The sequence below is a fragment of the Streptomyces sp. NPDC007991 genome (assembly GCF_042958445.1).
In the GTDB taxonomy this organism is placed as follows: domain Bacteria; phylum Actinomycetota; class Actinomycetes; order Streptomycetales; family Streptomycetaceae; genus Streptomyces.
Genome location: NZ_JBIBJD010000012.1, coordinates 113,445 through 170,921, shown reverse-complemented (window position 1 = coordinate 170,921; position 57,477 = coordinate 113,445). Strand labels below are relative to the sequence as shown.

Here is a 57,477-nt window from a genome sequence, read left to right as displayed (position 1 = left end):
CAGGCGGAAGGGCCGTCCGGGGAGACGGAGGGTTCGCCCGGGCAGGCGGAAGGGCCCTCCGGGGAGACGGAGGGTTCGCCCGGGCAGGCGAAAGCGCCCTCCGGGGAGACGGAGGGTTCGCCCGAGCAGGCGAAAGCGCCCTCCGAGCAGGCGGAAAGGCCGTCCCGGCAACCGGACGGGCCACCCAGGGGACCGGAACGGTCGTCGGGGCGGCCGGGGAGGCTGCGGACGCGGCTGACGGGCACTGCACTCCTGCGGTTCGAGGGTGATCACACGGCTCGGACCGGCCGTCGGCCCCGTACACCTTATTCGTAAGGAAGTCCTATTTGCGCGCGAGGGAGCCCGGGTGCCTCCTACTCGGTGAGCTCCTCCAGCAGCCGGGCCGTCGCCAGCCCGACCCGCAGGTACTCGACGAACAAGTCATTGTGCAGCGCCCAGGGCGACCGGCGGTCCCGGATCAGCCGGATCGCCGCGTCGGCGGAGCTCCCCCGCCGTATCAGCGCGTGCGCGACGACGAGACCGGAGCGGTTGTACCCGTGGTAACACCGGACGAGCACCTTGCGGCCCCCGTCCAGCGCCTCGCACGCGGCCTCGGCCAGCCGGATCACACCGGCGAGCTGCGTCCCGTCGAGCGGTCCGTCGGGGATGGGCCAGACGTGGTGCGGGACGTCCGGATCGGGCCCGTGCCCCGGCAGCCGCAGCAGCGTCTGCACCAGGTCGAACTCGTCCCGTACGACGGCGAACTCCGGATGACCCAAGCCCCCGGTGTACTCGTGGCCGCCCATCCACAACCCGGGGACGACCTCGTCCCAGGGGCTCTCCGGAGCCGGAACATCGGGTTTCCTGCGGGTACGCAACGGCGCCTCCCCAGCATCACCGCCCGAGGGCCTCCCCGGCAGGCCCGACTCCTCTCAAGGTAACCGGGTTCTTGCCCCCGCAGCACCCCGCCTGTTCCCATGGTCTGGGGTGATGGTGCATGGACGGACTGCGCGTCATACCGACCTGGCGGCACGGTCAGGAACGGCTGTACGTCTGCCTCCCGGACGGCAGGAACATCGCCTGGTACGACCGTGAGGCGGGCCGGGTCAACCTGCTGGGCGAGGACCGTGAGGACGACGTGCTCCGAGCCCTCAAACCCTTCCTCACCGGCCCGGTGGCGGTGGGGCCGCCCCCGGTGCCGACCCCCGCCGAGCTCGCCCGTCTGACCCTGCACCCCGACGACGACCTGGCCCCCAACCGCCCCGGCGAGGCCCTCCTCGTCGCCCTCGACCGCGACCCCGGCCCGGCCCGCCGGCTGCGCCCCGACCCACGCCGCCGGGCCCTGGAGGCGGAGCAGACGGTCGGGGACGCCCTGGACCGCCTGGACGGCGCCGGCTGGCACGCCGTGCACTCCGTCCCGCTCCCCGGCGGCAGCCGCATCCACCACCTGCTGATCGGCCCCGGCGGGCTGTACGCGCTGCACACCCTGTACGCACGCAAGCAGCGGGTGACGGTCACCGACCCCATGGTCACCCTGGGCCGCCGCGAACCGACCGCCCTGCTCCTGGGCGTGCGCGCCGACGCCGACCGCGCCTCCTACGCCCTGACGGCGGAGGTCCGCCCCGTCCTCGTCCTGGTCGGCCCGACGGCCGTGTCGGTCCCGGCCGCACCGCGCGAGGTCCGCGTCCTCACGGACCTGGAGGTGCCGGCCCTGGCCCGCCAGGGCGGCGTCCTGAAACCGGCGGACGTGGAGGCGCTGCACGCGATGGCACGGGACCGCACCACGTGGACGCGGGTGTGAGGGCGTACGAGGCCCGTACCTGCTGAGGGCGCCCCCTGACTAGGGCAGCCGGCCCGCGCCGTCCGGGTCGAGGAGCGGGGCGAGCAGGTCGCCGTAGTCCTGCACCCGGGCGGCGATGTCGGTCGCGCGGAAGTCCAGCCGGCCGGGCGAGCCGCACTCCTCGACCTCTTCCCAGGTCACGGGCGCCGAGACGGTCGGCTCGGGGCGGGCCCGGAGGGTGTAGGGGGTCGCCGTGGTCTTGCGCGCGGCGTTCTGGCTCCAGTCGACGAAGACCTTCCCGGGGCGCAGATTCCTGGTCATCCGGTGCAGCGCGAGCCGGGGCATGGCCTTCTCCGCCTCGACGGCCAGCGACTTGGCGTACTCCGACACCCGCTCGGAGGAGGCCCCGCGCACGGCCGCGAGCAGATGCAGCCCCTTCGAGCCGGAGGTCTTGGCGTACGCCTCGATGCCGTCCGCCGCGAGCCGCTCCCGCAGCCACAGTGCGACCTCACAGCACTGCACGATGCTCGCGGGCGCTCCCGGATCCAGGTCGAAGACGATGCGGTCGGCCTCGTCCGGCGTGTCGACGAGCCACTGGTGGGTGTGGAACTCCGTGACGAGGTTGGCCGCCCACATCAGGCTCGGCAGGTCCTGCACCAGGACCATCCGCGAGGGTCCCTCGACCCGCGGCACCTCGGCGGTGGTGACCCAGTCGGGCGTACCCGGCGGGACGTTCTTCGTGAAGAACACCTGCCCGTCCGGCCCGTCCGGATACCGCAGGAAGGACACCGCCCGGTCGCGCAGATGGGGCAGCAGGACCTCGGCGACGGTCGCGTAGTAGTGCAGGACCTCGCCCTTGGTGAAGCCGGTGGCGGGATAGAGCACCTTGTCCAGATTGCTGAGCGGGAGCCGTCGCCCCTCCACCACTGTGATAGGCGCCATACGATAAGAATCTCACGCGAATCGTGACAAACACTCCCGAGAGTGACCGGAAGGGTGCTGCACGTGAGATCCATATGGAACGGCGCCATCTCCTTCGGCCTGGTCAGCATTCCGATCAAGCTGGTGAACGCCACCGAGAGCCACTCGATCTCCTTCCGCCAGATCCACACCGACGACGGCGGCCGCATCCGGTATCGCAAGTTCTGTGAGCTGGAGGACCGGGAGGTCACCCAGGGGGAGATCGGCAAGGGCTACGAGGACGCGGACGGCTCGATCATCCCGATCACCGACGAGGACCTGTCCAGCCTGCCGATCCCGACGGCCAAGACGATCGAGATCGTCGCCTTCGTCCCGGCGGACCGGATCGATCCGCTCCAGATGGACGCCGCGTACTACCTCCAGGCGAGCGGCGCCCCGGCGGCGAAGCCGTACACCCTGCTGCGGGAGGCGCTCAAGCGCAGCAACAAGGTGGCGATCGCGAAGTTCGCCCTGCGGGGCCGGGAGCGCCTGGGCATGCTGCGGGTGGTCGGCGAGGCCATCGCCATGCACGGCCTGCTGTGGCCGGACGAGGTCCGCGCCCCCGAGGGCGTGGCCCCCGACACGAACGTCACGGTCCGCGACCAGGAACTGGATCTGGCCGACGCCCTGATGGACACCCTGGGCGAGGTCGACCTGGAGGACCTGCACGACGAGTACCGCGAGGCCGTGGAGGAGGTCATCGCCGCGAAGGCCGCCGGCGAGGCCCTGCCGCAGGCTCCCGAGCCGGCCACGGGCGGCAAGGTCCTCGACCTCATGGCGGCCCTGGAGAACAGCGTCCGCGCGGCACGCGAGTCCCGGGGCGAGGAGGCGGGCGAGCACGCCGAGGTCAAGTCGCTCCCGCAGCGCAAGATGGCCCGCGCGGCGCCCAAGCAGACCGGCGGCAAGAAGTCGGCGTCCACCGCGAAGAAGACGGCGGCCAAGAAGACCGCGGCGTCCGCGAAGAAGTCGACCGCCAAGTCCGGCCAGGGCACGAAGAAGACGGCGGCTTCGAAGAGCGCCGCGAAGAAGACGGCCACGAAGAAGTCGACCCCCCGCAAACGCCCGGCCTGACCCCATCGGCTCCATCGGTCCCCTCGGCCCCCTCGGAGCGCGGGTGCGTCACGGCGCGTACGTGATGTCCGGCCGGGGCGGGACGGCCATGCCCGCCCCCAGGAAGTAGTCGACGTGGTGGGACTGCAGATAGCCCTTGAAGGTCATGGCGTTCCGGTAGGCGGGGTTGTGCGCCAGGGTGTACAGCCGGTGGGTCGTCGGCCGGTCGGTCGTGAAGATGATCAGCTCGTCGTAGGACGCGTTGGTGTACACGGCCTCCTCGCGCCAGTCGCCGAAGAGGTCGCCGACGAGCGTCGGACCGCCCTGGGCGGCCTTGACGGCGCCGTGGTTCCAGGTGCTGACCAGCCGGGGCAGGCTGCCGCTCGGCGTCGGGCGGGCCGGGTCCCACTTCTCGATCTTGCCGTCGTTGAGCAGTTCCACGGTGAGGTCCCCGTCCCACCACAGACCCAGCTGCGGCCAGGGGCGAAGCGAGGCGTCCGGCTCGGCGAGCCGGTTGGTGCCCGCGTTGTAGAGGCCGGAGAAGGACCAGACCTCCATGCCGGGAAAGCGCGGATCGACGTCACCGGCCATGCCGCGGCCGACGTCCCCGGGGCCCCCGCCGTGCCGCCAGATCACATCGCCGTTCGCGGCGTCGTAGTAGTACTCGAGCAGACCGCTCGGGTTGTCCTGCTGCACGCCGTAGCCCTCCAGGCCCGGGCGGCTCGGGTCCATGTCGGCGATGTGGAAACGGTCGCCGTGGACGATGCCCTTCGGTCCCATGGAGTAGCGCAGCGAGCCGTCGCCGCCCAGCACGAACCCGATCTCGGCGATCTCGTCCCTCCCGTCGCCGTCGACGTCGAGGGCGCGCGTGTTGTGCCCGTCGGGCGCGTCCTGGCCGCCGCGCCGCCAGGTCCACTGGCGGTCCAGCGAGTCCCCGTCGAACTTCCAGGCGCCCATCATCAGGTTGAACGCCCCGTCGTCCCGCCGGTTCTTCATGTAGGCGACCAGGCTCGGCGTGGTGCCGTTGAGATACGCCACCCCGAGGCGCGCGCCCATCGGGCCGTCCGCCAGATACGTCGTGGGTACGGCGGACCAGTTGCGCAGTGCCCCGGTCCGGCCGTCGAGCACGGCCATGAACTGCCGCGCGTCGTCCTCGTGCGTCCAGGTCGCGCCGTCGCCGAACCTGACCCCGTCGGCGATCCGCAGGGCGACCTCGGCACGGCCGTCGCTGTCGAAGTCGTAGACCGTGACGCCGTCCCAGTGGCCCACGTCGATCGCGGACGACCCCGGCTCGATGTTGTCCTGGTTCCGGCTGTTGGGACCCAGGTCGACCTCCCAGAGGAAGTCGCCGTCACCGCTGTACGCCTCCAGCTTCTGCGGGGAGGTCTGCCGGTCGACGACGTAGTCGTACTCACCGTCGCCGTCGAGGTCGCCGGCCCAGACGAACTTCACCGCACCGCCGGACCGTAACGGCACGCGCACCACGGGCTCCACGGCATGGCCGGCCGACAGCGTGAAGGCACCGCTGGGTGCCTGCTCCCGACCGCCGACGACCGGGGCCACGCGGTAGCTGTTGGGGCGTGTGAGATCGGCCGTGGAGTCGGTGTAGTTCGTCCCGCCGGTCAGCACACCGGAGTTGAGCTTCACATACGCGCCGCCGGCCGTGGACCGGTACACGTTGAACCCGATGCCCTCCGGGTCGAGGCCCAGCAGCCGCCAGGAGACCAGGACCTGCGTGCTGCCGGAGCGCACCGCCACGACGCCGCGGCCGAGATTCTCCATCACCCGTGCGGCCTGCACCGTCGGGGCGGGGCTCGGGGCGGTGATCGTGAGTGCGGCGCAGACGGTCAGGACCGTCGCCGTGATCCTCATGCGCATGACAATTCACTCTCCTTCGCCCCGGCGATGGTTAACCGTTTTCACCGCTGTGATGGAAGCACCGAGCTGAGTGCCCGTCAATACTGGCGGAGCGGGCGGGGCATCCGACCGGAAACGCTTACAGACCGAGGGCAGTCAGTGGTGCTCGGAGACGAGTACCGCGCGAGTGCCGGGCTCCAGCGCCTGGAAGACATGCGGGACATCGCCGGGATAGCAGATGTAGTCGCCCGGGCGGAGTTCCACCGGCTCGTCGGCGATGCCCACCAGGGCCCGGCCCGAGCTGATCACGACGTGCTCGACGACCCCGGGCGGGTGCGGCGTGGAAGAGCGCTGCGGCCCGGGCTCGGCGGCGACGCTGTAGACGTCCCGCCGGGCCCCCGGTGGGGAGGCGGCGAGGAGCGTGGCCCGGTAGTCGCTCTGCTCGGACCCGACGGCCGGCCCTTCCCCCGCCCGGATCACCTGGACCTGCGGCCGCGACACGGCCACAAGCCGCGAGAAGGGGATCTCCAGCGCCACGCAGAGCGCCCACAGTGTCTCCAGGCTCGGATTCCCGGTGCCCGACTCCAGCTGGGAGAGCGTGGACTTGGCGAGCCCGGCCCGGCGGGCGACCTCGGTGAGGGACAGTCCCGCCCGGACGCGTTCCGCCCGCAGCGAGGCGGCGATCACTTCGATCGGGGGTTTCGGGGCCGGGCCGGCGTCGTCGGACATGGCGTGTTCGCTCCAATGGTCATCCGTTCGTCTTGACGAACATCCTACGCCATGTTCACTATAAAAATCATGCGTTCGCTATGGAGAACACTAGAGGTCCGGCTCCTCCGCGACATCGCGCTGGTCTGTCTGGCGGTGGGGCTGATCGGCCTGTCCTACGGCGCCGTCGCGGTCGCGTCCGGGTTCGCCTGGTGGTTCCCGGCCGTGATGGGAGTGCTCGTCCTGGCCGCCTCGTCGGAGTTCCTGTTCGTCGGGATCATCGCCGCCGGCGGCAGCCCGATCGCCGCGCTGCTGGCCGGACTGCTCGTCAACGCGCGCCATCTGCCGTTCGGTCTGGCGGTGCACGACGTCCTCGGGCAGGGCCTGCGCCGGGTGCTCGGCACGCATCTCATGAACGACGAGACGGTCGTCTTCGCCCTCGCCCAGGACGAGCCGGAGCGCAAACGGGCCGCGTACTGGCTCTGCGGCCTGGGCATCCTCGTCTGCTGGCCCGCCGGCGCGGCGCTGGGCGCCCTGCTCGGCGGCGCCGTGCGGGACACCGACGCCCTCGGCCTGGACGCCATGTTCCCCGCGGTGATCCTGGCACTGATCCTTCCGGCGCTGAAGGACAGGCCCCTGCGTCGCACGGCCCTGGCCGCCGCGGCCCTGGCCCTGGCTGTCACCCCGTTCCTCCCGGCGGGCCTGCCGGTCCTGCTGGCCCTGACCGCCCTGCCCCTGTTCACCGTCCGGACGAGGAAGAAGGCCACCCGGTGAGCGATACGGCCATACCCCTCCCGCCGACGCTGGCGGCGATGCTCGCCCTGGCGGCCGGCACCTTCCTGCTCCGCCTCGCCGGACCGGCCCTGCGCGCACGATGGACGCTCCCGGAGCGCGCCGAGAGACTGCTGGAGGTCTCGGCCGTCCTCCTGCTCGCGGCCCTGGCCACCACGTCCGCCCTCACCGAGGACCAGGTCTTCACCGGCCCCGCCCGACCGCTCGGGGTCCTGACCGGCGGGGTGCTCGCCTGGCGCAGGGCCCCGTTCCTCGCGGTCGTCCTCGCGGCGGCGGGCGCGACGGCGCTGCTCCGACTGGCGGGGGTGCCGTGACACTCCCTTGCGCGAAGCCGGATCCCTCAGGCCACGCGCCGTCCCTCCTGCCCGGACTCGCCCTCGTCCTCCTCATCCGGCAGATGGACATCGTCGACGGCGATGTTGACCTCGACGACCTCCAGCCCGGTCATGCGCTCCACCGCGTTGATGACGTTGGTCCGCACATCCGCGGCGGTGTCGGCGATGGCGGCGCCGTACTCGACGACGACATCGAGATCGACGGCGGCCTGGCGCTCGCCGACTTCCACCTTCACTCCCTGGGTGACCCCACTGCCCCCACCGGGCACGCGCTGGCGCATGGCCCCGAAGGCCCTGGTCATCCCTCCGCCGAGGTTGTGTATCTCGGGGATCTCCCGGGCCGCCATGCCCGCGATCTTCGCCACGACCACGTCCGCGACAGCGGTGCTTCCCCGGGCCTCCGGGGGAGCGGTGCCGTCTCCTCTGCGGCCCTGCTGTGCCGTGCCCTGTGCCGTGCCCCTGTCCGGCTGTCCCGTCCCAGTTGCGGTGTTTCTGCGCTGTGTGGTCTCCGTCATGACCGTCACCTCTTGATCGGTGCGGGGTATGAGCAGCGTCGTTCCTATCCGCCCGTATCCACGGTAGAGCACTGGTGCGTATGGGGCGAAAGTGCCGAAAATTTCCTGAACGAGCGCTCACCCCACCAGGTGATCGACGTGGCGCTGAAGGACGGCCGCCGCCGTCTCCGGGGAGTGATGCCCCGCGAGGACCTGAACGGTGAGACCGTCGGCGACGGCGAGGAGCGTATGCGCCTCCCGGGCGGCGTCGAGATGCTGCGGGATCTCCCGGGCGTCCTGGCCGTAGCGGATGAGCCACACGACGAGGTCATGGAGCTTGCCGTACGTCTCATGCAGGACGGCGGCGAGCCGCTCACTGGCGGGCGCACGACTGACGAAGGCCAGCCATACATGCGCCTGATCCCTCGACTCCTCGTCCGGCAAGGCGAGTTCGGCCAGGGTGTGCGACAGCGAGGCGTCCATCCTGGTCAGCTCCAACCTGTTGGAGGCCGAGGTGCCCAATATCTGGGCCAAGGCCATCAGCCGCCAGCACGGCCAGATCCTCGAGCGTCTTGGGGTCCACCATGTCGTCCTGCCCGAGCACGAGATGGGCGAACGCGTCGCCCATCTGGTCACCGGCCGGATGCTGGACTTCATCGAGTTCGACGACGACTACGCCCTGGTGAAGACCGTCGCCCCGGACATCGCCACCGGCGTCCCCCTCGCCCAGAGCCAGGTCCGCAGCAGGCACGGCGTCACGGTCGTGGGCATCAAACGCCCCGGCGAGGACACAGCACAACTTGCCTGAGCCGTGCGGCTCTGAGGCAATAGGCCGAGGGCGAGTCGATGGTCTACATCTCCAGCCCGGAAATCCTGAAGATCGCCAAAGTTGTCTCGCGGTCCACGCGGTGGGCCAAGTGGTCGAGCGCAGCCGAGCCCTCACGCAGACGGCCGCGCGGTGCGGAGCCCCGGGCATCTGTGTCCAGGTGGTGCCAGAGCGACGGATTGGCTATCAGGACACGCGGGTCGAACTCGACACGGCCGCCGAGAGAGTCTCGCAGGACCAGGCGCTGCCCGGCATTTCCCGTGGTGCGCACGGACACCAGGCGATCGGTCCGCACCTGGCGGCGGCCCAAGGGGCCGCGCACTCTCAGCCAGCCCTCCCCGGCTGTGATGCGCGGCGGGACGAGGACGAGGAAGAGCACCAGCGCGAGCCCGGTCACAGGGCCGCACGGGCCGGGGCGAGAGTACCGGCCGCTGGGCCGGGTTCCCGGAACTTCCACGTTCATGGACGTGACGCTGACGCGCTGGTGATGCGACCTTGACGGCTCGTCCTTCGGTGCGTGGCCGCGTCCTGACGCGGCGTGCGTATGGGGTGCGTCAAAGCTGGGCGGGTCGCCGTATGCGTTCCGTTAAGGGCAGTCGATTCAGCCCGGGAAGAGGCTTCCCTCTAGAGGTCCGTTCTTACCCGAACCTCTTCCAGGAGCTTGCGATGGCCGATGTGGCCTTCGTCGTCGCCACGATCGCGGTGTTCGCGCTGGTGGCTCTCGTCGCCAAGGGGGTGGCGAAGCTGTGACCGTCGAGAACGTCGTCGGCCTGGTCGTGGCCGTCGCCTTGCTGGGCTATCTCGTCCTCGCACTGATCTTCCCGGAGAGGTTCTGAGGTGACATCAGCTGCTACCGCAGCGGGCGAGATGAGTCCCGTTCTTGCCGACGTGCTCCTGGTGGCCGCGCTGATCGGCGCGCTCGCCCTGGTGCACCGTCCGTTCGGCGACCACATGGCCGCCGTCTACTCCTCCAAGAGGCACCTGCGCGTCGAGCGGTGGATCTACCGTTCGGTGGGCGCCAACCCGGATGCGGAGATGCGCTGGCCTGCCTATCTGCGCGGAGTCCTGGCCTTCTCCGCCGTCAGCGTGCTGTTCCTGTACTTGCTGCAACGGGTGCAGGACAAGCTGCCGTTCTCGCTCGGCTTCAAGGCGATCGCTCCGGACCAGGCGTTCAACACGGCCGCGTCCTTCGTGTCGAACACCAACTGGCAGTCGTATTCGGGCGAAACGGCGATGAGCCACGTCACCCAGACGATGGGCCTGGCCGTGCAGAACTTCGTCTCCGCCGCGGTGGGCATCGCGGTGGCTGTCGCGCTGGTGCGGGGCTTCGCTCGCTCCCGTACCGGAGACCTGGGCAACTTCTGGGCGGACCTGGTGCGCGGCACCGTCCGTATCCTCATCCCGGTCTGCGTGGTGGCGGCCTTGCTGCTGATCGCCGCGGGCGCCATCCAGAACTTCGGCGACATCCACACCATCACCACGCTGACCGGCGACAAGCAGGCCATCAGCCCTGGCGCGGTGGCCTCGCAGGAGGCCATCAAGGACTTCGGCACGAACGGCGGCGGCTTCTTCAACGCCAACAGCTCACACCCGTTCGAAAACCCCAACGGGTTCACGAACCTGCTGGAGATCTTCCTGTTCCTGGTGATCCCGTTTTCGCTGCCGCGGACCTTCGGGAAGATGGTCGGCTCGGTGAAGCAGGGCTACGCCATCGTGGCCGCGATGGGCGTCATCTGGTTCGCCGGCGTGGTCGCGGTGACCTGGCTCGAGTACGCCCACCCGGGCACCGCCTCGCAGCTGGCGGGCGGCGCGATGGAGGGCAAGGAGCAACGCTTCGGCGAGGGCCCCTCCTCGCTGTTCGCGGTGTCGACCACCATGACGTCCACCGGTTCGGTCAACTCCTTCCACGACTCGTTCAGCGGGCTGTCGGGCGGCGTACTGCTGCTGGGCATGATGCTCGGTGAGATCGCGCCCGGCGGTGTCGGCTCCGGCCTCTACGGCATGCTGATCATGGCGATCATCGCGGTGTTCATCGCCGGGCTGATGGTGGGCCGTACGCCCGAGTACCTGGGCAAGAAGATCGGCACCCGTGAGATCAAGCTGGCCGCGTGCTTCATCCTCGTCACCCCGGCCCTGGTGCTGATCGGGACCGCGCTCGCGATGGCGCTGGGCAAGGGCCAGTCGTCGATGACGAACATCGGCGCGCACGGCTTCTCCGAGGTCCTGTACGCCTACACCTCGGCCGGCAACAACAACGGCTCCGCGTTCGCGGGCTTCGCGGCCAACACCGAGTACCACAACACGATGCTCGGCCTGTGCATGCTGCTCGGCCGGTTCCTGCCGATGGTGTTCGTCCTCGCGCTGGCCGGTTCCCTCGCCGGGCAGAAGCCCATCCCGGCGACCGCGGGCACGCTGCGCACCGAGAAGCCGCTGTTCACCGGCCTTCTGGTGGGCGCGATCCTGATCATCACGGGCCTGACATTCTTCCCGGCGCTGGCGCTGGGCCCGCTGGCGGAGGGGCTGGCGTGATGACGACCAACACGAAGAAGACCGGCGTAAAGAAACAGGACGCCATGTCCGCCGGCACTCCGGCCCTCGCGCCCCATCCGGACACACCGACCGGACACAAGCCCGACGGGCGGGTCGGCGGCGGCGTGTTCGACCCGAAGCAACTGGTGAGGTCGCTGCCGGACGCCTTCCGCAAGCTCGATCCACGGGTGATGATCAAGTCACCCGTGATGTTCGTGGTGTTGATCGGCTCCGTCCTGACCACCGTCTTCTCCTTCAAGGACCCGGGTGACTGGTTCGGCTGGACGATCAGCGCCTGGCTGTGGCTGACCGTGATCTTCGCCAACCTGGCCGAAGCGGTGGCCGAGGGCCGCGGCAAGGCGCAGGCCGACACCCTGCGCAAGGCGAAGACCGACACGGTCGCCCGCCGGCTGGCGAAGGACGGCACAACCGAGGAACGAGTCCCGGGCACCGAGCTGAAGATCGGCGACCTGGTGGTCTGCGAGGCCGGCGACATCATCCCCGGCGACGGTGATGTCATCGAGGGCGTCGCGTCGGTGGACGAGTCCGCCATCACCGGTGAGTCGGCGCCCGTCATCCGCGAGTCCGGCGGCGACCGGTCCGCGGTCACCGGCGGTACGAAGGTGCTGTCCGACCGCATCGTCATCAAGATCACGACGAAGCCGGGCGAGACGTTCATCGACCGCATGATCAACCTGGTGGAGGGCGCGGCGCGGCAGAAGACGCCGAACGAGATCGCGCTGAACATCCTGCTGGCGTCGTTGACGATCGTCTTCCTGCTGGCGGTGGCGACGCTGCCGCCGTTCGCCGACTACGCGGGTTCGAAGCTCGGCATCGTCGTGCTGGTGTCCCTCCTGGTCTGTCTGATCCCGACCACGATCGGTGCCCTGCTGTCCGCGATCGGCATCGCCGGCATGGACCGGCTGGTGCAGCGCAACGTGCTGGCCATGTCGGGGCGGGCGGTCGAGGCCGCCGGTGACGTCTCCACGCTGCTGCTGGACAAGACGGGCACCATCACCCTCGGCAACCGGCAGGCCGCCGAGTTCGTGCCGGTGCACGGCACGACGGAGGCCGAGGTTGCTGACGCTGCCCAGCTGTCGTCCCTGGCCGACGAGACCCCCGAGGGCCGCTCCGTCGTCGTCCTCGCCAAGGAGAAGTACGGGCTGCGCGAGCGGCACCAGGGCGAGCTGGCGCACGCGGAGTGGATCGAGTTCACCGCGCAGACCCGCATGTCGGGCGTCGACGTGGACGGCCGCAAGGTCCGCAAGGGGGCCACGGCCTCGGTCATCGCCTGGGTCCAGGAGCGCGGCGGTGAAATCGCCGAGGACGCCGACCAGATCGCGGGCCGCATCTCCGAAGCCGGCGGCACGCCGCTACTCGTCGCCGTCGAGGACGACCGGGGAGCCCGCATCCTCGGCGTCATCCACCTCAAGGACGTGGTCAAGGACGGCATGCGGGAGAGGTTCGAGGAACTGCGCCGCATGGGCATCAAGACCGTCATGATCACCGGTGACAACCCGCTCACCGCGAAGGCGATCGCCGAGGAGGCGGGCGTCGACGACTTCCTCGCGGAGGCCACTCCCGAGGACAAGATGGCCCTGATCAAGCGGGAGCAGGCCGGCGGCAAGCTCGTCGCGATGACCGGCGACGGCACGAACGACGCGCCCGCGCTCGCGCAGGCCGACGTCGGCGTGGCGATGAACACGGGCACGTCGGCCGCCAAGGAGGCCGGCAACATGGTCGACCTCGACTCCAACCCGACCAAGCTCATCGAGATCGTCGAGATCGGCAAGCAACTACTCATCACCCGGGGTGCGCTGACGACGTTCTCCATCGCCAACGACGTCGCGAAGTACTTCGCGATCATCCCGGCACTGTTCGCGGCCGTCTACCCGGGCCTGGACAAGCTGAACATCATGCAGTTGTCCTCGCCCGACTCCGCGATCCTGTCCGCGGTGATCTTCAACGCGCTGATCATCATCGCGCTCGTGCCGCTCGCCCTGCGCGGCGTGCAGTACCGGCCGGTCAGCGCCGACAAGATGCTCCGGCGCAACCTCGCCGTCTACGGCCTGGGCGGGCTGATCGCCCCCTTCATCGGCATCAAGATCATCGACCTGCTCATCTCTGAGATCCCCGGGATCGGGTGAAGGACATGAACACCTCTTTTATGAACTCCGCGCGCATGGCGTGGGCGGCGCTGCGCATGCTGCTGGTCCTCACCGTGGTGACCGGGATCGCCTACCCGCTGGTCGTCACCGGGATCGGGCAGGTGCTGTTCCACGACAAGGCCAACGGGTCGATGGTGACCGTGGACGGCAAGGAGGTCGGCTCCAAGCTGATCGGCCAGAGCTGGAACCTGCCCGGCACCGACAAGCCGGACCCCAAGTGGTTCCAGGGGCGGCCGTCCAACAGCGGCTACGACCCGCTGGCCACCGGCTCCAGCCAGCTCAGCGCCGGCAACCCGAAGCTGGTGAAGATGGTCGAGGCCGCCAAGAAGCAGGTCGCCGCCTTCAACGACGTGCCCGAGTCCGAGGTGCCCAAGGACGCGGTCACCGGTTCCGCCTCCGCCATCGACCCGGACATCTCCCCGGCCTACGCCAGGATCCAGGTCAACCGCGTGGCCAAGGCGAACGGTCTGACCGTCGCCCAGGTCGAGAAGCTGGCCAACGACCACACCCAGGGCCGCACGGCCGGCTTCCTGGACCAGCCGCGCGTCAACGTCCTCGACCTCAACATCGCGCTGAAGGAACTGGCAGAGCACTGATGGCCTTGAGCCGCCAGACAGCAGCCGCGAGCCGGCGGGCGGGGGATCCGCTGCCCGCCGGTTCCCGGCACAGTTCGAACGCACTGCCCCGTCCGCTGATGACAGGAAGGCCACACTCCGATGACCCGGGTGCTGGTGGTGGAGGACGATCCACAACTCGTACGAGCCCTTGTGATCAACCTGGAGGCCCGGCAGTACGGCGTCGACGCGGCGCCCGACGGCACCACGGCCCTGCGCCTCGCCGCTGCCCGCCGGCCCGATGTGGTCGTGCTGGACCTGGGGCTGCCCGACATGGACGGGGTGGACGTCATCAAGGCGCTGCGGGGCTGGAGTCGGACGCCCATCCTGGTGCTGTCCGCCCGGACGGCGTCGGAGGAGAAGGTCGCCGCCCTGGACGCGGGTGCCGACGACTACATCACCAAACCCTTCAGCATGGGCGAGCTGCTGGCCCGGTTGCGGGCTGCGGTCCGCCGTACGGAGACCGTCTCCCTCGCCGCGGAGACGGCCCTGGTCCGGACGGACGATTTCACCATCGACCTGTTGGCGAAGAAGGCCGGCCGAGAGGGCCGGGACATCCGCCTCACGCCCACGGAGTGGCACCTGCTGGAGATCCTGGTGACCAACCCGGGCCGCCTCATCACGCAGAAGCAGCTGCTCCAGGAGGTCTGGGGAGTCTCGTCCGGCAACAAGACGAACTACCTTCGGGTGTACATGGCCCAGCTGCGGCGCAAACTCGAAGCGGACCCGGCACACCCGCGCTATCTGATCACCGAACCCGGTATGGGCTACCGCTTCGAGTCCTGACGGGGTCACTCACGCACCGCCGGCACAGAAGAGCAGAGACGAGACATGGCACGCGGCAAGCTTCGGATCTACCTCGGCGCGGCACCCGGCGTCGGAAAGACCTACGCCATGCTGTCCGAGGCCCACCGCCGGATCGAGCGCGGCACCGACTGCGTGGTGGCCTTCGTGGAGCACCACGACCGGCCGCGTACCGAGGTGATGCTGCACGGGCTGGAGCAGGTCCCGCGCCGCGAGATCGACTACCGCGACGCCCTCTTCACCGAGATGGACGTGGACGCGGTCCTCGCTCGCCGCCCCCGGGTGGCGCTCGTGGACGAGCTGGCGCACACGAACATCCCCGGCTCCCGCAACGCCAAGCGCTGGCAGGACGTCGAGGAACTGCTCGCGGCAGGGATCGACGTGGTCTCGACCGTCAACATCCAGCACCTGGAGTCGCTGGGCGACATCGTCGAGTCGATCACCGGCATACGGCAGCAGGAGACCCTGCCGGATGAAGTGGTGCGGCGGGCGGACCAGATCGAGCTGGTCGACATGTCCCCGGAGGCGCTGCGACGGCGGATGGCGCACGGCAACATCTACAAGCCCGACAAGGTGGATGCGGCCCTGTCCAACTACTTCCGGCCCGGCAACCTCACCGCGCTGCGCGAACTGGCGCTGCTGTGGGTGGCCGACCGGGTGGATGAGTACCTGCAGCAGTACCGGGGCGAGCATCAGGTGTCGAGGATCTGGGGCTCGCGGGAGCGGATCGTGGTGGGCCTGACCGGCGGGCCCGAGGGCCGCACGCTGATCCGCCGGGCCGCACGCCTGGCCGAGAAGGGCGCCGGCGGCGAGGTGCTCGCCGTCTACATCGCCCGCAGTGACGGACTGACCTCCGCCTCCCCGAAGGAACTGGCCCTCCAGCGCACCCTGGTGGAGGACCTCGGCGGCACCTTCCACCATGTCGTCGGCGACGACATCCCCGCGGCGCTGCTGGACTTCGCGCGCGGAGTGAACGCCACCCAGATCGTGCTGGGCGTCTCGCGCCGCAAGAGCTGGCAGTACATCTTCGGGCCGGGCGTCGGTGCGACCGTCGCCCGGGACTCGGGCCCCGACCTCGACGTCCACCTGATCACCCACGACGAGGCGGGCAAGGGCCGCGGCCTGCCCGCCGCCCGGGGCGCACGGCTCGGCCGGCTACGGATCATCTGGGGCTGGCTGGTCGGCGTGGCCGGCCCGGCGCTGCTGACGCTGCTGCTGAACCACGTCGACGCGGACCTCGGCCTCGCCAACAACGTGCTGCTGTTCCTGTCACTGACGGTGGCGGCGGCTCTGCTCGGCGGACTCCTCCCGGCGCTGGCCTCCGCTGCCGTCGGCTCGGCGGTCCTCAACTGGTTCTTCACACCGCCCGTGCACACCTGGACCATCGCCGACCCCAGGAACATCGTCGCCATCGCCGTCTTCTTCGCGGTGGCCGTCTCGGTCGCCTCGGTGGTCGACCTCGCCGCCCGACGCACCCAGCAGGCGGCCCGGCTGCGCGCCGAGTCCGAGATCCTCTCCTTCCTCGCGGGCAACGTGCTGCGCGGCGAGACCACCCTGGAGGCCCTGCTGGAACGCGTGCGCGAGACGTTCGGCATGGAGTCGGCAGCCCTGCTGGAACGGGACAGTGACGTCGCACCCTGGGCCTGCGCCGGCCGCGCCGGTCACGGGCGGCCGGTGGAGCGGCCGGAAGACGCGGACGTCGATATGCCGGTCAGCGACCATATGACCTTGGCCCTCACCGGCCGGGTACTGCCCGCGGAGGACCGCCGTGTGCTGGCCGCCTTCGCCGCCCAGGCCGCCGTGGTCCTGGACCGCCAACGCCTGCAGCAAAAGGCCGATCAGGCCAAGGAACTGGCCGAGGGCAACCGCATCCGCACCGCGCTGCTGGCCGCCGTCAGCCACGACCTGCGCACCCCGCTGGCCGGCATCAAGGCCGCGGTCACCTCCCTGCGCTCCGACGACGTGGAGTGGTCCGAGGAGGACCAGGCCGAACTCCTGGAGGCGATCGAGGAGGGCGCCGACCGCCTCGACCACCTCGTGGGCAACCTGCTGGACATGTCCCGCCTGCAAACCGGCACGCTCACCCCCCTCATCCGCCAGGTCGACCTCGACGAGGTGGTCCCCATGGCGCTCGTCGGCATCCGCGACCCGGAGTCGGCCGTCGTCCTGGACATCCCCGAGACCCTGCCGATCGTCGCCGTCGACAAGGGCCTGCTGGAGCGAGCCGTCGCCAACGTCGTGGAGAACGCGGTCAAATACAGCCCCGACGGCGAGCCGGTGACAGTGTCGGCCAGCGCCCTCGCCGACCGTGTGCAGGTCCGGGTCGTCGACCGCGGCCCCGGCATCCCCGAAGAGGCCAAAGACCGCATCTTCGAGCCCTTCCAGCGCTACGGCGACGCCCCGCGCGGAGCGGGAGTCGGCCTCGGCCTGGCGGTCGCGCGCGGCTTCGTGGAGGCCATGGGCGGCACGCTCACCGCCGAGGACACCCCCGGCGGCGGCCTCACCATGGTGCTCACCCTCCCGGCCGCCCCCGAGCACGCCGCCGCCTCCACCGAACTGTCGGCGACGGCAAGGCCGTAGCCGCGAAACAGCTCGGTGGTTCCGTCCACCCTTTCCAACAGCGGTCGTTCACCCCCAGCGAGTCTGGCCTCTACGGTCGTCCGCACCGAACAAGGGGCCGACCACCGGCTACTGGAGGCTGGAGGGGGGGGGCGGGCGCTCGGAATGCCATCCGGTTGCCAGGATCCGGCAGGATTCGCGTCCGCGGGGCTGCCGGTGCGGGATCTCCCGCGTGCCGCCGGGCCACGCGATGCTGTGCGTGCTCGCGCTGCTGCTCACGGCGGCAACCTGGCTGCCCGGTCCGAACAAGGTCCCCAACAGCGCCCGGATGCTCCAGTTCATACGGAACCTGCCGACCGGTCTCGCCGCGCTGCTACTGGCCATGGCGACCGGGGGAGCGGCGCAGTGAACGGGCCCGCTGACTGCGCACGCCAGGGGTGTTGGCGGTGGCGAGGACCGACGTACCGTGCGGAGCTGGCCTACGGCCCCTTGAACCGGTCATCGACCGCTTGCCCGCAAGGAGCACCCACCCTTCATCCTGGCCGCCACTGGCGTGTCGATGGTGGTGATCCTCGCGGGGTGCGTGGTGGGGATCGTTGCCACCCAGCGAACCCGGGCCACCGCCCGATGACCGGCCGCACAAGCTTGTGGCGGCACATCTTGTCACTCATGGCCTGGTGGCTGCTGCTCGCTCTGGCTTTGTGGTTGCTTGGGCAGGCCGTCCGCCAGGCTGCCTCCCTCACGTCCTGTGCCGCCTCCTCCGCGTTCCTGGTCGTCATGGGGGAGATCGGCGACTGGCTGCGTCGACGCTGGACAGCGCGCCGAGGACGGGCGGAGGCCCACGCCAAGACGGCGTGAAGATGGCCGGACGCGGCGTTAAGAACGCGCGAAGATCCGGGCGCCGCTTCTCGGGGCGCATTGGCTGCCGAATGTGTCGATATCGTTCAAGCGGCTGATCGTGGGCCGCCCGCTCAGCAGCGACCGTTTGGGTGAGCAGATGCTGCCGAAGCGGATCGCCCTGCCGGTCTTTGCCAGTGACCCGTTGTCGTCGGTGGCGTATGCGACGCAGGAGATCCTGCTGGTGCTGACGCTGGGCGGCCTGGCCTATCTGCACCTGGCTCCGTGGGTGGCGGCCGCTGTGGTGGTGCTGCTGGCGGTGGTGGTGCTGTCCTACCGGCAGGTGGTGCAGGCTTACCCTTCCGGCGGTGGCTCGTATGAGGTGGCCTCCCGCAACCTGGGCCCGTGGGCGGGACTGGTGGTGGCCTCGGCGCTGCTGGTGGACTACGTGATGACGGTGGCCGTGTCGGTGGCGGCAGGCGTGGACAACATCATTTCCGCAGTGCCGGCACTGGACCCGTACAGGGTCGCGGTGAACCTGGGGTTCGTGGCGCTGCTGACCGCGATGAATCTGCGCGGGGTGCGCGAGTCGGGGCGGATGTTCGCGGTGCCGACCTATCTGTTCATCGCCGGCGTCCTGGCCATGGTCGCCACCGGGCTGCTGCAGACGGCCTTCGGCCATGCCCCGGTGGCGGAGAGCGCCGGGTGGCAGGTCCGCGCCGAGCCAGGGCATCTGGGGCTGACCGGCATGGCGCTGGTGCTGCTGGCGCTGCGGGCGTTCTCCTCCGGCTGCACGGCACTGACCGGAGCGGAGGCCATCTCCAACGGAGTGCCGGCGTTCAGGCCCCCCAAGGCACGCAACGCGGCCACCACCATGGCGGTGATGGGCGCACTGTCGATCACCATGTTCGCCGGTATCACCGCACTGGCCATGATCGGCCACGTGCACTACGTGGACGACGCCTGCCGGCTGGTCGGCTTCCCCGGGAACTGCGCGACCGGATCCCAGCGCACGGTGATCGCGCAGATCGCGGCAGCGGTCTTCGGCGGGACGGACACGGTGATGTTCTTCTACATCCAGGCCGCGACCGCATTGATCCTGATCCTGGCGGCCAACACCGCCTTCAACGGCTTCCCGCTGCTGTCGGCGATCCTGGCCGAGCACCGCTACCTGCCCCGGCAACTGCACACCCGCGGGGACCGGCTGGCGTTCTCCAACGGCATCATCATCCTGGCCGTGGTCGCCGGGACCCTGATCTACGCCTTCCAGGGGTCGGTGACCCGTCTGATCCAGCTCTACATCCTGGGCGTGTTCACCTCCTTCACGCTGTCCCAGGCCGGGATGGTCCGGCACTGGAACCGTGAACTGGCGAGTGTGGCCGATCCGGGACAGCGCCGGCGTATTCACCGCTCGCGCGTGATCAACGCGGTCGGCGCGTGTCTGACCGCGCTGGTGCTGGTCGTGGTCCTGGTCACCAAGTTCAGCCATGGCGCCTACCTGGTGGTGATCGCCATGCCGGTGCTGTACGTGATGATGCGCGGCATCCGCCGCCACTACGACCGCGTGGCTCGTGAACTGCGCCCGCAGCCGGGCGGCATCGTGCTGCCCAGCCGCACCCACGCGGTGGTGCTGGTCTCGCAGTTGCACCAGCCCACCCTGCGCGCGCTGGGCTACGCCAAGGCCACCCGCCCGGACTCCCTGACAGCTCTCACTGTCCAGATGAGCGACGAGGAGGTGAGCGCGCTGCGCACCGAGTGGGAGGAGCGTCAGATCCCGGTGCCGCTGACGGTGATGGCCTCCCCGTACCGGGACATCACCGGCTCGGTGCTGGAGCACATCGCGCGTCTGCACCGTGAGCACCCCCAGGACCTGATCGCCGTGTACATCCCCGAGTACGTGGTCGGCCACTGGTGGGAGCAGCTGCTGCACAACCAATCGGCGCTGCGGCTCAAGGCCCGGCTGCTGTTCCAGCGCGGGGTGATGGTCACCAGCGTGCCGTGGCAGCTGGACTCCAGCCATCGCGTGGCCGCACATCAGCCGTACCCCACCGCACCCGGCGCCGGCTCGAAGATCGGCTAGCGTTCGAATCATGAAGGGCTTGCAGCTGTCGCACGATGGTGGCCGACGCCCCGGCCGTCGGCTGGCCGCGGCCGGCGCCACCGGGGCCGGCCTGGCCGTCCTCACTGTGGCCCTGGTGCCCGTGCGGGGCTCGCTGTCGCTGGCGAGCATCGTGCTGATCTATCTCACGGCGGTGGTCATCGTGGCCGCCACCGGCGGCCTCCGCCTGGCGCTGGCGGCCGCGGTCGCCTCCGATGTGCTGGTCAACTTCTTCTTCGTGCCGCCCTTCCACACCCTCACCGCCGAGAACCGTGACCTGGTCATCACCCTGGCCGTCTACGTGGTGGTCGCCACCACCGTCAGCGTCGCGGTCGACCTGGCCGCCCGGCAGCGAGCCGCCGCCGCCCGCAGCGGCGTCGAGGCCGCCCTGCTGGCCCGGATCACCGAGGCGCCACTGGAGGAGCGGCCACTGCGCGCGGTGCTGGAGCACGTCCGGGACACCTTCGGCATGACCGGCGCCGCGCTGCTGGAACGCGACGCCGGCGGCGAACGCCCGGTCGCCGTTGTCGGCGAGCCGCCATCGGCTGACCCGACGCTGTCCGCACCGGCCGGGGAACACCTGCGACTGGTGGCGGACGGCCCGCCCGTCTTCGCCGCCGACCAGCGCTTCCTCACCCTGCTGGCCACCGCCGCAGCCCGCGCGCTGCAGGCCGAGCGCCTCGCATCCGAGGCCGCCCGCGCGAGGGAGCTGACCGAGATCGACAAACTTCGGGCCGCGCTGCTGGCCGCCGTCGGTCACGACCTGCGCACCCCGCTCGCCGGCATCAAGGCGTGCGTGTCCAGCCTGCGCGAGACCGACCTGGAACTCACCGACGCCCAGCAGGCCGAACTCCTGGCCACCGTGGACGCCTCCGCCGACAAGATGAGCGACCTGGTCGAAAACCTCCTCGCGCTCAGCCGCCTGCAAGCCGGCGCCCTCAGCGTCCACCCCCGCGCCACCGCGCTGGACGAGATCACCGCCGCCGCCCTCCTGCACACTCCGCCGCCCCCCGGACGCGCCGTCGACGTCGACGTCCCCGACGACCTGCCGCCCGCCTGGGCCGACCCCGGCCTGCTGGAACGCGTCATCGCCAACCTGGTCGCCAACGCACTCGACGCCGGACCACCCGGCCGGCCGGTCCACGTGCACGCCCGCCAGGAAGCAAACGTGATCCTCCTGCAGGTCACCGACCACGGCCCCGGCATCCCCGCCGACCAGCGAGAACGCATCTTCGCCCCCTTCCAGCGCCTGAACGACCACACCACCCATCACGGCCTCGGACTGGGCCTGGCCATCGCCCGCGGCTTCACCCAAGCCATGAACGGCACCCTCACACCCACCGACACCCCGGGCGGCGGCCTGACCATGACCCTCACCCTCCCCACAGCACCATGACCCGCATCCTCATCGTCGACGACGACCCCCACCTGCTGCGCGCCCTGACCATCGCCCTGACCGCCCGCGGCTACCAGACCAACGCCGCCCCCGACGCCACCACCGCCCTGCGGGCCGCCGCCACCAACGCCCCCGACCTGGCCGTCATCGACCTCGGCCTGCCCGACCTCGACGGCATCAACATCGTCGAAAGCCTCCGCGGCTGGTCCACCGCCCCGATCATCGTCCTGTCCGCCCGCCACGACGAGACCGCCAAGATCAACGCCCTGGACGCCGGCGCCGACGACTACGTCACCAAGCCCTTCGGCATGGGCGAACTCCTCGCCCGCATCCGCGCCGCCCTACGCCGTGCCGCCCCCGCCGACGAACAGCCCGTGGTCGCCACAGCGGCCTTCACCGTCGACCTGTCCGCCAAGCGCGTCACCACCGCCGCCGGCGAAATCCGCCTCACCCCCACCGAATGGCACCTGCTCGAAGTCCTCGTCCGCCACCCCGGACGCCTGGTCACCCAACGCCAACTCCTCCAGGAGGTCTGGGGGCCGCGCTACGAGAAGGAAACCAACTACCTGCGCGTCCACCTCGCCAACCTCCGCCGCAAACTCGAACCGGAACCCTCCCAACCCCGCTACCTCATCACCGAACCCGGCATCGGCTACCGCTTCACCCCCGACACCCCCACCTGACTCCGCAGTCGCCGCCCCGGAACCGACGACAGCCCATCTCTTCGCGGCGACCGCGACCGTCGGGCCGCGCACCCGCGCCATCAGCGCGGCGACCTCCGGCGCGGTGTCGTCCGGGTCGGCGATCGGCGGAGCAGCCGCCGTGCTGGACGGGCCCTGGCCGACGCGGCACCCGGCCAGCGCCTGGCAAAGCCGGTCGCGCGGATGCCGGGAACCCCGATCCACGGCCGGGCCTGTGCCCGCTCACGCGAAGAGCGCGGCTGCCGTGGTGAGGGCGATGAGGAGGAGCAGAACGGGGCCGAGCGGCAGGCCGTGGTCGCGCGGCGTGCTGCGGTCGATGGGGCGCAGTTCCGGGTGGAGGCGCAGCGCGGTGACCTCCTCGACCATGCGGACGTAAGACGGACGCATCCGCAGACGTCGCTCCAGCCGCGGCTCACCCAGGCCCGTCAGATGCCAGGTGCTGCCGTCCGACAGGCGTATCTCCACGCCGCCCTCATCGGTGTACTGGGCCGCCCGCAGCCGTTCCCATGGGACGTGGCGTACCGTCCAGGCCCCAGCCAGCCACAGGCCGGTGCTGTCGGCGGTGACGCGCCAGTTGAGGAGGACGGCCGCCAGGTTGATCCACATGAGCAGCCCGAGCAGGGGGAGGATCTCCCAGCCGAAGCCGCCGGTCACGAGGGAATGCGTGAAGTAGGAGATGCCGGCTGCCACGCCCGCGGTGAAGGCCAGTCCCGCCGCTCGTCCCACATGGCCTGGTCCCCAGCGCAGAGGGCGGCTTGCGGGTGTCAGAGTGGCGGAGACGCGGTCCGCCTGGGCCTGGTGACGTGTCTTTGTGGCGCCGGAGGGGGCTGCTGTGAGGGTGTGAGGGGCTGGGAGTGGGGCCCTGCCGGTTCGGGGGAGTCGGAGCGGGCTGGCGGTACGGGTCACGATCGGATGCCCGCCCCGGTCCGTCGTGACAAGGAGCAGTTCACCGCCGTCGTACGGAGCGCCGAGTATGACCGCTTCGTGCAATCGCGTGTCGACGACGAAGAGTTCCGCCTCCTCGTCATCGCATCCGGTGCGGTTCGAGGGCTCGGCCCCGCCCGGGAGCGCCGCTGTGAGCAGGCAGGTGAAGAGGGGGCCGCGGCCTGAGCTGTCGCCGGCCGCGAACACCCAGGTCCGGCCTTCCTGATCGGTGCGTTCCAGCACGCGCAGGGCCGGCACCGGTGCGCGACGCAGCGCCGCGGCACGATGGCGGGCGAGGACACCCACCGTGAGCAGGGACAGGCCGGGCAGCCCGGCGGCCAGCACCAGCAACTGCCAGCCGAAAGCGTCGTACGGCTCGGCGACCAGCCGACGCCACGAGCCGTCCTCCAGCACGGCCACCGTGCTGCCGACGCCGTAGTCCTCCGGGAAGTACGAGTCGACAGTGACGCGCCGTGCGTCGTCGGTGCGCAGCCGTACCGACTCCTCGCCCCGGCTGACCACTTCTGCTGTGATGCGCACAGCCCGGGCCGCATGCTGCTCGTCCGCGTGGATGCCTCTCAGCCCCATGAGGACCGCACCGGCGGCCACAGCACACAAGGCCAGAGCGGCGGCGATCGGGAGCGCCCCTCGGGCGAGTGGGCCGACGGGTTCGGGCAGCGGGTGCGGCACTCCCGCGGCCCGCTCCGCGATGTGCCGCTGCCTGGAGCGGGCGGCCAGTCGCTCGAGGGCCGCGGCCCAGCCGAAAGCGAGAGCCGCGATTATGGCGACGTTCGCGGCCTGGGACATCGCGTCGGCGCCAGGTAGCTCGACCCCTGCCACGATGGCCGCCAGGGCGGGCGCGGCGATCAGCGTGAGTTCCGGCAGCCGGGCGAGCCAGTACAACAGGCCCACGGCCAGGCCCATCTGCACCATGCCGCCCCAGTCCGGCCCACACGGCACCGCATCACTGCACGGCGGTTCCGGCTCCACCGCGATGGCCCAAACGACGGTGACCAGCAGCGCCGGCACGGACCACATCGGCCGTGCCCAGTTTGCCGGCCGGGTCTGCACCCACTGGGCGGCGTCGGCGGACGACCAGGCGGGCGTACCTGCCGGAACGGATCCCGACGGTATCGGGACGGGAGTTTCGGACACGCGAGGATTATGCGGCACAGACCCACACACCCGAGACAGCCTGGGCGCGGACCAGCAACAAGCGCCCGCGGCGCCCACCACCGCATCACCCCCGGCGGCGACGCGTAGACCCCTGGTGCTGAGCGGGAACGTGCCCAGAATGCCCCTCAGTGGTTGCCTGCCACCCTCGGCTGCAACGGCCCGATGGCAGCGGGTGGCGAAAGATTGGCCGTTTGCTGGTCTGCTGCTGTGGCTTCTCTGGGCTTGCGCTCGACGACGTGTTCCTAAGGTCGTTGACGTTCCCCCGGAAGTCCGGTTCTCGGGCTCCGCACCCCTACCGCACTGGAGACACGTGATGCGTGCAATGCCCCGTCGTGCCCTGGCCGCCGTTCCCGCCGCCGTGCTGATGTTCGCGCTCGTCGCCTGCGGCGGCGGTTCCGACTCCGGTGATTCCGCCGCCGGCGCGAGCGATACGCAGGCTGCCGCTCCCGCCGAGGACGGCGCCAAGGAGGCGGCAGGCGGCGATCCGGCGGAGACGCCGCTGACTGGTGAGGCGAAGCAGAAGGCCGAGGCGGCGGCGCTGGCGGCCTACCCGGGCACGGTGGTCAAGTCCGAGGAGGACGCGGAGAACCCCGGGATGTACGCGGTGGAGATCAAGAAGGCGGACGGCAGTGAGGTCGAGGTCTACCTCGACCCCGCGACGTACAAGGTCGTCAAGACCAAGGACGAGGAGGGCGACGAGGACGGCAGCTGATCCCTGGACCGACCGGAAGGGAGGAGTGCCATGCCCATCGACCCCGCACACTCCGCGCCACCCCGGGAGCCGGAGACCGACGCGACGGCGGTGTTCGGCCCCGATGCTCTGGGCTCGGCGGAGGGCGGCTACGCAGCCCGCTACGCGGAGGACTCCTTCGACTACCCCGAGCACGCCTCGCCCCCGCCGTCGCAGTCCTGGTCGGCGGGCGGACAGCCGCCCGACGTCGCGTCGGCACCGGGTCCCACTGAGGAGTCGGACAGCACGGGCGAGGGGCAGCGGCGGGCGGACCGAGCCCGATCGCGCCCGGCGGGCCGGTGGCAGCAGAGGGCCGCCCGGCGCAGGCCGGTCCTGATGGTGGCTGCCGCACTGGTGGTCATGAGCGGCTTCGGCGTGGCCCTGTCGATGGTGAGCGACACGGTCTCCTCCGACTCGGTTCCCAGCGGCTCCGGCGGTACCGCCCAGGTCTCCGCGCCGAAATCACCCACCGAGCCGACTCTCCCCCCGGCCGCCACGGCCTCGGCCTCGCCCCCTGCTGCCGGCGGAGACGGCGTGTCTGTTGCGCCGACCGCAACCAGCCTGCTGCCCGGCGCCGGCCACCAGCGCGACGACGGGCGCGGGGAAGACGACCGGGAGGATGACGGCAGCGAGGGCGGCGAGCGCGAAGACGGCGACGACGACGGCTGACTCCCCGGGGCCGGCGGGTCGCAGCCCCGCCACCGCTGCCCGGCCGGTCGTTCCTCCCGAGTTGACCGGCCGGGCAGTCCCCGGCACCGCCCCCAACGCCGCGCCATCGTCCGTTCCCCCAGGTCTCAGGCGGGTTCTCGTGAACACCCCAACTCCCGTGGCACGCCTGTGCGAGCCTGTCGCCATGCGGCTGCTGCTCATCGAAGACGACGACCGGATCGCCGGGCCCCTCACCGAGGGGCTGGGACGCTACGGCTACACGGTGGACCGGGTGCGCACCGGCGCCGCCGGACTGGCCGATGCCGCCGTATCCCCGGATCTGGTCCTGCTCGACCTCGGGCTGCCGGACATGGACGGCCTGGACGTGTGCCGCAGCCTGCGGGCCCGCTCCCCCATCCCGATCATCATGATCACCGCCCGGGGCGAGGAGGCCGACCGGGTGGCGGGCCTGGAGCTCGGCGCGGACGACTACATGGCCAAGCCGTTCGGCGTACGGGAGTTGGTGGCCCGCATCCGCGCGGTCACCCGTCGCACCGGCGCCCTGCCTGCCGTCCCGACGGGACCGGAGGCGTCCTCCGCTACCCCCGCGGCGGCGCCCGCACCGCGGCAGATCGGCCCGTTGCAGATCGACCGGCGCACCCGCCAGGTCCGTCTCGACGCGCGCGAAGTCGCCCTGTCCCCGAGGGAGTTCGACCTGCTCGCGTACCTCGCCCAGGACCCCGGGGCCGTGCACTCCCGCCAGCAGATCATGGACGCGGTGTGGGACCCGCACTTCTTCGGCCCCACCAAGACCCTCGACGCCCACGTCGCCGCCCTGCGCCGCAAGCTCGGCGACCCCGCCTGGATCACGACCGCGCGCGGCGTCGGCTTCCGCCTGACCGTGCCGGGGGATCCGCCGCCCGAGGCCGCCCGATGACCCGGCGGCTGCTGTACAGCTACCTCGGCCTGGCCCTGCTCGTGCTGGCCGGCCTGGAGATCCCGCTCGGCTACCTCTACGCCCGCGGCGAGACCTCCCGCTTCTCCCAGACCGTCGAACGGGACGCGACGATGCTCGCCGAGGTCACCGAGGAGAACATCGAAGAGGGCAACACCACCGAACTGCCCGCGCTGATCGGCGACTACACCGCCCGCACCGGCGGCCAGGTCATCGTGGTCGACCGCACCGGCGTGGTGCTGGCCGCCTCCGGCTCCGCCGTCCCCACCGGCACGGACCTGTCCGCCGAGCCGGACATCGCCACCGCCCTGAACAACCGGCCCGCCACCGGCACCCGCACGGACACCGGCGGTGGTGACGTCCTGTACGCCACCCAGCCGGGCGCCTCCGGCACCACGATCCGCGGCGCGCTGCGGCTCACGTACCCGATGACCATGGTCACCGACCGGGTGCACCGGGTCTGGCTCGCCCTGGCCCTGGCCGGGGCCTCCATCCTGGCCGCGGTCGCCCTGGTCGCCTTCACCCTGGCCCGCTGGATCACCCGTCCGCTGCGCACCCTGCACCGTGCCACCACTCAGCTCGCCGACGGCCATCTGACCAACCCGCCCGACGCCACCACCGGCCCGCCCGAACTACGCGAACTGGCCGCCACCTTCACGCACACCGCCACCCGCCTGCACCAACTGCTCGATGCCCAGCAGGCGTTCGCCGGGGAAGCCTCCCACCAGCTCAAGACCCCGCTGACCGCGCTGCGACTGCGGCTGGAGAACTTCGAGCCCTACCTCGACCCGCGCGCCCACGACAGCCTGGACGAAGCCGTCGGCGAGGTCGAGCGGCTGGCCCGCATGGTGCACGGGTTGCTCGCCCTGGCCCGCCTGGAGAACACCGCCACCACCCCGGAACCGACCGACCTGGATGCCGTACTGGCCGACCGTGCCGCGATGTGGGAGCCGCTCGCCGCCGAACAGCACGTCGCCCTCGCCGTCACCGGCACGACAGCAGGCTGGGTCTGGGCGATCCCGGGGGCGCTGGAGCAGATCATCGACAACCTGGTCGCCAACGCGCTGCGCGTGGCCCCGCCCGGCACCACACTCACCCTCACCCGCGCCCCCGGCGCGGAACTCCACGTCATCGACCAGGGCCCAGGCATGCCGCAGGCGGACCGGGAGCGGGCCTTCGACCGGTTCTGGCGCGCCTCCGACTCCCACCACGACGGCACCGGCCTGGGCCTGCCCATCGTCCGCCACCTGGTCCGTGCCTCCGGCGGCGAGGTCACCCTGCACCGGGCTCCCGGTGGCGGCCTCGACGCCCGCGTCCGCCTCCAACCCGCCTCACCAGCGAGCGCGTTCGGCGGGCGTCGGAGCGCCACGAGGGGTTCGTCCCGATCGGGACGGGCAGCAGCGACGGCGCGATGACCAGCCTGATCGCGGGGCAGACAGCTGCCGACGCCTTTGAGGCAGTGGTCCAATCCGAGGTCCGCGTGTGCGCCGCATGAGGGCGGCTGCGGGACGTACGGGGGAGAGGCCCCGCAGCCGCTGGCGATGTTACACCCGTAACATGGCCGCTGGAGGCGGGCGGCACGCCCCCCCAACACCGACCGGCGGAGTGTGAGCGGTGAACGACGTGTGGCAGATCCTGATCGGCATCGCCGTCGGCCTGCTGGTGTGCTGGCTGATCCTTCTCGCCGCCCTCGCATTCGCCCGCCCCAAGGGCAACCTGCTCACCGAGGCAGTCCGACTCCTGCCCGACCTGCTGCGCCTGGTCTCCCGCCTCGCCCGCGACCACACCCTGCCCCGGCGCACCCGCTGGCTGCTGTGGGTTCTGGCCGGCTACCTGGCCCTGCCCATCGACCTGGTCCCCGACTTCATCCCGGTCCTGGGCTACGCCGACGACGCCATCGCCGTCGCCCTCGTGCTGCGCGCCGTCATCCGCCGGTCCGGAACTGACGCCCTCACACGGCACTGGCCCGGCACCGCCGACGGGCTGAACATCGTCCGCCGCCTTGCCGGACTCCCGGCCACCACACCCCAGAAGTAGGCAGGACTCTGTGCCGCGCCCTGGATGCCGGACTACCGGGACGGGGTCGCGCCGTCCGCGTCCTCTCCGGCCAGCGCCGCCGTCTCGAACGCGGCCAGCGTCTCACCGGCCCGCGCCAGCTCGGCCCGCACCTGGCCGCCCCGCGGGGCATCGAAGTAGTCCCGGGCCTCGATCTTCGCCACCCATGAGCGGAACCGCTCCAGGTCCGCCTCGGACTCCTCCACCTCGGCGAAGACGGCCCGCCCGCGCCCGGACTCCATCTCCAGCTCCGTGAAGAACGACGGCAACCGCTCCAGCACCTCCGCGTACTCGCGATCGACGGCGGCGGTCATCCCCCCCGCGAGTTCGCGCCGCTCGCCCTCGTCGGCGACCTCGATGTGTACGACCCGCATCCGACCGCCGTCGGCCCGCACCCGCTCACCCAGCTCCGCCACCGAGGCGGCCACCGCGGGCCGGTCGGGCAGCAGACACACCGACTGCTGCAGATACAGCGCGCCCAGCCCCTTCAGCTTCCGCCATACCTGCATCCGCAACGACGGCACCGCCCCGGCCGTCGTAACCGACACCAGCAGCCACCGCACATCCACCTCATTCACCACACCGGGACCGTAACCTGGCCGCCGCATCAGCACCTCGTGACCGGAACACGTCCGCACTCACTCGCCAACTACCGATCCACGGAACCGCCTTCCAGGAATCCCAAGCCCGGCTACGACTTGGGCCTCGTTCCTGGAGTCCCACGAAGTAACGGTCAACGTCACAACAGCCACGACCCACCAGACCGTTTGCTTTCCTGTGTGCTGTCAGTCACATTTTGGCAGGTCAGGCGCCGTTATGGGAAAAGGCGATGCTTTCCTTGAGGTCTGCACCAGGGGCGGGATGTCGTCGCCGGTTTGGCCGTCGGCCGTTTCGTGAAGTGGCCTTTTGACGTGAACGCCAAAACTCCCGACCTGTATTTCTGCAGGTCAGGAGCTTTTCCCGGAGTGCCCTCGGCAGGATTCGAACCTGCGCACACGGCTCCGGAGGGGGCTTCAGCCTAAGGCGTCTGCGCAGGTCACGGGCATCTTGCCCATCAGTTATCGATCACCCGTCCACGGATAGTCCACAAGCCGCGATCACCTCGCATCAGTGGCACAGAAACCCGATGAGCATGCGCCAGCTCGCCTGCTATGGATCACAGGACTCGACGACTCTTGCCGTCTGAGATCCTCGACACAGTCAAGCTCAGATCACGCCTTAGAAACCATCACTTTGGGCGAGACGGCTAGCCGACATGCTGATCATCCGGGCCGAGAGTCAGGACTCCTTGACCTCCCTCGTCGAGGTACGCGGGTTCGGAACCGAGTTCTGGTCCGCGGCCTTCCCCTTTCCGTCCAGCCCGAGGGACTGCTTGATGTTCTCGAAGTCGACGACCGGGGTGCCGATCCTGGCCACCGTGTGCCCGTGCGAGGTGAGCATGGCCTCGGCGAACGGGCTGTCCAGCGTGGCGACGCGGGTCCACGAGCGGACCTCTGCCAAGGGAACAGACTGCACGATCTCGAAGTCGACCAAGAGGTCCGGGATGTCGAGGTACTTGGGCAAAATCCGGTAACGGGCGTTGTTGTCGCGGAACATCTCCAGAGCCGCGTTCCGCTCCCGGCTCCCCTTGACGGGGGATCCGGCCTCGATCCAACGAGCGATCAAGGGTGCTTCGCTCAACGGAACCGCCTTGGCGATACGCACGTACTCGGCCTTGGCCGCTCGATTGCCGCCGCTGGGCAAGTCCTCGTAGAGGTCGCATGCAGGCGTGAGGACGACCCACCAGCCGTCCTGGGGATCCCGCAGAACGTCTGCGGCGGTCACGTGTTTCGTGACCGGTGGCATCAAGTACATCCGGGCGGTCGACGCGTGTCCCATCACACGGTCCTCGGAGGAACCGAGCACTGCTCCGAGGGCCTCGACCGCGTTCTCCTTCAGCCAGGCTGCGAGGCGGTGCACGAGGGCGGGGGCGATCTGGCTACGGTCGGCAGCCGCGAGCCTGTCCCAATTCGGGGCGATCTCGTCCCGCAGGAATCCGCGCACGTACTCGTCCACGAGGGCGGTGACATGCCGGGTGAGGACCGGGACACCGGACTCAAGGCCGTCCCGTATCGCAGTGACGGCGTCGTCCAGCCGGTTCTTCGGGACCACCTGGATGAGCGGTGGCTGCGCCAGGTCGCTCACCTGCTCCGCGAGGCCGGTACAGAAGACGACCGGCACCCAGCGGGTCTTGGCTATCCGGTCGTACAGTTCGCGGCCCTGCAGGTTGGGGTGGGAGGTGGAGCCACCTCGTGTCGCGTCCCTGACATCTAACACAACCAGATCGAACGCCTGCGTCTCCAGAAGGCGTTCAGCTTCGTCGAAATCGTTCTCGACGTGGATGTCGAGCGTTCCGAGGTCCGAGAGCTCCTCCACGAGCATCTCGGACAGTTCCTCCGCGATGTCCACCTCGTCCTCGACGATCAAGACCCGGTACACCGCGCCCCCGTCCGTCACCCAACTCTCCTTCGCAGTCTTGCCCTGAACGTGGCTCCGGCGAGGGGCCCTGGCGTCACCAGGGACAGATCGCCGTCATAGAAGTCCTTCACGACGCTGCCGGCGATGCTGAGGCCCAGCCCGATGCCGTCCTCCTTGTCGCTGAAGTACGTATCGAAGATCATCTCTTGGATCTCCTCACGTACTCCGGGGCCGCTGTCGCTCACGTCGATGTCGACCTCGTCCTCGGGCGTCCGCCTCGTCTCGATGAGGATGGCGCGCTCCTTCCCCTCGGGCAGGGTGGAGAGCCAGTAGATCGAGTTCCCTACGAGGTTGTGGACCACCTGGGAGATGTCACCGGGGTCAGCCGTCACTGTCACGTCCTCGCCGCTGACGGTGACGGTGATGCCGTGCTTCTCGAGCGTGCCCTCGTGGACCGCGACGGCCTCGTCGATCGCGGCTTGGAGGGAAAGAGCGCGGGGACGGCCTCGCCGCCTGCCGCTCAGCGGCTCGACGCGGGTGAAGAGCCGGTCCAGAGCCTGTTCCTGCGCGGTGAGGTCGACGTGCATCTTCGCGAGAGCGGAGGCGAGCTGTTCGTCCTCGTCGCGCTTGCGGCCCGCCAGCTTGTTCAGCCGGCGGAGGACGTAGGCGATGCGGGTCAGTGCCGTTCGACCGTCGTGCAGTACGACGTCGACCAGCGCTCCCAGAGTCGCGAGGCGGGAGAACTGCGAGAGGACCTCTTGGACCTTCTCGACGCTCTCGTCGATCGTTTCCTGAGCCTCCTCCAGTGCGCGGCTCAACTCGGTGTCGTCCGGGTACTTCGAGTTGACGACGTCCCGGACGGGCGAGAGCGTGAAGTTCTGGAACAGGCCGTGGCGGTCGCTTCCAGCACCGGAAGGGGTGTCCACCGTAATCGGATCCGACTCGCGGCTCTCTCGCTTCGGACGGCGCAGCCCGTAGCGCCAGGTCTCGAGTCGGCTCACGGCCTGGGTCAGGACGCCCTTCAGGTCCTCGTATTCCGGAGAGTCGATGAGCCCTTCCCGGTGCGACCGGTCCCGAAGCCCGGGGTTGCCGTCCGCCGATATGTACACGAAACCCGCGACCTGGTTGTTGGAGAACCGCATGGTGGGGTTGTTCACACGACGGAGGTCGAAGCCCAGCCAGTCGAAGTCGACCTCGCCGAAGGGCTGCACCCGGAAGCCGTCCCGGTAGAGGGCGACACCGCTGTTGTCCTTGATCAGCTTACGGACCTCGGTGATGTTGCGGGCCCCGAGATCGATGTTGAGCATCTCCTTGAGGGACGCCGAGTCGAGGTCCCAGGTACGGAGGTCGAGCTTCAGGCGACCGCACTTGGGTGCCCTCCCATGCGACGGGAACAGGTACTGGTTCAGGGTCTCCGACTGCCCGGACGTCAGGTTGGTCATGGTCAGGTCGGCGAGACCGTTTTCGTCGATGGTCCCTATGAGGCGGTAGTGCGGATGCGCCAGAGCTTCGCTGGCCCCGACGAAACCGGTGTGGTGGTCCAACGGCCCAGTCGGAAGGGAGAGGTAGATCGCGAACTCCGGCTGGTCGGGTACGTCCAGCTCCGCAGGAGGGGGAGGAGGGAGGAGTCGGGACAGGGACCGCTTCAGGCTCTCCACCGACTCGGCCCCCCAGTCCTGCCGAAGCCCTTCGAGCCGGACGAGGGTGCCGTGAGAGCCCATCCATGCGCGCTGCTTCTCGCTTGTGCGGAAAGCAGTTGTCACCTCGTCGAAGAGGCGACGCGCTTGGCCGTTGTCAGCGAACACCTCGGGAGCGCCCACGTTCCACTGGACCGGCACCTGGTCGAGGTAGGCGTTCTCGGCGGCGAAGTCGCTCCAGTCGAGCCGGATGTTCACCTCGGGGCCGCCGGCCTTGCGACTCCTGATCGCGGTCACGGCGCCGAGGCGGGCTGCGGAGAAGCGCCCGATCCCCTTTGCACCAAGAACGCGTCGCCCGAACTGCTCACTGCGCGGAGCACGGTGCCGGAACGGTGTGGCAATCTCCATCCAGGTGTCCCGGACGGTCTCGGGGGACATGCCGTGTCCGTCGTCCCACACCTCGATGGAACCGTAGCCCTCCTCCAACGGCCCGTTGAACCTGATCACAACCAGGCTGGCATCGGCGTCGTAGGCGTTCTTGACCAGCTCGGTGAGCGCCACCCGCTCGTTGCTGATCAGTTCCTCGCCGAGTGTGCTCATCAGGCGCGCACGGGGACGTAGGAACGTCTGTGTGTTCTCGGAGTCCACGCTCGCCCCTCTGACCGCTTCGTACCCGCACCCCCGCCCGAGGAGCACCAGCTGCGATCTTAACGGCGGGGAGGGCTCTGGAAACGCTGCTCAGAATATTTGGGGCAGTACGTGCCCGGGCAGCGGTCCACGGTGGTTGCGGCACCCGGCGAAAGGGGCGCAGCCCCTGTGCTCGAACGTGTCTTCTGGTTCGGGGGTTCGTTGAGACAGGTGACGTTCGTGGACGTATCGCAACCGGAACGGGGGAGTCCCGAGGAGTAGCCCAAGGGGTGTCCTCTAACATGGGGTGGCTCAAGAGTAGAACACTGCTTCAAGTTACCAATGGGACACGGTGAGTGAACAGCAGTGTTCACCAGGCAGGTCACCCGCGTGACAGACGAGGCTTTGCGGCGGCGTGGACCGGCCGGAAGCCTTGCCTCCGCAGCGTCGTGCGTGATCTCCTGGAGGTCGTTCAGGTCGTCAGGTACGGAGGAGTGGGTCGTGGCGAAGGAGAAGGGGGCAAAAAGCACGTATGGCGTGCCCCTGGAGCGGAGCGACTACCTCAAACTGGACAAGCACAGGCACCACTGTGAGCCGGACGATTTCAGGAAATGGGTCCAGTACGGTTACGGAAAAGATAAACGCCTGGCTGTCGACCTCTTCTCGGGCGCCGGCGGGCTGAGCCTAGGCCTTGAACGGGCCGGATGGACCACCGCTGCGGCCGTGGACTTCGACGAGCGGGCTCGCGAGACGCATGCAGCGAACTTTCCGGGAATGAGTCTTTGCATCGACCTCGGGGATGACATTCAGCGAGGCGAATTCGTTCAGCGAATCCTTGACTCTGGCGCCGAGATTGACATCGTCGCGGGAGGCCCTCCCTGTCAGCCGTTCAGTCGCGCCGGACGCAGCAAGATCCGGCATTTGGTCGAGTACCACAACCGTGACCCGCACGATCTCCGTAAGGAACTCTGGCGCGCCTACGTCGATGTGGTCGAGCGGCTCCTTCCACGTGCCGTCCTCATGGAGAACGTCCCCGACATGGGGCTCGGCGATGACTTCAGCGTGATCCGCATCATCGAGGCAAAGCTGGAGAGTCTCGGGTACGTGACCCAGGTGCGTCTCGTCGATGCGTGGAACTATCGCGTGCCGCAGCACAGGAAGCGTCTGATCCTCCTTGCACGGAGAGACGGTGGCGCCTTCGCGTGGGGCAAGCCGAAGAAACAGACCACCCTTCGGGATGCCATCGGTGACCTTCCTGCACTCAATCCGGAGCCCTTGAAAGCGGTAGGTGCCCGAGTCGGCGACTATGACGAGCAGCAGGAGCCGAAGCCCTCTTCCTTCGCCAAGGAGATGCGCAGAAGGGCAGACAAGGGTGTAATTCACGACCACATGACGCGGCGGGTTCGTGAGGACGACTTCAGGATCTTCACGGTCATGGATTCCAAGACCCTCTACTCTGAGCTCGAAGAGAAACTGGAAGAGGGCGAGAAGGATTTCCAGAGGTACGACGCGGAGCAATTCACCGACAAGTACAAGAAATTGGACTGGAATGAATTGAGCCGCACCATCACCGCGCACATCGCCAAGGACGGTTACTGGTACATCCATCCTGAAGAGGCGCGAACGCTGACCGTGCGTGAAGCTGCGAGGATCCAGACCTTCCCGGACCGCTTTCGGTTCGCGGGTACGCGGAGTGACGCCTTTCGCCAGATTGGGAACGCGGTTCCCCCACTGTTGGGCGAAGCCGCGGCCCGGGTTCTCCTGCCGCACGATGTTCCCGCCGGGGACGAAGCCGCGGACAAGTGGCCGAAGGTACGTGAGGAACTGACCCGCTGGGCCAAGGAGCAGCGTGCGGGCAAGCAGTGGTACCAGTTCCCCGGTGGCCGGAAGATGAAGCCGCTCGGGGCTCTCGTCATGGCGGTGCTCTCAGGAAGTAAGCTGCACCAGAAGCAGCTCTACGACGTGATGGACGAGGTCGCTGGGCACAGGGAACTGACGCAGGACGTCTATCTCGCCCTCGTGAACGCCGCGCCGACAACAGCACTCCGCAAGCGTCTGGAGGGCAGGCTCAGTCCGGTCGTCGACAAGCCCGAGGTCTGGGTGAACGCGGATTCGGTTCTTGATCACAGCAAGGTGATGGGGCTCAAGCCGGCTGAGCTCGCCTTGTTCAGGCTGCTGGCCGGCGGCGACATAATGCTGGTCGGCCAGAGTGCGTTGCGGGTGGCTGCGAGGGTTCAAAAGAACGAATCGCACCTGACCAACCGACTGACCGAGGGTCGGCTCAACCTCATCAAGCTTCTCGGCGCCGGCCGGGACGCACCGGTGCGCATGGCCGCCATCAGGTTCATCGGCGAGAACCTGTGTCGTGACAAGCAGCCCGTCTGTGGAAGCTGCCCGCTGAGCGACTACTGCCCGACCCGTCCGCAGGAGGACGAGGGAACCGAAGCCACCTTGGATGTTGCGGTAACTACAGGCTGACGGGGCCCTCCCGGGAGAACTGGGACGCTGCGGTGTGCGGCGTGGGCGATGCGCTCGGCGGCCCGCCCGGCGTCGGCCCTGACCTCGCACTCCCAGATGCGCACTACGGTCCATCCGGCGTCTCTCGCCGCTTCGGTGTTGCTGGCGTCCCTTTCCATGTTGGTCGTGATCTTGGCTTCCCGGCGCGAGACGTTCGGCCCTCGGAATTCCCGCGTGCCGTGGGAGGGGCAGCCGTGCCAGAAGCAGCCGTCGACGAATACCGCGACGGAGTACCGGGGCAGCACGAAGTCTGCCGTGCAGCGGGGAGCGACCTTACGGTGCAGCCGAAAGCGGAGCCCGAGGGCGTGCACGGCGCTCCTGAGGGTCTTCTCCGGTTCGGTGTCCCGTACTCGGCGGCCTCTCAGCTGTGCGCTCCAAGGCGTGCTCACCCATCATTCGTGTGTGCTCACGAGGCCATGCTTCCACCTTGGGCGGTCATGCCGTGGGCGTGGGTGGCAGACTGACCTAGATGATCCGAGAACCCTCAGAACTCGACGTCGACGAGGCAGGCCGTGTGAAGCTCCCGCTCGGGATCCTCGCCGAAGCAGGCATCAGCCCGGGCACAAAGCTGCTCGTGTTCAGCGACGGGGACGGGCGCATCGTGCTGAGGCGTGCAGAAGACGCGATCAACGACCTGTTGGCAGAGGGAACCCTGTAGCGCCAGCCCCGGTGTCCGGGACTGGCGCTCTCACGCGGTCTCGTGGTCGAGGCCGACGGGCGAGGGGTGGAACCCATGCCGCAGGGCTTCTTCGTAGACCTCCATCGCCTGCCTGGCCTGGGCCCCGGCGACCCGTCGCCCCTGGGACAGCCGCTGCGCGACACGGTCGGCGAGCTGCCTGTCTACGGCGCGCAGGAGCCGGCCTTCGCGGGCCCAGTCCGCGAGAGCCTGCCACTCCTCGCTGGGGATGTCCTCGACGGCGGCTTCGGCCTCGTCGGACTCGGGGCTCTCGGGGGAGGCGATCTCGAAGGGCTCGGCCGTGAGCTCGGCGGTCAGCGCGTCGGGGAGCGTCCACGGAATGCGGGAAACCTCATCCCAGCAGTCGGGTTTCTTCGCCCACTCCGACACGTGCCGGTCGCTGGCGATCACCGTCTCCATGATCAAGGGACAGAGCTCGTCGAGGGCGTCCTCTAGGGCGTCCGTAGTGCCCTGCTCGTTCCAGATCCTGTCGAGGTCGATCCGCTTCTCGGCGGCGAGCGAGAGCCGGGCGACCGTATAGGTAGTGATCAGTCGTTTGTGGCTGCCGGCCGAGTGCGCACGGGCGATCCGGTCGGCAGCCTGGAAGAGGATGGCGGTGGCTATGGCGCGCTTGCAGTACTGCACGTCCACAACGGGATCGGACTTCTCGATCCGCTCCATGAAGTGGGCGAAGTTCTTCTGGGCGCCGCGACTGACCCAGTACGGGAGCTGCTCCCAGGAGTGTACGAAGGTGGCCAGGTCGGACTTGCTGAATCTCTGCCGGCTCGGGGTGATCAGCTTGAACTTGCGCTGGGCGGCGCGGGTCTCGTGCTCGGCGGACTTGTCGGTGTACTGGCCGCGCGCCCGCTCGTAGAACCATCGCGTCTCCTGACCGCTGCCGTCGGTCGCAGGAGCCCACAGGCTGCGGGAGACACGCTCGAAGGCGACGTGGAACTCGTGGTTCGAGCTGAAGTCGACCAACGTCACCTTGTTCTGGGTGTTGGAGTACTGGGAGATCCTCGGAACGATCTCGGACAGGTACGCGGGATCGACGATCGTGAGTTTCATCTGCACATGGACCCCGTCCAGGTCCCGCTTGTCATGGGTCAGGACGTGGTGCAGCGAGGCGGTGGTCTGGCCGCCGTTGACGATCTGGAGGCCGGTCATGCTCCTGATGGCGACGGGACTGCCGTCCTCGTCGGTCTCGAAGTCCACGTCCGAGGCGGTGGCGGTCACCCCGTTGTTGTAGGCAAGGAAGCGGCTCGGATCCTTCAGCAAGGTTTCGCGGATGCCTTTGTTCACGCCACCACGGGTCTGGAGGAAGGACCGGACGTTGAGTTCGAGCAGGCGGGTCCGGTGCTCCTTGTACAGTTCGGCAAGCTGTCGGCCGGGGATGACGGCCAGGACGACCGAGTAGTTCGGCTCGTCGCTGTGCGCCGCCAGGCAGGGGAGAGGACGCTCGAAGGTCACCTTGATGGGCTCGCCGATGCTCCCGGAAGTCTCGTGCCTGTGGAGCCGCGCAAGGTCCCAGAGCTCGTGCGTGACAGGGATCCCTGCGAACTCCCCCGGCCCCGGGGCGCTCGTCGTGCTGACCCGGTTGCTGAGGAGAAAGAGGCGGATCTTCGGAACGTTCGACAGCGCCTTCTCCACACCGACGCACATATCGTGCACGTCGGTGTTGTCCTCCTGGTTGGGGCGGATGGCCCCGTGCTTGCCCAGGAACGCGAACAGCCTGCGGAAGAGCCTGTCGGACTCGGCCTTGGTCAGCTTGCTGCTCAACGGGGTCAGGTTGAAGTCGGTGGTGTAGAGATCGAGGCTGGACCCGTCCTCGGGCAGGCCGTAGCCGTAGATCTCCAGCCCCCGGGAAGAGTGATAGGCGAGCGCTGCGTCGGTGACCACCCCGGCCTCCTCGAGGATCTCGAGTACGTGCTGGGTGAACGTGTTCGGGATCGAGCCGCCCTCGGCGTCCGCCAGCGCCTGGATGTCTGTCACCAGCGCGCGTGAGTAGTCGTGGAGGTCGTGCTCAGCCATGGGTTCCTCGGATCAGGTCGACCAGTGCTTCGGCGCTGACGGTGTGGGCGGCCAGGGCCGACACGTCGATGGTGTAGGTGCAGTTGCCGACCCCGGGCGGCAGTTCGGCCTCTACGATCCGGGGGAACCCCTCCCCGACCGTCCAGAACTCGCTGCGACGCAGGGTGTAGCAATCGTGCTCGTAGAGGTCCCGTTGGTTCGGCAGGTAGCCGGCCTGAACCAGCAGGCTCTCGAAGCGCTGGGAGGCGGATGGTGAGGTCAGACGGGCCCGTATCTCGTCCACCAAGACGTTCAGACTCCTGCCGAGCCCCCGCTGCCGGTCGTCGAGGACGAGGTGGGCCAGTGCGAGGGGCGTCGAGTCGGCCGTGTCCAGCTGCCGCTCGCTCGCGATCTGGACCGTCCGGGGGGAGCGGGCCGTGGTCGCCTTCACCTCGACCGCGGCACCGGGCAGCTGGAAGTCCTGGTTCGTTTGCCTCGGTCCGGTCCAGGAACTGACGGCGGTGTGCTGGTCGAACGCCGGCAGTACGTACTCGAGGAGGAAGTGGAGTTCACCGAAGAGGCCGCACCGGGCCTGTCGGGACAGCCCCTCGCGCGACACGGAGCGGAGCAGCTGCTGCCACCGGACGTAGCGGCGAACCGCGGCCTCCGCCGCCGTCCCGGTGGTCGGTGCATCCCGCACCACTTCAGCGATGTCGGAGACGAGTGGGGTGAACACCTCCGTGAGTTCGTCGTCGGTGAGCATGACTTGGAGCTCGTAGTGGTTGCCGGACACCGACGACAGGTTCAACTGCAGGCCACGGGTGGCCGGCAGTTCGTGGATCTCCTGACGTACGGTGTCGGCGGTCCTGGCGTCCGTGCCGAGCAGCAGCATCCGCCGGAGGGCGGGGTGCGTCACCGACACCTGGATGTCGTGCGGGGAGTCGGGGTGTAGCCTCCGGGTGGACCTGCCGGGGGTCTGCTGGTGAGCCTCCAGCTCCTGCCACACAGTCTCGTCGATCACTCTTCGTCCTCGAAGTCGTCGAACTCCATGTCCTGCTTGAACCAGATGTCGTTCACCACGTACTCGGTCTTCAACTGGTGGCGGGAGAACGGGAAGCTGATGGCAAACCCGACCAGCGGAGCGACCGGCTCGGGATTCCCCGACGACTTGGCCACCTCGGCAGGGCTGAGGGGATACAGCAGAAGCAACGGCTGGTCAGGACGGCGCTGGTGACGCAGGGGCCGACCGCGGGGGGTGTCGGGATCGAGCGGTTCGCCCTTCCTGTTGAGCTTGCCCTTCGCGGCTTCCTGCGTGGCCTTCAGCGCACGGTCGTACTGTTCCGGGGTCAGGTCGCAGAGCTCGTCGGCGGGGCTGAGCACGCGCTTGATCGTGTAGCGGCCGGGGACGACCTCCGAGGACTTGGAGTGGCTGCGCGTGATGAGGCCGATGGAATGGCCCGCGATCTCGTGCGCCGCTCCCTCGGGCAATCGGCTGGCTAGGCGGATTTTCCAGTTGCCCAACTCACCCTGCTTGGCGCACTGGCGTACGTACTCCGCGATGAAGGCCGGTCGCACACGCTGGGCCTGCCGGTCGGTGAGGTAAGAGTCAAGGAAACCTTCGGTGATGTCCGAGGCTGCGACGCCGCTCCAGGTGATGCTCCCGCTCCGCTCGTCCACATCCCCCGCGGAGAGTGCGTCGAGGCGCGCGACGAACGACTCGAGGATCTCGTGGTTTTTACGAACGGCCTTCTCGGAGAGGTCGAAGATGGTCGTCTCGGGAAGTTCACCGGAGTAGCTGAGGCGGACGCGCGTGCCCTGCCTCATCTTGTTGGAGGCCGTGATGCCGAGGCCGAGCGACGAGGTCCTGACCTTGAGACCGTACTCGCGGGGGGTGAGTCCCACCGCGGACATCTCCTCGACGTCACGCCGAAGTTCGTCGGTGGCCGCGGTGATCTCTGCGTACTGGCGCTGCAGCGTACGTGTCGTGTACAGGCGGCACAGATCCTCGTAGCGGGGACGGTAGCCGAACCAGCGGCCCATCTGCAGCAGGGTGTCGTACGTCTTGGAGGCACGCAGGTAGTAGCTGACCGACAGCCCTTCGAGGGTCAGACCGCGGGAGAGCTTCTCGCCGCCAACGGCGATGACCGACAGGCCGGTCTCCCGGCGCTCGTAGTACTGGAGGGCGTCCTTCGCAGCACCGTTGATAGCCATGACGGTGATCTTCCCGAGTGCGGCGTGGAGATGCGGTTCGACGTCCTCCCAGTCGAGCCTGTCCCCGGTCATGTCCTCGGTGCAGGGGACGAAGTCCTCATCCCAGAGCTCCCGCAGCTCTTCCTCGAGTTCTTCGCGGGCGCTGCTGAACCGGTCTTGGAGGACGTCGAAGAGCAGACGCACATGGGCGTCGATCTGGTCGCGGACCTGCTGCTGTACGGCCGTGAAGCGGGTCACGTGCACCAGCATGGAGTTGTGCACGGCGACCTGCCCCCGTGCTCGACGTGCCGCGCAGGTCAGGACGAAGGACCGGATGGCACGCTGCAGCGACTCGGGCAGGAAGTCGGGAACCCGGTGGTAGGACTTGTGCTTGTCCGGCACCCAGAGGTCCGTGTCCTTGATGTGCCTTATGAGCGGCAGCGGCTCGATGTCCTCCTCGTCTCCGTCGGTCTGCAGACCGAAGACCCGCTCGGGACCAAGGTAGTTGGACGGTGCCCGCAAAGTGCGGATGAAACTCTCCGGGAAGAGGTCGGGGCCCAGCTCGTCGTGGTCGGTGTCGGGATTGATGTAGATGTTCGCGAAGGGGGTCGCGGTGTAGCCGACGTAGGACGCCTTCGTGAAGCTGTTGACCAACCGCCTGATGGCCTTGTTGATCGCCGACGGGTTGGTGTCGGGGTCCTTGGAGGTGTTCACGCCTGCGTTGTCGGCCTCATCGTCGATCACGAACAAGGGGAGATCAGGAACGACCATCCGGCCGGTCTCCGGGTCCTCAACGCCGTGGTTGTCGATCACCCAGTCACGCAGGTTGTCGATGATCCGACGGTTCTTCTTGACGACGAGGACCACCGGAACACTACCCACCGGTACGTTCGCGGACACCGCCGTCTTCCGGGCGAAGTCCCCCTTTTCGTGACTGGTGGTGAGCGACGCCGCCTTTAGACGCTTGCCGTGCGACATCGCGCCGACACCGATATGACGATGCGCGTCGTCGTCCGAGCGGAACTGGTACTGGGTGTCGAACCCGAGGAGTCCTTCGTCAATACGGAGCTGAGTCTGGCTGCGCAGGTCGTTGTGGATCCCGGCGAACACCACGATGAGCCGGTAGCCAGCGTCGGCTGCCTTCGCGGCGAGCCCGATGAACTGCCCTGTCTTGCCGGACTGGACCTGTCCGATCACGAGCCCGGTCCGACGCCAGGCGCCTTCCCGCTGAGGGTCTTCCAGCTCACCGAGAACGTCGTCAGTGCTCTGGTCGAGTCGGCGCACGACCTGCGTCGGGAGCTTGGAGACGCTCAGAAGGTAGCGCCGGTAACGGTCCCAGAAGTCCCACTTCCGGTCGGCCTTCGCGTCGGCGAGCCAGGGCACGTGGCCTTCGTCGTTCTTCATCGCGGAGGAATCAGCCTGGAACACGGAAGCCCGGGCCTCGAGCACCTTCCGCACCTGGTCCCGCTCCACGGTGATCCCCTGGGCAGCGAGGATGCTGACCGCGGTGTTCACGGCGAAGTCCACCTCGGTCGGCGTTGCCTGGCGGTCTCCTGGCAGGAGCAGCACCGCCGTCTGCTCAGCCTTCTCGAGACTGTCTTCGGGGGTGGTGCTCACAGCGACCTCCTGCGGCCGGGTCGGTTGGGAATAGGGACTACCAGGTGTCAGGAGTTCCAGAAACCTTGTTGCTCGTCGAAGGGAGACATGGAGCTGAGTACGCCCCGGGCGTCCTCAGGGGAGCGGCCCTGCCCAAGGAGTGCTTCGTACACTTGGCGGGCGATGTCGACGGTCTCCGGAGCGGCCGGCCCTGGACCGCCGAAGGGTTCGGGATCGTCGACCGTGTCGGTTTCGTGGAGCATGCGGAGCGCCGTGACCGGGACCGTCTCCTCAAGGAGGCGGATCATCGAGCGGACGACGTCCGGATTGCCGCCGTGGTCGTCCATCGCCGCCTTCACCAAGGGGTGTTTTCTGTTGATGCGCAGAACGATCCGGCCGTCGTGGCGCCTCACGTTCCAGGCGAACTTCAGGGGGTCGCCGTGCGCCCGCGACACCACCTGACCACGCTGTCGTGCGGAGCGGGAGGCCGCCTCGCGCGTGTACCTGGCAATCCTCTCCAGATGACGCCGCAAGGAGACGGGGGGAACAACGCTCGCCTTGCGCACGTCCACGCCCCAGTCGGTGTCGGCCTCCGCAGGGATGTCCACAGCGATCCGCGCGAGGTTGTACTTCTCCTCGCGCCGCAGACCGCGGATTCCCAGCCAGTCACCGGCCAGGATCAGGCGGTCACGGCGGTAGACGTAGAACCCCTGCTGCCCTAACCATCCCTTCTGCCCGGCAGCCAACTCGTATTCGGCTTCCGAGAGCCGCTGTGCCGTGGGGAGGACGAAGGGCTCCACGCGCACCGCCTCCGCCCCCAGCGGTAGAGGCTCCCAGGGAATCCGCTGGACCGACGGATGCTTGGACAGAAACGGGTCCCACGGGGAGAGGTCGGAGCCACGCACCCGGAGCCGGCACCGGGCCGGACGCTGCAGGAAACGGGCGAAGACCATCGCGAGGTGGGCTTCGGTACGCTCAGCCTCCGCATAGAACTGGGCCTGGGTCTTTTCGTCGTCGCTGGCCACGGCGGTGTTGTGGTAACCGGTGAGTTGCTCCCACAGGACGATGGTCCCATGCTGCATGCTTTCCGCGATCCGACGCAGGAGAGCGGTGGTCGTGTCGCCTGGGTCACGGAGGAGCCGCCACTCCTTGTAGTGCTCCACGATGCCGAGGTCCCACGTCCGGACATGCCAGGCTCCGTCCCTGACCGTGGCGACGGTGAGCTTCCGGCACTGGGAGAACGAGGCGGACTTCAGCCCAACACCGAAACGGCCGAGATCCGTGGCACTCCGCTCGGCTGACGGACCACGCGCCGCCACTGTCATGGCGGTCACAAGCTCGGGCTCTGTCATCCCCCTGCCGTCGTCCGTCACAGCGATCCAGGAGCTCTGACCGTCCCAGGTGAAGTCGACGTCGATGTTCTTGGCCTCTGCTGAGACACTGTTGTCCACGAGGTCTGCAACCGCGGCGGGAAGTGAGTAACCGAGCGAACTGAGCGACGCCACCATGCCAGCAGGGTCGGGAGCGGCGACCTCGAAGTCCATCTTTACGCTCCGTACCGGTCAGTCCTGTGCGGTCATGTCGTCTGCGTGCTCCGCGGAGCAGCATGTGGCAGGACCTCTCGAGCCTTGTGTGTGCGTGTGTTGCTGCTTGTCCCACACTCGAAATCCCCCGTTCGGAGCATGCTACCGAAGGGACTTGTTTGGCGTAAGCGATCTCCGTGAGCACTGCCCACTAGCTTCGCGAGGCGTAACGCGCGGGCCGTTGAGTTGCCTGGGCCGGCCGGGAGACTGGAGGAGCGCAGACGTAGCCTCCGCGAACATCACAGTGGCCTCAGAGGTTCCGCTCGTCAGATGCCTCGCGCACCGCATGAGGAGCGGGGTGTGGCCGTATTGAGCTGTCGAGCCATCAGCTTGGGAAGCTGTGATCATTCGAGGCCTGTCCGGGCAGTGACCTGGAGGAATGCCCCTGTTGCAGCCTCCTCAGGCTGGACCGCTTTCGCCGTGACTCCCCGCTGTTCCCCGCCTTATCTGGTGCGCTTGTGGTGCGGCCCGCCCGGCGCCCGGCTCTGACGGACTGACCGTGCGTGCAGGCGCGTTGGTAGGTGCATCAGAGATGGCGTTTGGACGCTCTGACCAGTCGACTGATGTCGTCGCGGGTCTTCACCCTGCGCTGGTCCAGTTCGGTTCTGCTGTCCGTCTTGGGTAGGGTTGTGACGTCTCCAAGTACAGCTTCCGCCGCCTTGCTCAAGGCCTCGTCATCGGTGAGCATCTGCACCCGGAAGAGAGCTTCTTGGGCGTTGGAGCGCAGGTCGTATGCGCGGACTCGAACCACACCGGGGTCCTCGTGTGGTGGGTGTTCGTGTTCGCAGAACCAGAGATGCACCAGACAGCGGCGGTAGTTGATGAGTGCACCGGCGTAGGCGGAGTAAGCATCGAGTCGCTCCTGTCGGACCCTCTCATGGCGGGTGAACTGATGCCCCTTGTCGGTGGTGCGCTGCTGAAACGCCAGGGTGAGCCTCGAGCCGAGCAGGGTCCCCAGAACGGCTATGGCACTGGCGATGATGGTCTCCACACCACAAGCTGATCACGTATCGCTGACCCGACGCAGTACACGTCGTGCTCTCAGGCCAACACGATTTCCAACTGTGGTCCGGGTGGCGTTCACCTGCGTTCATGGATGATCGCCCGGTGTGGCGAGCCTGGTGCGGAGTCCGGTCTAAACGGCCCTGAACCGGGCTGAATGAGACGGGAAGTGAGACGGCGAGGCGGGCGCTTGCGTAGGCGCAGCCGGGCCCTGACCATGGGGTCACGTTGGAGTGTCTGGCAGCGGAGATGGTGACCGGCGCCACGATCGGGCTTGAGGGGCCTGAACCAGATTCCGGGATCCGTGTCTCCGGCTACCCCGCAATTCACTAGCGTTAGGACATGACACTCGACGAGGGGCCGGCCCAGCCAGCACCGACCGGTAGCTGCTGGTGCGGATGCGGACAGACGACTGGTCACGGGGCCTACTTCCGCCAGGGGCACGACAAGATCGCTGAGGCAGCGGTGCTGGCAACGCGCTACGGAAACTCGGTCGTTCGCCTGCTAGCGCACCATGGCTTCAATTCAAAAGTCTCGGTCGTTGATGAAGCGGAGGACCGGGGAATCTGGGAAGTTTGCCCAGAGTGCGAATATCGTGGCGCGTCGGCAAGCGTTACGAACCACCGAAAGAGATACGACCATTGACGATGCCTGTGACGACTGTCAGCCACGACGATAGGTGAGTCGAGGCATCCCAGTTTCAGCGCCTCTGACATGTGCGCACTGCTACCGTGAATGTTCACTTCGCTGGCAGGAGATCTCATGCCAGCTGGCCCAAAGCACCAACGCTTCGTCTTCGTCGAGTTCGACGAAGACGGGCAGGAGAGCGGCTATTGCGAGGACTGCCGTTGCATGATTGGCGAAGACCATGACGGCGACGGAGGTAGCGAGTCGCTAAGCGTGTATGAAGCGGTAGACATCTGGCTGTCGAACGGGATGGACGAGGACTACACGTTCGGCTACAGCGACTCTGAGTTGATGCGCGCCGCCGGTCTAAATTGACCTAACTTGCTGCGTCGGCCTTCGGTCCCCGCACTGGCCTGCCTGCCGCTCCCATTGCAGGCGGTCACCTGAGAACACCGCTCCGAGGCGAAGGCCCGTCCTCAATCACGGCGAGGATCTCCCTTTGCCGTGTTACTGCCGAAACTAATCAGGTCGGCGGAGTCTCAATGGGGGAGTCAAGACCTGTCTTCTTGCCCTGGGTCTTGCCGGGGATCTTGGCGAGCTGGGTTTTTGCTGGTCAGAGGCTGTGGGCTCGTGCACCTGGTGATCGTCGTTGGTCGTCGTTGGCCACTGTCGAGCGGCGTCGGACGGCCCAGGGACGGCCCAGCCTTGCCCGGTGCCGGGATTCGTTCGGCTGACGGCCGGCACCTTCTTGGCGGCCCGTCCCAGCCTAAGCCGACGAAAGCCCGCCACGACGGCGCGTCAGCCGACCGACCAGGCGCGCGCGTATGCCTCGCTGTACCCTCACCGGCCTCAGCCACGCTATCCGGGCGTCAGCCGGAGCAAGCCCCGACGGCGGAAGCGCACGGGGCCTTCAACACGCATTCGACTGCGGCGGGCGGGGGGACGCGCTTCACTGGTTACGTGGAACGTGTTCAGGGACCGCTCGCGTGGATCCCAGCGGCGCATGCCCGTGGCGTGGCCGCGCGTATCTCCATGCGAGCTGGCTTAGAACAAGTCCATGATGTCAGAGACGTTGTAAGGGGACTTGAGTGGAGAACTTCGATCTAACCAGGCTAACAGATTTCGATTTCGAGGCTGTCTGTAAGGATATCTTCGAAGCTGAGTATGGCGTGAGGCTAGAAATATTCTCACCCGGTGCAGACTCTGGAGTCGATCTCCGCTACCTTCATGAAGAAGGTTCCGAACTTGTGATCCAATGCAAACATTGGGTCCGCTCACCACGCTCAAAATTGATCGAGCGAATAAGGATTTCCGAACTCCCGAAAGTGGAAAAGCTGCAACCGAGTAGATATGTTCTTGCTACCTCTGTGGAGTTGACGAAGGGAGCCAAGGATAAGATCTACAGCATCTTGTCGCCGCACGTGAAGACCCCGAGCGACATCTATGGAATCACTGAAATAAATGCACTTCTTCGAAAGCATGAAAGTATTGTCAGGCGCCATGTTCGGTTGTGGTTGACTAGCGCATCTGTGTTGTCTACGCTGCTTTCTAAAAGTGTCTTGACGCGCTCTCAGCAACTCGCAGAAGAGTTGGACTCCACGCTTCGCACATACGCGCCTAATGAGAGCTATGGCAGAGCTGTGGAACTTTTGGAGAAGCGGCACACCTGCGTGATAGCAGGGATCCCCGGTATCGGGAAGACAACTTTGGCTCAGGTGCTCTGCGCTGGATACGTGAGCGAAGGATATGAGCTAGTCGAGGTATCTGCCGATCTTGAGGAAGCTAATTCTCTGTGGGATGAGAAAGTCGCACAGATTTACTATTATGACGATTTCCTAGGGCAGACAACTCTAGAAGAGAAGCTCGGAAAGAATGAGGATAGCCGCCTTCTTGCCTTCATGAGTAGAGTTGAAAAGTCCAGCAATAAGCGGTTCATCCTTACGACGCGTGAGTACATCCTCGCTCAAGCGCGGCAGCGATACGAAAAGCTTCACAGGCACCGCTTCGAGCTGCATACCTGTGTGATCAATATGGCGGACTACACGTACCGCGCCAGAGGGGCCATTCTCTACAATCACGTGTATGCGTCCGGCCTTGGCGATGACGTAAAGGCAAGCTTCGCGGATCCTGCCGTGTATGTGCCAATCATTCGGCATCCGAATTTCAACCCCCGCGTGGTGGCAGCCACTATTGCTGAAGCAGACAGCTTCTCCTCCACAGGTGAGGGTGTTGGGGAGCGCATCCTAGACAATCTTAAGGATCCCCGGAGTGTTTGGTCTCATATAGTAAGTCATCAGCTCAAAGACCCTGACATTCAACTTCTTGCGCTCACGTATTCGTTTTTGAATGGCGTATACCTGGGCGACATGCAAGATCTCTGGATTTCGTTGGGTCGAAGCTCAAGGGATCTGCGAACCGCTATCGCCACTCTCGATGGGACGATGCTAAGAACCTATCGAAAGTCCGATAAAGTCTTTCTATCCTTCCACAACCCCTCCGTTCGCGACTTCATGCGAGACTACCTCCTTGAGGATCAATCGAATTTCCTACAGCTCGTCAAGGGGTGCGCCCATTTTGAGCAGATTGAAGCTCTAGTGGTAATGGCAAGCGAGCGAAACGAAGCTCTTCAGTTCTTTAGGCGAAATTTCAACGTAATTGAAAAGGCAGCACTTAGCGCATATGAGTCCCAGGGGCTACGCAGTGACGGTGTAAACACCAGTATTGACCCAGCCGAGCGAGCCAGGGTGTACCTACATTTCGGTAAAATGCTCGCCTCTGAATCAATCCTGGAGTGCGCCCGCAGAGCGATTGTTGAAGATGAAGCTATTCTGGAAGCATCCGATCCGGGGGACATTCTTGCAATCATCCAATTTCTGAGCGATTCAGATCGGGAATCATTGCGCGACATCCTTCCGGATGCCGTTTATATGGCAACCGAATGGATCAAGGAAGATCTGTCGTCGTGGGATTTGCTGGAGTCGGCTAAAAGCCTCCTTGGGAATCTATCCGGCATTGTTCCAGAAATTGCGATCCCTGATGTCGAAGATGATATGCGGTGGTATGCCAAACGTAGGATCGATGAATGGGCGGAAGCGGGACCTGACTCGATGCTCGATCCATCGATGATGGAAAGAATTTTGGCTTTCGCGGGTGAGTACGATGACCCAGGCGGAACCTTCCCCGGTTATAGCGAAGCAGTAGGCAAGATGTCAGCCATGGAAGATGACGAGTACGATTATGGGAGACGTGATCTCTCGGGTTCTGATTCAGGAATGAGCCTTAGGCAGGAGATGAGAGAGGTTGCGGACATGATGGGTTCGCTTCGGACTGATGATTTGGGTTGACGCGACCTGCCGCTCCGCCGGCCGCCTTAACCGCGGCCTACCTCTGTCTCTGACCGGTGAGTCGCTGGATGCGAGAGCGTGGCGCGGACGCCGGGCGGGCTGGAGCGGGACGGAGGCAGGAGCGCAGGCCCGGCCGGGGGCCGGGCCGCGCGCGGGGAGCGGAGCGAGCCGCCTTGAACCAGTAGAGAAAGTTGTAACTCAGTCTGCGGTGTGGGCGTGTCCGGTCCCGGGAGATGCTCGACACTTCGGTCCCAGCTGATGGTTGACAGTGGCCGTGTTCGGCTTTTCTGTGCGCGTCGTTGCGGCGTGTGTGGGGAGGCCGGGATTGGCGCTGGTGGAGTTGTCGGTTGTCGAGCAGAGATACCGGGCTGTGCTTGCGGTGCTGGCGGGCGCGACGGTGACGGAGGTCGCCGCTCAGCTGGGGGTGTCGCGGCAGACGGTGAGCGGGTGGAAGTCCCGGTATGAGGCATCAGGCCTGGCCGGGTTGGCGGATCGTTCGCGTCGGCCGTCCTCATGTCCGCATCAGGCTTCTGCCGAGGTGGAGGCAGCGGTGTGTGAGCTGCGGCGTCAGCATCCTCGATGGGGTCCGCGGCGGATCGCTCATGTGCTGGAGAGGTCAGGGGTGGTGAGTCCGGTGCCGTCGCGGATGACGGTGTATCGGATCCTGGTCCGGCATGGGCTGGTGGAGCCAGGGGTGCGGCGCCGGAAGCGGTCGGATTACAAGCGCTGGCAGCGCGACCGTGCGATGCAGCTGTGGCAGATGGACATCGTGGGCGGGGTCATGCTGGTCGATCCGGTCACCGGGGAGTTGACCGAGGCCAAGGTCGTGACGGGTGTGGATGATCATTCCCGGTATTGCGTGATCGCGTCGGTGGTCGAGCGGGCGACCGGTCGGGCTGTCTGCTCGGCGTTCGCCCGGGCCTTGCAGACGTTCGGGGTGCCGGAAGAGGTGCTCACCGACAACGGCAAGCAGTTCACCGACCGGTTCGGGCATGGCGGTGAGGTGCTGTTCGACCGGATCTGCCGGGAGAACGGGATCGCCCACCGTCTCACCCAGCCGGCGTCGCCGACCACGACGGGCAAAGTTGAGCGGTTCCACCAGACGCTGCGGCGTGAACTCCTCGACGACTGCGGTGCCTTCGAGAGCATCGAGGCAGCTCAGGCAGCGCTAGATGCATGGGTGGCGGAATACAACTCCGTCCGGCCGCATCAGGCACTGGACATGCAGTCTCCCGCCGATCGCTTCACCCCGGTGCCCGAGCAAGAGCGGGACATGCTGGGCCTGAGGGTGCCCGGAATGCTGGCGTTGGTGCCGCCGCAGCGGACACCTCCCGCGGAGCCGGAACCGGTCGACGTGTCGCCCGGCCTTTCGGAGCTGGTCTCGGCGGCGGTGCCGGTGGAGCCGGGTGGGGCGGTGGAGTTCGAGCGGGTGGTGCCGGCGAGTGGGAATCTGCAGGTCGCGGCCAAGCAGTTCTGGCTGGGCCCGGCCCGCTCGGGCCTGACGGTGACGTTCTGGGCCGACACGCAAGTGATCCACCTGCTCATCGCCGGGTCGCGCATCAAGTCGGTGCGGTCGCACCTGTCGGTGGCCGATCTGGCACAGCTGGCGGCGCGGGGAGGGCGTGCGGCGGGGCCGTCGCCGCTGCCGACGGGGGACGGTGCTGCGTTCGAGGTGGACCGGACGGTGAACAAGCACGGGCTGGTGGGCCTGGGCGGGCGCCAGGTGCTGGCGGCGGAGATCCTCGGCGGGCGCAGGGTGAGCGTCCGCATCGAGGAAGCCACGTTGTCGTTCTTCGATCCGTCCTCGCGGGAGCTGCTGCGGGTGCGGTCCAACCCGTTCACCAGCGAGGAGGTGCAGCGGTTGCACGGCCTGCGGCCCGCGGGCCCGCCGCCCCAGCCCCGGGTCGAGCCGGTGCGGGTGCAGCGGCGGGTCAGCACGGTCGGCACCATCATGGTCTGTCGGCAGGTCGTCTCCCTCGGCCGCCCGTATGCAGGCCAGACGGTGACCGTGCACGTGTCGGACACGACGATCACCGTCGACCTGGACGGCCAGGTCCGCGTCATCCGCCGCACGACCGACGTTCCGGTCCGTAACGTGAAAGCGAACAAGCCCCACAAGGCTTCCGATGTTGTCTAGGCCCACCATCAAGCATCACCCGGGACCAAGGTGTCGGGCATCAAGTGGGACCAAGGTGTCGGGCATCAAGTGGGACTAGACACTGTGCGGCGGGGTGTGAAGTCGTATGCGCAGGCTGGGAGATCGACGCCTTGGCGGCGGGCCAGCGGTAGGAAGACCACTGGTCGGATCGTCCATGTGATGCGGGTGCTGGCGTGGGTCAGAGAGACCGTGCAGGGTTCCATCCGTAAGAGGGCTCGTCGCGTATCGATACGCCCGTCGTAGAGCCAGGCCCAAGCCTCGTCCGAAGCGTCCGGGTCGAGTGCTGGTGAGATCGTGCGCAGGGCGACCGCTACCCATCTGTCTGCCTGCGGTGCTGAGTACGCGTCGAAGGATGCCCGGAGTGCCGGCAACCCTGTCTCGTCGTTGACGTCTTGCGTCCAGCACTCGCACCAGAAGCCCCGCTGGGGCTTGTCCATCAGCACGGGTGTCCTCCCGGCTGGGTGTCCGTGAAGAGTTCGGCGGTGACGGTGTAGCCGCTGTGGCTGCCGTGGACGACGACCCGGTGTGCGATGACGCTGACCATGCCCAAGCCGCGGCCGTGTACGGCGTCCTCGCTCGGTTGCTCGACCTTCGGGGCGGTGCCGGTCCCTCCCTCGTCGGTGACTGACAGGGCGACGACCTTGGGGGAGACCGCGAGGGCCAGGTGGAAGCTGCCGAGTCCGCCGCTCGCGGTGTGGAGGATCGCGTTCGCGCTCAGCTCGCTCACGATCAGTTCGGCGTCGTCGGCCAGGGGGGATCCGCGCAGGATGTCGCGTGTCCAGCGGCGGGCCCGGCTGACCTCTTCTGGAAATCCTGGGCAAGTGAGTCCCCAGACCCGGGCGGTGCTCGTATACTCGTGCATACAAGTTCCTTCGTGTTGGTAGGCCGCCATGTGCAGCGGGTTCGGGCTAGACGAGTTTCACGCCGTCGTGGGCGCGGATGGCCGGCGGGGATACCGCGTCGAGTGCGTCCAGGACGCGGATCGCGTACGCCTCGTCGGCGAGTTCGATGACCTCTTCGCGGGTGGCCCAGCGCAGTGCGCGGGTCTCGTCCCCGGTGGTGGGCGTGCCGTCGGCGGCCTCGCAGCGGAAGACCATGGAGACGATCAAGCCCTTCATGTTCTTGTAGATCCCGGTCAGCATCGCGGGAAGCGCGATCTTGATGCCGGTCTCTTCGAGAACTTCGCGCTGGAGGGCCTCGGGAATGGTTTCCTCGCGTTCGAGGACTCCGCCCGGGGGTTCCCAGTGGCCGTTGTCGCGGCGTTTGATCAAGAGGGCCCGGCCCTGGTCGTCGACGATGACTCCGGCGACGCTCACGGAGTGCGGACGGTCGGTGCTCACGTTCCTCTGCCCTCTCGGATGGCTAGGCTCTCCACGGTAGCAACAAAGCTCGCCCACTCGTCTAGATACCTAAAGGAGTACACGTGCCCTCTCTTTCCTCCGGCCTCCTCGGCGATCTCGACCCCACGAGCGATCGTGCGGTCTTCCGGCAGATCGCCGACCAGCTGCGCGAGGCCATCGACCGTGGGCGATTCAAGGAGGGCGAAAAGCTGCCCTCCGAGGCCGAACTCGTCGAGCATTACGGGGTTTCCCGTATGACGGTTCGAAACTCCTTCTCCGTCCTCCAGGGCGAGGGCCTGGTGCACGCCGAGCACGGCAAGGGCGTCTTCGTGCGACCACGACCGCCTGTACGGCGGCTCGCCTCCGACCGGTTCGCCCGGCGCCACCGCGAGCAGGGGAAGTCCGCGTTCATCGTCGAGGCCGACGCCGCCGGCAGTCACCCGCACGTGGACAGCCTGGAGGTCAAGGAAGAGAAGGCCAGCCAGGACGTCTCCACCCGGCTCGGGTCCGTGCGACGGGTGCTCGCCCGGCGTCGGAGGTATCTGCTGGACGGGCGGCCCGTGGAGTTCGCCACCTCGTACCTCCCTCTCGACATCGCGCGCGGTACGCCGATCGCCGAACCGAACCCTGGCCCCGGTGGCATCTACGCCCGGCTTGAGGAGCTGGGGCACCGCCTCGACCACTTCGAGGAAGAGATCCGTGCCCGGATGCCCTCGCCCGATGAGGTGCGCACGCTGCGGCTGGCCTCCGGCGTGCCGGTCATTCACCTGATCCGCATCGCGTTCGACCAGGGGGGAAGGGCCGTGGAGGTCTGCGACACGGTCATGGCGGCCGACGCGTACGTCCTGTCGTACCAGCTCCCGGCGACGTGAGCGCCTGACCGGTGGTGGTGCGCGGGGAGGCTTCTCCGAACTCGTACACCCCAACACGGTTACTCGTATAGACGAGTGGGCAAGTTGTGTGGCAAGGTGGTTGCCGTTCCCGGAGATCGGGTTCGAACGCCGCATCTTGTATAGACGAGTAGACGGGAAGAAGCTTTGCGCACCATCCGTGTAGAGACCTCGGCCGCAACGATCCTGCTGACCGAGGCCCCCGAGCCCAAGGTCCGCGACCGGCAGACGGGCGAGATCGCCAAGGACGCGATGAGCGGAGAGGCACTGATGATGATCGGTGTCGTCTACCTGGAGGACGGCGAGTCGTCGCTGATCAAGGTCACTGTTCCCGAAAGCGGAGTGTCTGAAGGGCTGACGCTCGGGGCTCCGATTTCGCTGCCGGGGCTGGTGGCCCGGCCGTGGGAGAGCGTCTTCAACGGGCAGCAGCGCCACGGCATCGCCTACCGCGCCGCCGCCGTGACTCCGGCCGCATTCCCGGCCGCCACCGGGGCCGCTGCCTGATGACCGACCTGACAACACTCCTGGAGGTGGGTGGTCCTGTCGCCGCACTCGGCGGCGGGGCCGCCTACGCCCGGGCCAACCACCCCGGGGTGTACTGGTCCACCGTCGGCCTGCCTATATCCACCGCCCGGCTCCTCAGCTCCTACGGCTCGGTCATGGAAGCCTGCGGCCTCACCGTTGCTCCGTCCCGGCTGCGGATGCTGGCGGTCAAGGCCACCACCCGCCGTGAGGTCCGTCCCGTACCGCCGCGCCGGGGCATCATCCGGCCCACCTCGACCGGGCTGCGGCTCCGGCTCCGGCTAGCTCCGGGGCAGGAACCAGCCGACGTAGCAGCCTCAGCGGAACGGCTGCGGCACGCCTGGGGCGTTCACGCCGTGTACGTGACCACGATCAAGCCGGGTGTGGTTGAGCTGCGGCTGGTCGGCTTCGATGTGCTGCGGCGGGTACGGATGCCCCGCAAGGTGGACGCCGGGTTCCTTCAGGTGCCGGTGGCCCTGCGGGAGGACGCCATGCCGTTCATACGCGACTACCGGGCCGTGCCCCACCAACTCACCCTCGGCGCCACGCTGTCGGGCAAGTCCATGTATCTGCGGCACCTGATCGCCGGGCTTGCTCCTCAGCCGGTCGCCCTGGTCGGGATCGACTGCAAGCGCGGAGTGGAGCTGGCGCCGTTCGCCTCCCGCCTCTCCGCGCTGGCGACCGAACCGGAACAGGCAGCAGAGCTGCTGCCCGTGCTCGTGAAGGAAATGGAGGACCGATACGACCTGATCAAGACCCGGCAAGGCATCGCCCCGGACACCCCGGCCGAAGAGATCACCTCCGACATCTGGGGACTGCCCGAGTCCGAACGCCCTGTTCCCCTCGTGCTGTTCGTGGACGAGGTCGCCGAACTCTTCCTCGTCGCCACCAGGAAGGACGAGGAACGGCGCGACGAGATGGTCACTCAGCTCATCCGACTCGCCCAACTCGGCCGCGCGGCAGGCATTTACCTGGAGGTCTGCGGGCAGCGCTTCGGTGCCGAGCTGGGCAAGGGCGCCACCATGCTGCGGGCCCAGTTGACCGGCCGCGTCTGCCACCGAGTGAACGACGAAGCCTCCGCGAAGATGGCGCTCGGCGACATCGCACCCGAAGCGGTCATGGCCGCATGCGCCATCGCCCCCGAACGACCCGGCCTCGCCGTGGCAGGTGACACCTCGGGCGGCTGGTCACGCATCCGGACGCCGTACCTGTCCCTCAGCGATGCGGCGGCGGCCTGCCGAGAGTCCGCACGCCTGGTGCCGGACGTGCCCGCGCTCAAGCCCTTCCTGCCAGAGGTGGCCGTACGGCCGGTCGCATCTCCGGCCCCGGTCGTCGAACCCCGCCCGGCTACCGGCTGACCTCCTCCATCAACCCGGTCGGCGTGACCGTCTCACGCCAAGTCCCTACCCCTCCCATGCCTGAATCCGGAAGGAGCCGCATCATGCGCGCCCAACTGGCCCGCGTTGACGCGGTACTCATCCAAGCCGTCATCGCTGCCGCGCTGTCCTTCGCCCACCTGCACGACATCGCCTCGGCGGCCGGGCAGGATGGATGGAAAGCGTGGGCCTACCCGATCAGCGTCGACCTGCTGCTCGTCGCCGCCTGGCGCCGACTGCGGACCGGGGAAGCCAAAGCGGCCGGGTGGTGCTGGTTCGTCATCGCGCTCACCGCCTCCCTCGGAGCCAACGTCGCCACCGCCGGCCTCCTCGACATGAACCACGTCCCGGCCTGGCTGCGCATCCTCGTCGCGGGCTGGCCCGCGGTCGCCTTCCTCGGCGGCACGCTCCTCGCGCACTCCGCACCGACAACCCTCGACCAGGCCGCCGACCCCGATAAGGACAACGAGGTCCACGACCGCGCGGAGGCACTTGAACCCCATCCCGAGCCGCCTGCACACCCGGCCGACGAGCAGAAGCCGCCCGAGCGTCCCGCCTTGCCCGTACCGGCCGCCCTGGTCGCCCACGCCCGCAAAGTCGCTGCCGAACACCACACCCGCACCGGAACACCCATCGACACCCCGACCCTCCGCGCCCGCCTCGGTGTCCCCGCACCCATGGCCGAAGCCAACGCCACCCACCTCTGAAAGGAGACCCGTGTGACCGCCAACCGCCGCTTCCGCAACGTCGTCCGCATCGGCCCCGTCCGGGTCGGCACGTACTACGACGGCCGAGGTCAGGAGAAGCACACCGCCGCCTGCACCGCCCCGCGCTGCGGCTTCTCCACCGACTACGACGGCCGCGCCGCCGCCGAGCTGGCCGCCCGCACCCACCGCTGCCCCGTGCGCTGAAAGGACCCTCGCCCGTGACCGTCAACCTGCCGCTCGTCGTCGTCCTCGGCTTCTTCGCCTGGGGAGCAGTCAGGTTCCTCGGCGTCCGCGTCTGGATCGTCGTCCTGATCGCCCTCTTCGGCTTCTGGCTCTCCCGCACCTTCCTCGCCCCCGCCATCGAGTCCGGCACGCGCTCCGGCGTGACCGTCATAAACGGATCACACGCCTAGACGAGTAGATAAGGAGACCTCGACTGTGTTCCTCCCGAAGTACCCCGACAGCCCAACTCCGCCGCCCGCTCACACCCACACCCCGACCGAGACAGCGCCCGTACGGCGCTCGCTCCCGTCGGTCTCCGTCGATCAGAAGACGGTCGTCGCCCTGGTCGTCGGCGGGGTCGTCCTCACCGCGCTCCTGGCCGCCGTCGCCGTCACGGCCATCTCCGTTGCCGTGGCCGCCGTCGTCCTGCGCTCCATGCTCCGCGACCACCGCCGCTGAACCGCGCTGGCCTCCGGGGCGGCGGCACACGACCAAGCATCTCGCCGCCCCGGCGCCTGCTCCTCCCGACCGACCGAGCCAGTCAGAAGGGGAAACGCCATCTTCACCCGCACCACTCCGCCCCCACTTCCGGAACTCGCGAACCTGGCCGCGCAGGGCATGCTGCCGGGTATCCTCCGCCAACTCTCCGGACTCGGCGGCTGCACCCACCCGATCCGCCTCGACGGCCACCGCACCGAGTACGACGTCGACACCCGCACCGGCGAGATCGGCAACGTCCTCCACCGCCTTGACTCGACCAGCCTCCCGGCCGGACAGCTCCTCGTCCGCTGTAACAACCGCCGTACGACCCGCTGCGCGGCCTGCGCCGAGGTCTACCGCCGCGACACCTTCCACCTGATCACCTCCGGCCTGCGCGGCGGCAAGGGCACCCCCGAACACGTCGCCACGCACCCTCGTGTGTTCGCCACCTTCACCGCGCCGAGCTTCGGCCCGGTTCACAACCGCCCCTCCAGCGGGCGCCCCTGCCGCTGCGGCACCCACCACGACCACGAGGACGAAG

General features: G+C 68.0%; 55 protein-coding genes (1 of these 55 cut by a window edge). 35 read left to right on the top strand and 20 right to left on the bottom strand.

From position 1 onward, the window contains the following. Window positions 1-353: 353 nt before the first annotated feature. Window positions 354-857 (bottom strand): protein phosphatase, encoded by a 504-nt coding sequence (locus tag ACFZDA_RS31770; RefSeq protein ID WP_391088382.1) that lies wholly within the window; start codon window positions 855-857, stop codon window positions 354-356. A gap of 119 nt (window positions 858-976) precedes the next feature. Here ACFZDA_RS31770 and ACFZDA_RS31765 point away from each other — a divergent pair, with 119 nt between their 5' ends. Further along, window positions 977-1,780: an NERD domain-containing protein gene (locus tag ACFZDA_RS31765; protein ID WP_391088380.1), complete on the top strand. Its 804-nt coding sequence runs from the start codon at window positions 977-979 to the stop codon at window positions 1,778-1,780. 39 nt (window positions 1,781-1,819) lie between these two features. Here ACFZDA_RS31765 and ligD read toward each other — a convergent pair whose 3' ends face one another. Further along, window positions 1,820-2,701, bottom strand: a complete 882-nt coding sequence (ligD, locus tag ACFZDA_RS31760) for a non-homologous end-joining DNA ligase (RefSeq protein ID WP_391088378.1) — start codon at window positions 2,699-2,701, stop codon at window positions 1,820-1,822. A 54-nt stretch (window positions 2,702-2,755) separates the two neighbouring features. Here ligD and ACFZDA_RS31755 point away from each other — a divergent pair, with 54 nt between their 5' ends. Next, window positions 2,756-3,790 carry a Ku protein gene (locus ACFZDA_RS31755; RefSeq protein WP_391088649.1) on the top strand — a complete coding sequence of 345 codons (1,035 nt, stop codon included), beginning with the start codon at window positions 2,756-2,758 and terminating at the stop codon, window positions 3,788-3,790. A 48-nt stretch (window positions 3,791-3,838) separates the two neighbouring features. On the opposite strand, the gene ACFZDA_RS31750 is transcribed toward ACFZDA_RS31755, so the two are convergent. Beyond that, complete coding sequence (locus ACFZDA_RS31750) at window positions 3,839-5,647, bottom strand: hypothetical protein (protein ID WP_391088376.1); 1,809 nt, start codon at window positions 5,645-5,647, stop codon at window positions 3,839-3,841. Between the two features lie 135 nt (window positions 5,648-5,782). Next, window positions 5,783-6,355 carry a helix-turn-helix domain-containing protein gene (locus ACFZDA_RS31745; RefSeq protein ID WP_391088375.1) on the bottom strand — a complete coding sequence of 191 codons (573 nt, stop codon included), beginning with the start codon at window positions 6,353-6,355 and terminating at the stop codon, window positions 5,783-5,785. Window positions 6,356-6,424: 69 nt separating this feature from the next. Between ACFZDA_RS31745 and ACFZDA_RS31740 the strand changes: the two genes are divergently transcribed. Then, complete coding sequence (locus ACFZDA_RS31740) at window positions 6,425-7,108, top strand: AzlC family ABC transporter permease (protein ID WP_391088373.1); 684 nt, start codon at window positions 6,425-6,427, stop codon at window positions 7,106-7,108. A 38-nt stretch (window positions 7,109-7,146) separates the two neighbouring features. Beyond that, entirely contained in the window at window positions 7,147-7,440 is a 294-nt protein-coding gene (locus ACFZDA_RS31735) for an AzlD domain-containing protein (RefSeq protein WP_391088647.1), read from the top strand. Window positions 7,441-7,466: 26 nt separating this feature from the next. Here the strand turns inward: ACFZDA_RS31735 and ACFZDA_RS31730 are convergent, their stop codons facing one another. Then, the gene (locus ACFZDA_RS31730; RefSeq protein WP_391088371.1) at window positions 7,467-7,976 is read right to left on the bottom strand and encodes an Asp23/Gls24 family envelope stress response protein; all 510 of its coding nucleotides are present in this window, start codon (window positions 7,974-7,976) and stop codon (window positions 7,467-7,469) included. A gap of 117 nt (window positions 7,977-8,093) precedes the next feature. Further along, the gene (locus ACFZDA_RS31725; RefSeq protein WP_391088370.1) at window positions 8,094-8,438 is read right to left on the bottom strand and encodes a TetR family transcriptional regulator C-terminal domain-containing protein; all 345 of its coding nucleotides are present in this window, start codon (window positions 8,436-8,438) and stop codon (window positions 8,094-8,096) included. Between the two features lie 31 nt (window positions 8,439-8,469). Here ACFZDA_RS31725 and ACFZDA_RS31720 point away from each other — a divergent pair, with 31 nt between their 5' ends. Next, window positions 8,470-8,763, top strand: a complete 294-nt coding sequence (locus ACFZDA_RS31720) for a hypothetical protein (RefSeq protein ID WP_391088369.1) — start codon at window positions 8,470-8,472, stop codon at window positions 8,761-8,763. A gap of 43 nt (window positions 8,764-8,806) precedes the next feature. Here ACFZDA_RS31720 and ACFZDA_RS31715 read toward each other — a convergent pair whose 3' ends face one another. Further along, window positions 8,807-9,178, bottom strand: coding sequence for a hypothetical protein (locus tag ACFZDA_RS31715; RefSeq protein WP_391088368.1), 372 nt, complete (start codon window positions 9,176-9,178; stop codon window positions 8,807-8,809). Between the two features lie 179 nt (window positions 9,179-9,357). Between ACFZDA_RS31715 and ACFZDA_RS31710 the strand changes: the two genes are divergently transcribed. The 12 genes from ACFZDA_RS31710 (at window position 9,358) to ACFZDA_RS31655 (ending at window position 22,469) form a co-directional block, all read left to right on the top strand. Next, window positions 9,358-9,531 carry a hypothetical protein gene (locus tag ACFZDA_RS31710; protein WP_391088366.1) on the top strand — a complete coding sequence of 58 codons (174 nt, stop codon included), beginning with the start codon at window positions 9,358-9,360 and terminating at the stop codon, window positions 9,529-9,531. After that, window positions 9,528-9,617, top strand: coding sequence for a K(+)-transporting ATPase subunit F (gene kdpF, locus ACFZDA_RS31705; protein WP_037770757.1), 90 nt, complete (start codon window positions 9,528-9,530; stop codon window positions 9,615-9,617). The genes ACFZDA_RS31710 and kdpF overlap by 4 nt, the downstream gene beginning before the upstream one ends. Before the next feature lie 31 nt (window positions 9,618-9,648). After that, a complete protein-coding gene (gene kdpA, locus ACFZDA_RS31700) occupies window positions 9,649-11,310 on the top strand; it encodes a potassium-transporting ATPase subunit KdpA (RefSeq protein WP_391088364.1) in 1,662 nt (553 codons plus the stop codon). Continuing rightward, entirely contained in the window at window positions 11,310-13,457 is a 2,148-nt protein-coding gene (gene kdpB, locus ACFZDA_RS31695; protein ID WP_391088363.1) for a potassium-transporting ATPase subunit KdpB, read from the top strand. Before kdpA ends, kdpB begins: the two co-directional genes overlap by 1 nt. A gap of 5 nt (window positions 13,458-13,462) precedes the next feature. Further along, a complete protein-coding gene (kdpC, locus tag ACFZDA_RS31690) occupies window positions 13,463-14,074 on the top strand; it encodes a potassium-transporting ATPase subunit KdpC (RefSeq protein ID WP_391088361.1) in 612 nt (203 codons plus the stop codon). Between the two features lie 120 nt (window positions 14,075-14,194). Next, a complete protein-coding gene (locus tag ACFZDA_RS31685) occupies window positions 14,195-14,878 on the top strand; it encodes a response regulator (RefSeq protein ID WP_391088359.1) in 684 nt (227 codons plus the stop codon). A 45-nt stretch (window positions 14,879-14,923) separates the two neighbouring features. Beyond that, on the top strand, window positions 14,924-17,476 hold the full coding sequence (locus ACFZDA_RS31680; RefSeq protein WP_391088357.1) for an ATP-binding protein: 2,553 nt from the start codon (window positions 14,924-14,926) through the stop codon (window positions 17,474-17,476). 211 nt (window positions 17,477-17,687) lie between these two features. Continuing rightward, window positions 17,688-17,864: a hypothetical protein gene (locus tag ACFZDA_RS31675; RefSeq protein WP_391088355.1), complete on the top strand. Its 177-nt coding sequence runs from the start codon at window positions 17,688-17,690 to the stop codon at window positions 17,862-17,864. A gap of 260 nt (window positions 17,865-18,124) precedes the next feature. Further along, window positions 18,125-18,313, top strand: a complete 189-nt coding sequence (locus ACFZDA_RS31670) for a hypothetical protein (protein WP_391088353.1) — start codon at window positions 18,125-18,127, stop codon at window positions 18,311-18,313. Window positions 18,314-18,377: 64 nt separating this feature from the next. Then, the gene (locus tag ACFZDA_RS31665) at window positions 18,378-20,372 is read left to right on the top strand and encodes an amino acid permease (protein ID WP_391088645.1); all 1,995 of its coding nucleotides are present in this window, start codon (window positions 18,378-18,380) and stop codon (window positions 20,370-20,372) included. A 10-nt stretch (window positions 20,373-20,382) separates the two neighbouring features. Then, entirely contained in the window at window positions 20,383-21,786 is a 1,404-nt protein-coding gene (locus ACFZDA_RS31660; protein ID WP_391088351.1) for an ATP-binding protein, read from the top strand. Continuing rightward, window positions 21,783-22,469, top strand: coding sequence for a response regulator (locus tag ACFZDA_RS31655; RefSeq protein WP_391088350.1), 687 nt, complete (start codon window positions 21,783-21,785; stop codon window positions 22,467-22,469). Before ACFZDA_RS31660 ends, ACFZDA_RS31655 begins: the two co-directional genes overlap by 4 nt. Before the next feature lie 240 nt (window positions 22,470-22,709). Here ACFZDA_RS31655 and ACFZDA_RS31650 read toward each other — a convergent pair whose 3' ends face one another. Further along, window positions 22,710-24,566, bottom strand: coding sequence for a hypothetical protein (locus tag ACFZDA_RS31650; protein WP_391088348.1), 1,857 nt, complete (start codon window positions 24,564-24,566; stop codon window positions 22,710-22,712). A gap of 334 nt (window positions 24,567-24,900) precedes the next feature. Between ACFZDA_RS31650 and ACFZDA_RS31645 the strand changes: the two genes are divergently transcribed. From ACFZDA_RS31645 to ACFZDA_RS31625, 5 genes are all read left to right on the top strand, one after another. Further along, a complete protein-coding gene (locus ACFZDA_RS31645; protein ID WP_391088346.1) occupies window positions 24,901-25,299 on the top strand; it encodes a PepSY domain-containing protein in 399 nt (132 codons plus the stop codon). Window positions 25,300-25,329: 30 nt separating this feature from the next. Next, window positions 25,330-25,986 (top strand): hypothetical protein, encoded by a 657-nt coding sequence (locus ACFZDA_RS31640; RefSeq protein WP_391088344.1) that lies wholly within the window; start codon window positions 25,330-25,332, stop codon window positions 25,984-25,986. Between the two features lie 184 nt (window positions 25,987-26,170). Continuing rightward, window positions 26,171-26,902 (top strand): response regulator, encoded by a 732-nt coding sequence (locus ACFZDA_RS31635; RefSeq protein WP_391088342.1) that lies wholly within the window; start codon window positions 26,171-26,173, stop codon window positions 26,900-26,902. Beyond that, window positions 26,899-28,335: an ATP-binding protein gene (locus ACFZDA_RS31630; RefSeq protein ID WP_391088341.1), complete on the top strand. Its 1,437-nt coding sequence runs from the start codon at window positions 26,899-26,901 to the stop codon at window positions 28,333-28,335. Before ACFZDA_RS31635 ends, ACFZDA_RS31630 begins: the two co-directional genes overlap by 4 nt. A 199-nt stretch (window positions 28,336-28,534) precedes the next feature. Then, window positions 28,535-28,957, top strand: a complete 423-nt coding sequence (locus ACFZDA_RS31625) for a DUF1232 domain-containing protein (RefSeq protein WP_391088339.1) — start codon at window positions 28,535-28,537, stop codon at window positions 28,955-28,957. 32 nt (window positions 28,958-28,989) lie between these two features. On the opposite strand, the gene ACFZDA_RS31620 is transcribed toward ACFZDA_RS31625, so the two are convergent. From ACFZDA_RS31620 to ACFZDA_RS31610, 3 genes are all read right to left on the bottom strand, one after another. Beyond that, window positions 28,990-29,556, bottom strand: coding sequence for a Chromate resistance protein ChrB (locus ACFZDA_RS31620; protein ID WP_391088338.1), 567 nt, complete (start codon window positions 29,554-29,556; stop codon window positions 28,990-28,992). Between the two features lie 697 nt (window positions 29,557-30,253). Next, window positions 30,254-31,471 carry a hypothetical protein gene (locus ACFZDA_RS31615; RefSeq protein WP_391088336.1) on the bottom strand — a complete coding sequence of 406 codons (1,218 nt, stop codon included), beginning with the start codon at window positions 31,469-31,471 and terminating at the stop codon, window positions 30,254-30,256. After that, the gene (locus ACFZDA_RS31610) at window positions 31,468-33,717 is read right to left on the bottom strand and encodes an ATP-binding protein (RefSeq protein ID WP_391088334.1); all 2,250 of its coding nucleotides are present in this window, start codon (window positions 33,715-33,717) and stop codon (window positions 31,468-31,470) included. The genes ACFZDA_RS31615 and ACFZDA_RS31610 overlap by 4 nt, the downstream gene beginning before the upstream one ends. 480 nt (window positions 33,718-34,197) lie before the next feature. On the opposite strand from ACFZDA_RS31610, the gene ACFZDA_RS31605 reads away from it, so the two are divergent. Further along, on the top strand, window positions 34,198-36,174 hold the full coding sequence (locus ACFZDA_RS31605; protein ID WP_391088333.1) for a DNA (cytosine-5-)-methyltransferase: 1,977 nt from the start codon (window positions 34,198-34,200) through the stop codon (window positions 36,172-36,174). Here the strand turns inward: ACFZDA_RS31605 and ACFZDA_RS31600 are convergent. Beyond that, window positions 36,102-36,602 (bottom strand): very short patch repair endonuclease, encoded by a 501-nt coding sequence (locus ACFZDA_RS31600; protein ID WP_391088331.1) that lies wholly within the window; start codon window positions 36,600-36,602, stop codon window positions 36,102-36,104. The genes ACFZDA_RS31605 and ACFZDA_RS31600 overlap by 73 nt on opposite strands. A gap of 80 nt (window positions 36,603-36,682) precedes the next feature. On the opposite strand from ACFZDA_RS31600, the gene ACFZDA_RS31595 reads away from it, so the two are divergent. Next, a complete protein-coding gene (locus ACFZDA_RS31595; protein ID WP_391088329.1) occupies window positions 36,683-36,871 on the top strand; it encodes an AbrB/MazE/SpoVT family DNA-binding domain-containing protein in 189 nt (62 codons plus the stop codon). Between the two features lie 30 nt (window positions 36,872-36,901). Here the strand turns inward: ACFZDA_RS31595 and ACFZDA_RS31590 are convergent, their stop codons facing one another. From ACFZDA_RS31590 to ACFZDA_RS31570, 5 genes are all read right to left on the bottom strand, one after another. Next, window positions 36,902-38,920: an AIPR family protein gene (locus ACFZDA_RS31590; RefSeq protein WP_391088327.1), complete on the bottom strand. Its 2,019-nt coding sequence runs from the start codon at window positions 38,918-38,920 to the stop codon at window positions 36,902-36,904. Continuing rightward, window positions 38,913-39,920, bottom strand: coding sequence for a PD-(D/E)XK motif protein (locus tag ACFZDA_RS31585; protein ID WP_391088325.1), 1,008 nt, complete (start codon window positions 39,918-39,920; stop codon window positions 38,913-38,915). The genes ACFZDA_RS31590 and ACFZDA_RS31585 overlap by 8 nt, the downstream gene beginning before the upstream one ends. Continuing rightward, the gene (locus tag ACFZDA_RS31580; RefSeq protein ID WP_391088324.1) at window positions 39,917-42,706 is read right to left on the bottom strand and encodes a Z1 domain-containing protein; all 2,790 of its coding nucleotides are present in this window, start codon (window positions 42,704-42,706) and stop codon (window positions 39,917-39,919) included. Before ACFZDA_RS31580 ends, ACFZDA_RS31585 begins: the two co-directional genes overlap by 4 nt. 47 nt (window positions 42,707-42,753) lie before the next feature. Further along, window positions 42,754-44,229, bottom strand: a complete 1,476-nt coding sequence (locus ACFZDA_RS31575; protein WP_391088322.1) for an ATP-binding protein — start codon at window positions 44,227-44,229, stop codon at window positions 42,754-42,756. 565 nt (window positions 44,230-44,794) lie between these two features. Further along, entirely contained in the window at window positions 44,795-45,259 is a 465-nt protein-coding gene (locus ACFZDA_RS31570; protein ID WP_391088321.1) for a hypothetical protein, read from the bottom strand. Window positions 45,260-46,032: 773 nt separating this feature from the next. Between ACFZDA_RS31570 and ACFZDA_RS31565 the strand changes: the two genes are divergently transcribed. The 3 genes from ACFZDA_RS31565 (at window position 46,033) to ACFZDA_RS31555 (ending at window position 51,378) form a co-directional block, all read left to right on the top strand. Further along, window positions 46,033-46,272, top strand: a complete 240-nt coding sequence (locus tag ACFZDA_RS31565) for a hypothetical protein (RefSeq protein WP_391088319.1) — start codon at window positions 46,033-46,035, stop codon at window positions 46,270-46,272. A gap of 713 nt (window positions 46,273-46,985) precedes the next feature. Continuing rightward, on the top strand, window positions 46,986-49,241 hold the full coding sequence (locus ACFZDA_RS31560; protein WP_391088317.1) for a restriction endonuclease: 2,256 nt from the start codon (window positions 46,986-46,988) through the stop codon (window positions 49,239-49,241). Between the two features lie 325 nt (window positions 49,242-49,566). Further along, window positions 49,567-51,378 carry an IS481 family transposase gene (locus ACFZDA_RS31555; RefSeq protein WP_391088315.1) on the top strand — a complete coding sequence of 604 codons (1,812 nt, stop codon included), beginning with the start codon at window positions 49,567-49,569 and terminating at the stop codon, window positions 51,376-51,378. 65 nt (window positions 51,379-51,443) lie between these two features. Here the strand turns inward: ACFZDA_RS31555 and ACFZDA_RS31550 are convergent, their stop codons facing one another. From ACFZDA_RS31550 to ACFZDA_RS31540, 3 genes are read right to left on the bottom strand one after another with little or no spacing between them, the layout of a single operon-like run. Next, complete coding sequence (locus ACFZDA_RS31550; RefSeq protein WP_391088644.1) at window positions 51,444-51,836, bottom strand: hypothetical protein; 393 nt, start codon at window positions 51,834-51,836, stop codon at window positions 51,444-51,446. Beyond that, window positions 51,836-52,261: an ATP-binding protein gene (locus ACFZDA_RS31545; protein ID WP_030851878.1), complete on the bottom strand. Its 426-nt coding sequence runs from the start codon at window positions 52,259-52,261 to the stop codon at window positions 51,836-51,838. Before ACFZDA_RS31545 ends, ACFZDA_RS31550 begins: the two co-directional genes overlap by 1 nt. A gap of 46 nt (window positions 52,262-52,307) precedes the next feature. Next, entirely contained in the window at window positions 52,308-52,715 is a 408-nt protein-coding gene (locus ACFZDA_RS31540; RefSeq protein ID WP_037671386.1) for an NUDIX hydrolase, read from the bottom strand. Between the two features lie 107 nt (window positions 52,716-52,822). On the opposite strand from ACFZDA_RS31540, the gene ACFZDA_RS31535 reads away from it, so the two are divergent. The 8 genes from ACFZDA_RS31535 to ACFZDA_RS31500 form a co-directional block, all read left to right on the top strand. Further along, complete coding sequence (locus ACFZDA_RS31535; RefSeq protein WP_391088312.1) at window positions 52,823-53,611, top strand: UTRA domain-containing protein; 789 nt, start codon at window positions 52,823-52,825, stop codon at window positions 53,609-53,611. 165 nt (window positions 53,612-53,776) lie between these two features. Then, window positions 53,777-54,133, top strand: coding sequence for a hypothetical protein (locus ACFZDA_RS31530; protein ID WP_391088310.1), 357 nt, complete (start codon window positions 53,777-53,779; stop codon window positions 54,131-54,133). Continuing rightward, window positions 54,133-55,509, top strand: coding sequence for an FtsK/SpoIIIE domain-containing protein (locus ACFZDA_RS31525; RefSeq protein WP_391088309.1), 1,377 nt, complete (start codon window positions 54,133-54,135; stop codon window positions 55,507-55,509). Before ACFZDA_RS31530 ends, ACFZDA_RS31525 begins: the two co-directional genes overlap by 1 nt. 83 nt (window positions 55,510-55,592) lie before the next feature. After that, window positions 55,593-56,234, top strand: a complete 642-nt coding sequence (locus ACFZDA_RS31520) for a DUF2637 domain-containing protein (RefSeq protein ID WP_391088307.1) — start codon at window positions 55,593-55,595, stop codon at window positions 56,232-56,234. A gap of 12 nt (window positions 56,235-56,246) precedes the next feature. Beyond that, the gene (locus ACFZDA_RS31515) at window positions 56,247-56,438 is read left to right on the top strand and encodes a mobile element transfer protein (RefSeq protein WP_020274974.1); all 192 of its coding nucleotides are present in this window, start codon (window positions 56,247-56,249) and stop codon (window positions 56,436-56,438) included. A 14-nt stretch (window positions 56,439-56,452) separates the two neighbouring features. Then, entirely contained in the window at window positions 56,453-56,647 is a 195-nt protein-coding gene (locus ACFZDA_RS31510; protein WP_391088305.1) for a hypothetical protein, read from the top strand. A 25-nt stretch (window positions 56,648-56,672) separates the two neighbouring features. Then, complete coding sequence (locus tag ACFZDA_RS31505; protein ID WP_388465267.1) at window positions 56,673-56,915, top strand: SpdD protein; 243 nt, start codon at window positions 56,673-56,675, stop codon at window positions 56,913-56,915. Window positions 56,916-57,074: 159 nt separating this feature from the next. Then, on the top strand, window positions 57,075-57,477 hold the start of the coding sequence (locus tag ACFZDA_RS31500) for a replication initiator (protein ID WP_391088303.1). It continues 578 nt past the right edge of the window; only the first 403 of its 981 coding nucleotides appear in the window; the start codon lies at window positions 57,075-57,077; the stop codon falls past the right edge of the window.

Coding starts and splice junctions, on each gene's coding strand:
- ACFZDA_RS31730 (WP_391088371.1), bottom strand. CDS start 7,976: ATGACGGAGACCACACAGCGCAGAAACACCGCAACTGGGACGGGACAG.
- ACFZDA_RS31575 (WP_391088322.1), bottom strand. CDS start 44,229: ATGGACTTCGAGGTCGCCGCTCCCGACCCTGCTGGCATGGTGGCGTCG.
- ACFZDA_RS31565 (WP_391088319.1), top strand. CDS start 46,033: ATGCCAGCTGGCCCAAAGCACCAACGCTTCGTCTTCGTCGAGTTCGAC.
- ligD (WP_391088378.1), bottom strand. CDS start 2,701: ATGGCGCCTATCACAGTGGTGGAGGGGCGACGGCTCCCGCTCAGCAAT.
- ACFZDA_RS31635 (WP_391088342.1), top strand. CDS start 26,171: ATGCGGCTGCTGCTCATCGAAGACGACGACCGGATCGCCGGGCCCCTC.
- ACFZDA_RS31645 (WP_391088346.1), top strand. CDS start 24,901: ATGCGTGCAATGCCCCGTCGTGCCCTGGCCGCCGTTCCCGCCGCCGTG.
- ACFZDA_RS31655 (WP_391088350.1), top strand. CDS start 21,783: ATGACCCGCATCCTCATCGTCGACGACGACCCCCACCTGCTGCGCGCC.
- ACFZDA_RS31595 (WP_391088329.1), top strand. CDS start 36,683: ATGATCCGAGAACCCTCAGAACTCGACGTCGACGAGGCAGGCCGTGTG.
- kdpC (WP_391088361.1), top strand. CDS start 13,463: ATGAACACCTCTTTTATGAACTCCGCGCGCATGGCGTGGGCGGCGCTG.
- ACFZDA_RS31520 (WP_391088307.1), top strand. CDS start 55,593: ATGCGCGCCCAACTGGCCCGCGTTGACGCGGTACTCATCCAAGCCGTC.
- kdpA (WP_391088364.1), top strand. CDS start 9,649: ATGAGTCCCGTTCTTGCCGACGTGCTCCTGGTGGCCGCGCTGATCGGC.
- ACFZDA_RS31740 (WP_391088373.1), top strand. CDS start 6,425: ATGCGTTCGCTATGGAGAACACTAGAGGTCCGGCTCCTCCGCGACATC.
- ACFZDA_RS31545 (WP_030851878.1), bottom strand. CDS start 52,261: ATGCACGAGTATACGAGCACCGCCCGGGTCTGGGGACTCACTTGCCCA.
- ACFZDA_RS31630 (WP_391088341.1), top strand. CDS start 26,899: ATGACCCGGCGGCTGCTGTACAGCTACCTCGGCCTGGCCCTGCTCGTG.
- ACFZDA_RS31750 (WP_391088376.1), bottom strand. CDS start 5,647: ATGCGCATGAGGATCACGGCGACGGTCCTGACCGTCTGCGCCGCACTC.
- ACFZDA_RS31725 (WP_391088370.1), bottom strand. CDS start 8,438: ATGGACGCCTCGCTGTCGCACACCCTGGCCGAACTCGCCTTGCCGGAC.
- ACFZDA_RS31710 (WP_391088366.1), top strand. CDS start 9,358: ATGCGTTCCGTTAAGGGCAGTCGATTCAGCCCGGGAAGAGGCTTCCCT.
- ACFZDA_RS31660 (WP_391088351.1), top strand. CDS start 20,383: ATGAAGGGCTTGCAGCTGTCGCACGATGGTGGCCGACGCCCCGGCCGT.
- ACFZDA_RS31590 (WP_391088327.1), bottom strand. CDS start 38,920: ATGGCTGAGCACGACCTCCACGACTACTCACGCGCGCTGGTGACAGAC.
- ACFZDA_RS31670 (WP_391088353.1), top strand. CDS start 18,125: ATGGCCTGGTGGCTGCTGCTCGCTCTGGCTTTGTGGTTGCTTGGGCAG.
- ACFZDA_RS31550 (WP_391088644.1), bottom strand. CDS start 51,836: ATGGACAAGCCCCAGCGGGGCTTCTGGTGCGAGTGCTGGACGCAAGAC.
- ACFZDA_RS31685 (WP_391088359.1), top strand. CDS start 14,195: ATGACCCGGGTGCTGGTGGTGGAGGACGATCCACAACTCGTACGAGCC.
- ACFZDA_RS31765 (WP_391088380.1), top strand. CDS start 977: ATGGACGGACTGCGCGTCATACCGACCTGGCGGCACGGTCAGGAACGG.
- ACFZDA_RS31745 (WP_391088375.1), bottom strand. CDS start 6,355: ATGTCCGACGACGCCGGCCCGGCCCCGAAACCCCCGATCGAAGTGATC.
- ACFZDA_RS31735 (WP_391088647.1), top strand. CDS start 7,147: ATGCTCGCCCTGGCGGCCGGCACCTTCCTGCTCCGCCTCGCCGGACCG.
- ACFZDA_RS31640 (WP_391088344.1), top strand. CDS start 25,330: ATGCCCATCGACCCCGCACACTCCGCGCCACCCCGGGAGCCGGAGACC.
- ACFZDA_RS31525 (WP_391088309.1), top strand. CDS start 54,133: ATGACCGACCTGACAACACTCCTGGAGGTGGGTGGTCCTGTCGCCGCA.
- ACFZDA_RS31680 (WP_391088357.1), top strand. CDS start 14,924: ATGGCACGCGGCAAGCTTCGGATCTACCTCGGCGCGGCACCCGGCGTC.
- kdpB (WP_391088363.1), top strand. CDS start 11,310: ATGACGACCAACACGAAGAAGACCGGCGTAAAGAAACAGGACGCCATG.